This is a genomic window from Halomonas sp. 113 (assembly GCF_904067645.1).
In the GTDB taxonomy this organism is placed as follows: domain Bacteria; phylum Pseudomonadota; class Gammaproteobacteria; order Pseudomonadales; family Halomonadaceae; genus Vreelandella; species Vreelandella titanicae.
The window spans coordinates 799,372-854,774 of sequence record NZ_LR881453.1 but is presented as its reverse complement, the minus strand read 5'-3'; the positions used below and the strand labels follow the sequence as shown (position 1 = coordinate 854,774).

The window sequence follows — 55,403 nt, the reverse complement described above, 5'->3', positions numbered from 1 at the left end:
GCTTGATTTCCTTTCTTCATTGAGGTGCGCGCTTGCATAAGCAGCAGGGTAATGGCCAGCAAGGCCAGTGCTGTGACCACCGCACCATAGACATTGACCGCGGCCAGCAAACCGGCCTTCTGGGCCAAGTAGCCGACAGCCATCGTAGGCACACTGTGGGCCAGATAACTTTCGATATAAAACACGCCCATCAGCGCGGCACGTTCATGGGGCTCGGCCAACGGAAGGACACTGCGCACAGCCCCAAGAAAGCTCGCGCCAAACCCAAACCCCGCAATGACCGACCCGACCAACAGCAAGACAGCGTATCCCTGGTTAGCCCCGATCAGAATGACGACCAGCCCTACGACCAAGGCAAGTTCGCCAGACAAGAGGGTTGTAAAAGAACTCAGCTTGCGAGCCGCCAGAACCGCTGTGGCGCCAGTGAGCGTTAGCGCTGCGACGACAAGACCACCAAGCCATGGCGTGTTCACATGCGTAACGTCAACGATCAGCGATGGCATAAGCGATAGATAAAAGCCACCCAGCATCCACACTGCCATGTTCGCAGGGGTGACAGATAACAACGTCTTGCGCGCTTGCAACGGCACGGCAATACGTGGTTTCAGGCTTGCCCAGGCACCCGGGCGAGATGTCGCCGTCTCCGGCGCCAGCCAAATCAAGGCCAACATCACCAGAAAAACAGCCAGCAGCAACACGTACACCACGTGCAGCGGATCAGGCGCCAACACGACCAAAGAGGTACTGCCTAGCGCGCCGGCTGCCATACCAAGCAGCGGTGAGATGCTGTTGATCACGGCCCCCCGCTCCCGACTAAAATCGAGTATCGCCGCTCCGACTGCCGCAGTGGCCATACCAGTGGCAAAGCCTTGCAGAGCGCGCGCAGCAATCAGCCAACCCGGCCCGGCAGCACCTAAAAAGCCCACCATAGCGATGATCTGTAGCAACAAAGCCAGGGCAATAACCGGACGTCGGCCAATATGATCTGACAGCCTCCCCGCCACCAGCAGTGCCAGAAGCAGAGCCAGCGCGTAAGTGGCAAAAACCACGGTCAGCAGTGTTGCGCTAAAGCTCCATTGCTGCTGATAAAGTTGGTACAGCGGGGTAGGCGCACTCGATGCTGCCAAAAAGGCAATCATTATCGCTGCGTGCAGGAAAACAGCACTGGAGGAAGACAGTCTCCAGCTCGAAGAACGGCGGGCGGTATCAGAAACGTTGATGGACATGACCCCTCTCAAAAGGCAAAATATTAGCTTTAAGGATCATAAGCCCAACAAATCACTAAAGCAAATATTTTGCTTTAGTGATTTATTCCACCGTACCGGCGAAAACGTACCGATGAATAAGCACAGAAGGAACACATGACCAACAAACCCACTCCCCGTCCAGGGGGCCGCAGCGCTCGTATTCAGGCTGCCGTTCATCAGGCCGTTCAAGAGCTGCAAAAAGAACAAGGGCGAGCCGGGCTTACGGTGCCCGCTATCGCCGCACGTGCAGAAGTCACCCCCTCTACGATCTACCGTCGCTGGGGTGATCTTGCCCAGTTACTGGCCGACGTTGCCGTCGAGCAACTACAGCCGGAACAGCCGCCAGCCGATACAGGGAGTTTGCGTAGCGACTTGTTAGCTTGGCTTGTTGAGTACTTCGAAGAAATGTCATCAGCCCCAGGACGGGCGATGCTCCGCGATGTTCTAGGTACAGAAGGCCACGCCTGCGCGGGGAAATGTGATGGCTTCTTGCGTCAGCAGATCGAAGTCATAAACGAACGCGCCCTCGCCAGAGGCGAGCAGCCGATTGAAACAGGCCTAGTCATCCGAATAGTGGTGGCGCCTCTGATGTACCGCATCTTGTTTGCCAACGAAACGCCGACTGCGCAGGCCATAGAAGCACTTTTTGAACAGTTAGTAAGCTCAGCAGATGCTTGATAAAAAAGCCCCGTGTTTTGGATAACACGAGGCTTTTAGCAAGAGCGCGCCGCCTGACCTAGGGTGCTTCGACAGCGGCACGCCCTTTGATGATAGAGCGGGCAAGCATCAGATACGCCACCGATCCACAGGCGGCCATGGCCAGAATGATCGCTTCAAGCGTATGCGGCAACATGGCGGACAATGCGCTCAGCAGCCCGGCGACACCGAACTGTGCTGCGCCTAGAAGCGCTGCGGCCGTCCCGCCACTGGTGGGAAAGAACTCCAAAAAGCACGCTTGAATATTCGGCGAGATCGCCCCTATCGAGCCGATGGTCAGCATCATGGCGGGCAGGAAAGCGTATAGAGGCCACTCCATAAAGGCAGCCATCACCAGCAATAGTATACCGACTGCCTGACAGCCCGTTGCCAACTGTAGGATACGCAGTGAAGGTAGTCGGGAAAGCAACACTCGATTAAGAATGTTGAAGATAAGCATCGCGACGATATTCGCCGCAAACAACATCGAAAAGCTTGAAGGCGACTGGCCGAAATGCCCCTGATAGATAAATGACGCATAGGTGATGAACATCATCAGGGTAGAAAAAGAGGCAGCCTGCCAAACGATGAACGGCAAGGCCGGTTTTGTCGACAGTACCAGCTTGTAACGCGCCAGCAGGCTCATCTTAGGGCTTTTCGCGCGGGATACCTTGCCCGTGCCGGTAAAGATCACCCGCACCAGCAACGGCACCAGCAGCACCGCGTATACCGCCAAGGCGAAAAAGATATAGTGCCAGGAACCCAGCGCCAGAATCGCGCTGCCTACGCTCGGAGCGATTCCAGGTGCCAGCACCATGATAAAGCCCATCATCGAGAACAGTTTCGCGGCGTCGCGGCCCGCCACCCGGTCGCGCACCAGCGCCGGCACAGATACCAGGGTAAAACCGGCGCCAAGAGCCTGAACTGCCCGCCCGCCGAGCAGGGTGTTCAAAGAATCCGCCATACCAATGACGATGCTCGAGAGCGCAAAAATCGCCAGCCCGCTCATCAGCACCCGCTGGCGCCCGTAGCGGTCTGAAAGCGCACCGCCGATTAACTGGCCAAACGCCAACGCGAGTACATACACTGAAACGCTCAACGATACCGCCTGCTGAGAAATCCCCAGCGATTCACCGATGACCGGAAAGGCCGGCAGGTACGTATCCATGGAAAACGGGCCCAGCATCATGGTCATTGCCAGGCTCAGCACCACAATGAAGGGCGTTTTAGATTGGGTCATAGAAGCTCGCGGTAAAAGGGCGTAATGATGGACAACACCCACGATATGATACCGACTGATGCCATCAAGGCAATCGAATAGAAAATGAGGGGGTGGGCTGCGGGGCGGTAATCGACTAAACACCTAGCCAGTTTGTTATCGGTTTGCTCGGCCATGCATTAAAAACTATTCTTAAAAACATGCTTAAAACCAAGCTTAAAAAACCATGCTGACAGCACACCCCCAACGAGGAATGAGGAGGCAAGGATGTCTATGCCCCAGCCAGAACGACTTCATCTCGACAGCGATGCAGCGACCGGCTACCCCAACTCCCCTCTACCAGTGCTGGTTTATCGCCAGGTTCTCGATATCAGCAATGCAGAGGAGCGGGCTGATGCCTTTGAAAGCATGTTCAAACGCCACGGCTGGCCGCCTGCGTGGCGCTACCACCTGTATGACTTTGACCACTTTCACTCCACCGCCCATGAAGCACTGGGTATCTTTCGCGGGCGGGCACGGGCGCGGCTGGGTGGCCCTAACGGCCAGGAGCTGATGCTTTACCAAGGCGATGTACTGGTGCTGCCAGCAGGAGTTGGGCATGCCAGCCTGGAGGCGGATGATGATTTCTGCATGGTAGGCGCCTACCCACCCGACCAAAAGCCGGAAATAGAGCGCGGCGACCCCGCACAGCTTGCGGCAGCAAAAGCCCGAGTCGCTGCCGTTGCCTTACCCGAGGATTCCCCGGCAGGAGGTTCACTAGCGGAGCTGTGGCGGGAAGGCTCTTAGCAGGTGGAAGGCAATTGGCAAGCTCGACGATTAATTAGCTTTTCGACGAACCGGAGCAGTTTTTAACTATTTATGCATAATCTGACGCTTCACCTGAGGCGTTTTAACAATGTAAGTAATATCTTGGGGAAACGGCCAATGTAATGTGTGAAACATCATTAAATAGGTCGTCGGAAAAAGAGTACTCTATAGCACCATATATTGCTAACATGGCTTATTCTCTGCATTTATACTATTTTTTTCTACATAAAATCGTGGTTTCTCAGCCAATACAGCAGCCTTTTTCAATAAATCAAAACCAGCACTAAAGGGAGCTCATGGAACTCAGACACTTAAGGTACTACATTGTCGTCGCCGAACAACTTCACTTCGGGCGCGCGGCTAAATTACTTAATATATCGCAACCACCCCTAAGTAATCAGATAAAAAACCTTGAAGAAGAAATCGGCGTTCAGCTTCTTATTAGGAATAACAAGGAAGTCCGCATCACGCCAGCGGGTCAGCATTTTCTCGAAGCGGCAAGAAAGTGCATTGCGACGCTGGATAAGGAAATAGCCTTTACTCAAAGAATAGCACAAGGCAAGGAGGGATCTATTTCAATCGGATTTAGCGGTACTATGTCGTTTCACTTGATTCCATCTATCGTTAAAGACTTTAAAAGAAGCCATCCAGGTATCGACATACGTTTGCAACAACTTACCACTCACAATCAGATTGTCGGCTTGATACATGGGACAATTGATGTCGGATTTCTTGTCTCTCCTGTCTCAGACAAACGAATAGACAATATCACGATACTAGAAGAGCACTTCGTTGCCTGTCTTCCTAAAAGCCATTCACTAGCGACCACTAACCAGGTGGTCGACGTAAGTAAACTCAGTAATGAAAACTGGGTGATGACACCCCGAGAAGCAGGGCACGGTTACTATGATGCGATAATGGCTCTGTGTAAAGAACATGGCTTCAAGCCCAATGTCATTCAGACAGCTCAGGAACAGCAAACACTGGTGGCACTCGTGGCCGCCGAAATGGGCGTTACGCTACTTCCCCACTCGGCCACCTACATAAAAAATGACCATGTAGTGTACAAGTCGATTAATTCAGATGTGCAAAAGGTCAGCTCGATGGCGTGGAATTCCAATTTATTGACTGATACGGCACGTTTCTTTATTCAGTATATTGAATCGAAGATAAATGAAGGCACGATCGAAAAGCCGATCGTGCCTAAAACTTATCTGCTTTCTTAAAAAGGGCCTAGGTTGATGGCCACCGCAATGCTTAGCGCCGCAGCCCCAATGGCTATCCAGATTAATAGCAAAGGGATCACGAACTTAAGCCATTTAAGCCATGGAACCCCACCGATCGCAATACTGGCCATTAAAATTCCCGACGTAGGGGTAATAATGTTAGTAAAACCATCACCAAAGTTATAAGCCAGCACGGCAACTTGCCGGGTCAAACCGATAGTGTCTGCTAATGGCGCCATCACGGGGACAACAATCGCCGCCTGACCGCTGGCAGAACTAATGATGATATTGAACGCCAGATTGAACCCGTACATACCTAGTGCCGCCAACACATTAGGTAATGGCTGAAGTACCATCGCAATCGAGTTAACAATGGTGTCCAGAACGTAAGCGTTTTCGAGCACGACCACAATTGCCCTGGCAAGGCCCACAATTAATGCTGCGTACAGCATTCCTTGCGCACCTCTGATGAACAGATTCACATACTGGTTTGCGGGTACCTTTTCAATCGCCGCCGTTCCCAGGCTTATTACCAAGAACAGCGCGGCCATTTCATGCAACCCCCATCCTAAGTTAAAAACGCCCACTACGTAGCCAATCATACAGGTCGAAAAGTATTCCAATATCACCTTATGTTTCCGAGTAAACTCGGCGGGGATTGTGTTAGCGTTTTCAACCTCTGTGGGGAAAGGTGTAGCGCCCAGCACAGATTTACTTTGATCTTTTGAAACTTTGGAAATGTAATGACAAAGATAGGCGATCGTCGACGCTAAAATGCAGAGGTAGACGGCAAAACGAAACCATAGGCCGCTGAAAATGGGGAGCCCCGCGATCTCTTGACCAAACCCGGTGGTAATCGGATCCAAACCGCCAATCGTGTAGCCTGCATATGCTCCCAGGTAAATAATCGCCACGCCTGCTACCGCATCTAGCTTAAAGGCTCTGGCGATAATGATGCCGATGGGGATAAATGCAATAACAGCCGTTTGTAACGCGCCAATAAACCCCGCTGCCGAAAAAGCGATAGACACCGCCACTATCAACGCATATTTTTTATCCTGCGTTTTCTTGATCAGCTTCATAATGCCAGCCTGAATGGCTCCTGTGTGATCCAGGATGGCGAACGAGCCGCCAATGGTCAGCACAAGAAAGATAATGCTGGCAGAATCGATCAAACCAGACTGTATCGAAAGAAAAAAATCATAGAGCGTGGTGGGACTTGCAGGCAACGCTTCATAGCTACCTGGCACCACCATAGCAGTGCCACTTTCTGTTGTACGCTCAAAGCTGCCTGCTGGAATGAACCACGTCGCTATTGATGCAATCATTAGCATCGCGAACAGGATGACATAGGAGTCAGGTATATTTTTCTTCTTTTTAACAGCTGAGGCATTCGGGTCTATTTTTTTCATTTTTACCTCTCTAAAACTTATAAGGGCAAGGTCAAAGGCCTCACCCTATTGTGAATTAACCAATGATTAGCGACTCGAAGTCTCTGGGAAAGTAAGTGATCATATCCATACCCTTTTCCGTTACCACGATAGTGTCGGAGTGTCGGAAAGCGCCCAGGCCATCGACATACAGCCCCGGCTCAACGGAAAAGACCATGCCTGGTTCAAGCAGAGTGTGATCTCCCAGGTCGAAAAATGGGGCCTCGTGGTTTAAAAGTCCCATGTTATGGCCGGTATGATGTTTAACGTATTGCGTTAAGCCATTATCCTTAAAGTATCGTTGCACCTCTTCCTCTACTTTAGAAGCGGGAATACCTGGTTTAATAGTTCTAAAAGCTACTTCCTGCGCTTCATACATATGATTGAAGAATATTTCCTGTTCTTTTGTTGCTTCTTCAATAAACATGGTACGTTCTAGCTCGCTCTTGTAGCCCCAAACATCGCAGGCCGCCTGCGAGACAACATTGAACCCTTTCTTGAACATGGCGTTCTGGTTTTGCGAATGAGGGAAAGCCGAATGCGGGCCAATCTGACCGCGATAGAATGCATGCGCTGGCGATCCATAGGAACGATAACCTGCGCCCAGGGTTTCGAACATCGCCTTGGTCGCTTCCTGGGTAGCGCGGCTTTCCGCCTCCATTTCACGGCCACCCGCATGGGTATACTTAGTCAGCAGGTTGTGCGCCAAATTACCCCATCGGGCAGACTCTTTAATCAGCTCTATTTCCGTCGATGATTTAATATAACGCTGCTCTTCAACGAGCCCTTTGATAAGCACCTTATCGGCAAAAGTGATCAGTGAAGTAATTGCCGGCCCCGCATAGCCCTTTGCTGACCCATACCCCTCGGCATCAATGCCAACACTTAAAGAACCAAAGTTCTTATCCTGAAGTACCTTTTTGAGATACTCCATCGGATGAGTAATGCCAGGGTATTCAGGGTAATCGTAAGAAGTACTTATAACGGCGTATTCTTGTGCATGCTCTACCTCCATGCGGGGCACAAATAAACTGAAAAAGCCCTGTGCATCCACAATAAGAGCAATCGGCCTTTCTGAAGGGCGGAAGTTAAATCCTGTAAGATAGAAGATATCGGTAACACTAAAAAGCAACGCTGCGTCGCAGTGCTTATTTTTAAGATTAGTTAAAAAAATTTCTTGCCTTGCTTTAATTTCTGAAACAGAAATTTTCAAAATCATGTTGCTAGCTCCTGAGTTAACCACCTCAGGAAGCTACCAGTGCCCTCACGTGAGGGTAAAATACTATATAAATGTCATTCGATATCTTATAAATATCATTAATGGAGAACCAAACCGCTCAACTTGAGCGGTTTGGTTGTTTATTTCCAATGTATTGCATACTAACCGAGCGTATTCTTACGCTTGATTAGAAAGGCCCGTAGTTAATCAACACAGCGGTAACTACAAAGGCGATGCCCACTAGCGTCCAGAGGCATACCAACGGAAACGCGAAACGTACCCAGTTACTCCATGGCACTCCGCCCACGGCAAGCACAGACATCAACACCCCCGATGTCGGCGTAATAATATTGGTGATCCCATCACCAAGCTTGAATGCAATCACCGCCGTTTGCCGAGTGATATCAAGCATATCCGCAAGCGGCGTCAAAATCGGCATCACTACAGCTGCCTGACCGCTCCCAGAAGGCACCAGAAAGTTGAAAAAGAGGTTGAATACAAAGACAGCAAGCGCACCCAACATGGATGGAAGCGTACTTAAGGGCACAAAAATTGAATTCACGACCGTATCAAGAATCATCCCCTCGGCCATTAGCACCGTAATGCCTTTGGCAATGCCAATAATAAAGGCACCATACAGCATACCTTTGGCCCCTTTCATGAACATCTGCACAAACTCGTTGGGCGAGAAGCGAGCGAGAGCTGCGCTGCCTATCCCATTGATCATGAAAATGGCAGAGAGCTCATTAACGCCCCACCCCAACCCTAAAGAGCCATAAATAAACACCGCTAAACAGGCAACAAAGAAGCTTAAAATGACCAGATGCCGACGCGTAAACGTTAAGTTCTCATCATCTGATCCAATGGCTTCAGTGCTAAAGGGCTGACTCCCCATTAGACTTCGGCCGGGATCGTCGCTAATGCGTTTGATATACCAACACACATAAGCAATTGTCACTGCCAGTAGCACGAAAAATAGCGCCACCCTAAGCGGCGCGCCAGAAAATAGTGGCAGCCCTGCTATAGATTGCGCGATACCCAGCGTAATAGGATCGAAAACAGCCGCCGCTGAGCCCGAAAAATAGCCCAGATAGACAATGGCGATCCCCGCGATCGCATCTAACTTAAGCGCTCGTGCCAACACGATACCCAGCGGAATAAAGGCAATAACGGCATTCGACCCAACGCCAATGGCAGATACCACGCCAAATACAAAAGACACCACAATCGCGAGCAGATATTTACGCCCCCGGGCTTTATCAACCAGGCTTTTGATACCCGCATTGATCGCACCGGTGGACTCCACCACAGCAATCGCACCGCCCATTACCAGAACTAAAGCAATTAGGTTTGCTGAGCTGATAAAACCGTTCTGAATCGAAAGAAAAATGTCGAAAAAATTAAGGCCACTAGACTCCACCAGATGAAAACTGCCAGGAATAACCGTCGGCCGCCCCTCTGTGGTTCGCTCAAACTGGCCCGAGGGAATAAAGAAACTCAATAGCCAAGCCACCAGTAATAACCCAAACAGAATCACAAAGGCATCGGGCATGGCCATTCTTTGTATTGATCTAGTTTTCACGTTGAAATTTCCTGAATATTTTTTCATATAGTTATTTATTTAACGCACTGACAAACGGCTGAATGGCGTATCAGACCTGCCGTATCAACGCCGCCAGGATCGCCGCACGCGGTACAATTGAGGCTATTTCAATGTGCTCATATTCCGCATGGGGGGCAGCGCCAGTTGCACCCAGCCCATCAAGGGTGGGAATACCTTTGGCTGCAGCGAAATTGCCGTCGCTTCCTCCACCTACCGAGGCTTCCGTAAGCTCAATGCCGAATGCACCGGCAGCGTGCTGGGCAAGTTCAAACAGACGAGCCGTAGCATGTGTTCGCTCCATCGGCGGGCGCGTCATGTCACCGCTAACGGTTAGCGTTACGCTGGGATGAAATGGGGTACTTTGATAAATGGCATTGTAGAGCCGCCCGGCTTCTTCCAGCGTCGTTACCCGAACATCAATACCTAACTCAGCTTCCTCCGGCACGACATTAAGTGGGCCACCGCCACGTACCATCCCAACATTCACTGTGGTTCCCAGGCCGGGGTCGGCCAGACTATGTAAGTACTGAATCTGGTGGGACAACTCCTCAATCGCACTCACCCCTTCTTCAGGGTTATTGCCCGCATGAGCTGCTTTACCCGTTATATGCATGTAAAAGCGTCCAGAGCCTTTACGTGCCGTTTTCAAAGCGCTGCCATTAGCCGTGGCAGGTTCAACAACCAGCACCACATCGCTCGCAACCGACTCCTCCTCAATTCGTTGTCGCGAAGTAGGGCTACCTAACTCCTCATCACTGGTACATAGAAAACGAATACGGGCATTGGGAAGCGCATCGAGTTCAACGAGTGCTTTGACAGCCCAAATGGCTTGAACAATACCTGCTTTCATATCCAAAATGCCGGGACCGTAAAACTTGTCCGTCTCACGGCGGATAGCGAGCCGGCCGATATCCCAAACCGTGTCGAAATGCCCCAAAATAAGAATCTGACGATCCCCCTCTCCTAGCGTGAAGCCAAGATGATCGCCCTTTTCAGTTTGTGGGAACGTTTCCGCCTGACATTGGAGCCGGTCTTGAAATAACTGGCGCAACATTTGACCACAGGCGTCCACTGCGGCTTTATCATTGGATGGCGATTCAGCACGTACCAACGCTTCAATATCATCGAGAATAGAACGCTGATGCTCTTGCAGATAAGTGTGAAGGGTATTCATATAGCCTCTCGAGTAAGAATGACAGCCTCTAAACAGCAGCAACTCAGAACAGCGTTGTGCTATTAGGCGCACGGTCAGTATGTGAGGGGCGTAACAAGGAAAGAATAAGAAGCGCGCAGCCGAATCGTTGCGTTCAAAGCAACGGTTAAGAAGCCGGTGAAGGATAGAGAGAATGGTGCAACAACGCATAGACCAGGGAATTACCGAGCATCGACTGGCTTACCTTTACGAGGTTGCCATGCAAGGAGGTGTTAGAGCGGCTGCCGAGTCAGTCGGCGTTAACCCTTCGGCCATTAGCCGGCAAATAGCGCTGCTTGAGCGCCATCTGCAAATTCCCTTGCTCGAAAAACAGGGAAGGAACGTCACGGTGACCCAGGCGGGAAAGCTACTGATCGAGCACCACCGGGAAATGCTGTATCGGCGGCGTCAGTTAGCCGAGACACTGCAGGATATGCGCCACTTGCGTCGAGGCAGTGTCAGCCTACGGGTCGGGCAGGGTATGATCAGTGAATTTGTGGAAGGGCCTCTCCAACAGTTCAGTGCAGATTACCCTGATGTGTTTGTCGATATTCACTCTGGCAACATGAGTGAAACAATCAATATGATGCTGCGGGGCAAAGTGGACATGGCGATCAGCTTTGGTCCATTAGGCGATCCTCCGGTCATGGTTCGCAGTTTTAACCGCGGCCCCATTTGCGCCATAGTGCCGCCACATCATGCTTTGACAGGCCTTGAAGCCATTACGCTTGAAACCCTGGCCTCCCAGCGATTGATCTTTATGGCAGAACAATTCGGCATCCAACAGTACATCAATGAAATGTTCAGCAGCCAACACCTAGCCCCTCTGCCCGCTTACCAGTGCAATCATTTTTCAACGGCTATTGCGCTCGCAATATCAGGGCTAGGTATTGCCTTCATGACGCGGCAGTCTGCACGCCCATTGGTGGATCGTGGTGATATCGTTGCGATCCCTGTCGAGCACTCTTTATCGCATACCGCTACCTGCCATCTCATCCGTAGCCAAGGAAGAAGGTTCACTCCTGCCGCTGAACACCTATGGAAAGTACTCGCGAGCTCAATGCAATCACAGTCTGCCGGGAAGCGCTGAGCTTAAATCAGGTAGCGCTTTTACTCGTTAAATTTGGGGAGTAATTCGCGTCCAGTAATGCCCCCATATGAGGCAGCCAAGGCAACCCGCCACGCTTACCTTAACAGCTAACACCGGGGCTAAAACCGCATGGATGTGCCAGTGCACGGCCAGCATCACTCGTGCGCCCCCACCTTTTCTGGGTGGCTACCCAGCATCAGAAACACCACAACCGACAGTAAAGCGATGAGAATCGCAGCAGCTGTTAGCAAGATCGAGTGCGTGGTGGAGAATGCCGCCTTCGCGGCCATGATGAGTGCATCCGCCTGATCTGCAGCCAGTCCTTGTGCCACAACGATGCTGTCGCTGATCGAGCGCACAGCCTGTGCACCGAGGGCTGGATCCAAGTGTGACGGCAGTACAATAGTGCTGGTATAGACGCTCGCCATGAAAACCCCAAACAGGGTGATGCCGAGCCCACTGCCCAATTCGTAGCCGGTGGCTTCCAAAGAGCCTGCAGCCCCTCCTTTACTGGCGTCCACTGCCCCCATAATGGCAATTGAGGAAGCGGTCAGGCCGATGCTTAGGGTGAGCCCCAGCACGGCCAAGGCTGTTGGCACTGTCCAGTCAGGCGCGTGGAAGTCAGCATGCGCCAGATAGGCCAAAGCGGCTGCCGCAATCGCCATCGACATGCTGGCAACCAACCGTAAGCCGAACCGGTTGGACAGGTAGCCTGCAACAGGGCCACCAACTGCAGCGGCCGCCATGATCGGCACCATAACAAGGCCGGCCTGCAGCGGCGTCTTGTCCAGCACATATTGCAGCTCTTGCGCCAGCGTCAGTTCGACACCTGCCAGTGCGCCGGAAGCCACTAGCGCCATCACCATGCCAGCAACAATGGCCGGATGGCGAAATAGCGATAAGTCCAGCATCGGCTCCGCCGAGCGCAACTGGATACGTGCAAACCAGGTCAGCATCGCTAGCCCCAGGAAGAGCACCAACCCTGCACGCCACAGCGGCTGCCCCGCACCCACCCCAGACTTGATGCCGTAAACCACCGAGATGATACCAACAAGCAAAATCAAGGCCTGACCGAAAGCCCATTTGCCTGGCGTCGTCGCCTCGCGGCGGGGCAGCAGCGCATAGGCGACCGGCGCCACCACTAGCATGATGGGCACATTGATGAGGAATACCGAGCCCCACCAGTAATGTTCCAACAAGACACCACCAATCAATGGGCCAACTGCCGCGCCTGCGGCCCCAACCGTTCCCCATAGGCCAAGCGCCATCGCACGCTCGCGCTCATCTTCGAAGGTTTTGCGGATAACACCTAGCACACAAGGCATAATCATCGATCCGCCAATGGCGAGCAGCACTCGAGCACCGATCAACATGACGGGTGTCGTCGAGAATGCCGCCAGTAGTGACGCCACCCCGAACACCAAGAGTCCGGTCAGCAGCACACGACGCGTACCGATTCGGTCAGCCAGCGTGCCCATCGGCACCAGCAGGCCCGCCATCAGCAGCGGATAAATATCGATGATCCACAGCACTTCGGTGCCAGTGGCACCTAGCGCCGGCGTCAGTACAGGTATAGCGACGTGCAGGATCGTCATGTCGATGACAACGGGCAGGAACGCCAGCATTACAGCAAACAGAACTAGCCAACGTTGTGGGATAGCAGAAAGCATTAGCCACTTAACTCCTAGATAATGATGTCACTTCCAACGCTGCCACTGAAAAGGTGTCTGACACAGGGGACGCCGACAGCGTTAGCACGATAGGCGGAATCAGTCGGCGCATAGCATTAATGCTCTATATCGTTATCGGGTTGTAATGATGAAAGGCGACGAGCCGTACGCCTGCCACTAACGCGCTCCTGAAGACCTATCACGAAAACGAAGAACACCGGGACGAAGAGAATCACCAGAAGCGTTCCGCTAACCATGCCGCCGAAAACGCCCGTGCCTATCGCATGCTGGGTTTTGGCACTGGCGCCAAACGCAACCATCAACGGCACCACTCCCAAGCCGAAAGCGAGTGAGGTCATAAGAATCGGACGCAGGCGCAGACTGGCGGCTTCCACCGCGGCCTCCATCAGCCCCTTACCTTGCTCACGCAACTGTTTTGCGAACTCAACGATCAAGATCGCGTTTTTCGCCGACAACCCGATCACGGTGACCATACCGACTTTGAAGAAAACATCGTTAGGCAGGTCACGCAGCAACATGGCCGCCACCGCCCCCAGCAACCCCAGCGGCACAACCAGGATGACCGACAGCGGAATGGACCAGCTCTCGTAGAGAGCGGCTAACACCAGAAACACCGCCAGGATGGATAGCGCCACCAGCATGGGTGCCTGGGCAGCGGACTGGCGCTCCTGAAGGGACTGCCCCGTCCAGGCCACTGCGAAACCGGGCGGAAGTTGCTGCGCCAGACGCTCCATTTCAGCCATGGCATCACCAGTGGAAGCCCCCTTCGCCGCACTGCCGGAAATGCTGGTGGCGGGATAGCCCAGGTAGCGCACCATTTGTAGCGGTGTTTCGTCCCACACCGGAGTCACCACCTCTGACAGGGAAACCATGCCCCCCCTGCTATTTCGCACATGCAGCTTGAGCACGTCGTCGACCTGCATGCGTGCCGACGCATCCGCTTGCATAATCACCTGCTGCATCCGGCCCTCATTCGGGAAATCGTTGATGTAGGACGACCCCATCGCGGTAGACAGGATTTCGCTAATGTTGGCGAACGACACGCCGAGCGCTTCGGCTTTCTGGCGATCGATGTCAAGACGAATGCTCGCCCCTTCCGGAAGGCCGTCGGAATAGACGTCGCTGACTACCTTGCTCTGCGCCGCCAGTTCAAGCAGCGTCGTCTCGGCAGCCTTAAGGGCCGCCGGCCCCTGGTTGCGTCGATCCTGCAAGAACATCGTAAAGCCGGACTTGGTGCCCAATTCATCAATGGCCGGCGGCAACATACTCATCACCGTCCCTTCGTTCAATTGACTCATGGCTGCCTGAGCTCCTTCCGCTTCACTCGCCGCCGTGGCACCGTCGCGCTTCCCCCACTCCTTTAGCGTGGTGAACGTCAGCGCTGTATTCGCGCCAGCCCCAGAGAACCCGAAGCCCAAAATAGACATATTGCCGTCCACAGCAGGGCGCGCCATGACGTACTCCTCATACGCCTTGACCACATCCAAGGTACGCTCGGTTGTCGCATTAGCGGGCAACTGGATACTGGTCATGAAATAGCCTTGATCCTCTTCCGGCAGAAAAGCCGAAGGCAACTGGCGGAAGGCGAACACCAGCACACCTGCGATGACCACAAACACCAGCATGACCCGACCGCTGCGGGCGACCAGTTTCCCCACACGCGATTCGTAACGGGCGGTCATACGTTTAAGCGACCGGTTGAACACGCCGAAGAAACCGCCTTTGTCGTGGTGCCCCGGCTTAATGGGTTTGAGAAGGGTGGCGCATAGCGCCGGTGTTAGCGTCAACGCCAGAAACGCTGAGAACAGAATCGAGACCACCATCGCCAGCGCGAATTGCTGGTAGATCACACCGACCGAGCCACTCGAGAAGGCCATCGGGATAAACACCACCGTCAATACCAGGGTGATGCCCACCACCGCGCCAGTAATTTCCTTCATCGCCTTGATGGTGGCGTCCTTTGGCGACAATCCCTCTTTGGCCATGATGCGCTCAACGTTCTCGACCACCACGATAGCGTCATCGACGATGATGCCAATCGCCAACACCATGCCAAACATCGTCAGCACGTTGATTGAGAAACCTGCCAGCAGCATCACCGTGAAGGTTCCCAACAACGCAATCGGCGCGACCAGTGCGGGAATCAGCGTGTAACGGATGTTCTGTAGAAACAGCAGCATCACCAGGAACACCAATACCATCGCCTCGATAAGGGTATGCATGACCTTCTCGATAGAAACCTTAACGAACGGGGCCGTATTAAAGGGGACCGATGAGCTCATACCCGCGGGTAGCGCCTGGTTTAACTCAGCCAAACGCGCTTGCACACTTTCCGACGTGCGGACAGCATTGGCGCCGGGTGCCAGCTGTATGGCTGCCGCCGTCGCTGGCTGACCATTCTCACGATTGGAGAAGCCGTAGGATTGGGCCCCTAACTCGACGCGCGCCACATCGCCCAACACCACTTTGGAGCCGTCGACATTAGCGCGAAGCACGATAGCGGCGAACTCTTCCGGCGTGCTCAATTGCCCCTGTGCGGTCAACAGCGAGGACACCTTTTGGCCGGGTAAGGCCGGAGACGCGCCGATGCTGCCCGGCACAATCGGTGCGTTCTGCTCCGTGATCGCGGTCGAGAGATCATTCACCGACAAGCCGAAAGCAATCAGCTTCTCCGGCTCTATCCAGATTCGCATTGCCTGCTCAGCACCGAACAGCTGCACACGACCGACACCATCAATGCGGCGCAGCTCCTCGACGATATTGCGGGCCATATAATCGTTCAGGGCAATCTCATCAAAGCGCCCATCCTCGGAATTCAGACCTACGATCATCAGAAAACTGGATGACGCTGACTCGACGCTCAGCCCATCCTGACGAACCGCCTGGGGTAACCGAGGCTCGACTGCCTTGAGTCTATTCTGCACATCCACTTGGGCCAGTTCCGGATTTGTCCCTGGCTTGAAGGTGGCGGTGACAGAGGCCGACCCTGAAGAGTCCGCCGACGATTCGAAGTACAGCAGATTCTTGACGCTGGACAGTTCTCGTTCGATGAGACTGAGCACGGCATCGTTCATGGTCTGCGGTGTGGCGCCGGGGTAAGTCGCAGTGATGGTCACCGAAGGGGGCGCTACCGAGGGGTAGTGAGCGACCGGCAGCTTAGGAATGGCGATCACGCCCAGCAGGATGATAAACAGCGCGACCACCCACGCAAAGACTGGGCGCTGGATGAAGAACTGAGGCATTGCGGAGACTCCTGAAGCTTAATTAAGAAGATGCCACTGAAGCCTCAAGAGGCGATGACCTATGCCAATCAGTCGCGCTGACTTCGACACCATCAGAAAGTCGCTCTATACCCTCGACGACAACCTTCTGCCCCTCTGTCAACCCCGTCTTAATCCGATAATTACCGTTCGCCAATTCACCAAGCTCCACTGAGACCATCACCGCCTTGTCGCTGTCACCAATCAACCACACGTAGGGCTTACCGCCGATGCGCACCACGGACTGTTGCGGCACCGTCAACGCGTTGTCATAGCGTGCGTAGGGCACGCGAGCACGCACAAACATACCGGGCAGCAGGCGTCGATTGGGATTGTCCACGAGTACACGCAGTAAAAGGTCACCCGTGCTGGCATCCACATTGATGCCCGAAAAAAGAATGCGTCCGGTGACATCGTAGGGTGTACCGTTGCTGCCGAGGATGGTGACCGGTAAACCATTATCTAGCGAAGGTTGCGCCGCCATCGCATCTTGAAGCGATTCAAGTGAGGAAGCCGAACGCTGAACATCGACATAGACCTTATCGATCTGCTGAACACGGGCCATGGGCGTGCTATCGCTGCTGCCGACAAGCGCTCCCACCGTGACCAACTCTTGATCAATTCGGCCAGCAATGGGAGACGCCACCGTGGAGAATTCCAAGTCAAGGCGGCGGCGCGACAGCGTGGCACGCGCTTGGGCCACCTCAGCAGCGGCCTGCTGACTTTTGGATACGGCGTCGTCATAGGCCTGGCGGCTCACCGACTGCCCCCTGACCAGCGACTCCAACCGAGCGGACTGCGCACGGGCATTCGCAAGCTCGGCTTCGGCTTTCTGCAAAGCGGCTTCTGCCGTTTCCACTTCAGCTCGAAACGGCGCTGGGTTGATTTCGAATAATGGCTGCCCCGCACTCACGTCGGTTCCCTGTTCGAAAAGTCGACGTTGAACAATTCCGCTGACCTGGGGACGAATTTCCGCCACTTGAAAAGGAGCGACCCGGGCCGGTAAGTCTTCGGTCAGCTCCAATCTAACGGGTTCCAAGGTAACGACAGACACTCGGGCAGGAGACGGCGTTACTTCTTGCTCAACTGGCCCGCAGGCGGTTAGCACGGTTAGCAGCAAGGCACAGAGGCCACCATTGCGGTAAATATGTCGGATCGTCATGCATCTTCCCTTCAGGCATCGTTTTTTCAGACCTAGCTCATTGAGAAATAGGTAAACATTTGCCTAGCAATAAAATTGAAGGGGACTATATCGCTGTAGCGTGGTATTAACGTCGACGGTATGTGTAGATATGATGGAGAACACAATTAATGTTTCATTAGGCACTTACATGTCCACGACTCAACAGTCGCCAAATTCTTCTTCTGGCCTGCAAGCACTGGTTCTCATCGCCGAAGACGAGCCTGAGATCGCTGATATTCTTCAGGCTTATCTGAGACGTGAGGGCCTTCGAACTATCCACGCAGAAGATGGACGCAAGGCATTGGAAATGCACTTGTCGATGAAACCCGATCTCGTCTTACTTGATGTAAAGATGCCTAAAATGGATGGTTGGCAGGTGCTGTCAGAGGTTCGTCATCGGGGTAAGACACCCGTCATCATGCTGACCGCGATGGATCAGGATATTGATAAACTGATGGGGTTGCGTTTTGGTGCCGACGACTATGTCGTCAAGCCATTTAATCCTGCCGAAGTCGTCGCACGCACTCAGGCAGTGTTAAGGCGCACCATGGCTGATGCTAGCCATCAACCCCGTGTCCTCCGGGTTCCGCCCTTTGAGATCGATCTGGAACAACACGAAGCCTTTGTTCAGGTGGGAGGAGACTCGCATAGTCTTGCATTGACGCTCACCGAATTCAGGTTGTTGACGCACCTTGCACGCGCGCCCAAAAAAGTTTGCACCCGCGCAGAGTTATTGGCCGCCTGCCTCCCCGAGGGTGAGGCGCTTGAGCGCACTGTCGACAGCCATATCAGCAAGCTGCGTAAAAAACTGGAAGACGTCGATGTGAGAGGCATACCCGTTGGCATACGCGGCGTTGGGTACCGGCTGTGGGGAACAGAATGAAACTCATTGGATTGAGCCGGACAATCGCGTTGACAATGGCAGCAATGGCTTTTGGGATCACACTGTTAGTCGTGGTGACCTCTTATGTGTTCTATTTCATTACCTTCCATTTTTGGCAGGGGTCGATTAACGAACCCAACATGTTCCCGTCGGGGCTAGAGTGGGCTTGGCTCGTTGGCACTACGTTGGTTGGGCTGGCGTTCGCCGTGATAGTGGGTATTCACTTGGCACGTCGCATTCTGGTGCCGCTAAACTCCGTCACAGAAAGCATGCGTCGCGTCGCGCAAGGCGACCTGGACGCACGCGCCACGACGGGTGATCGCTCTTTAGGCGAGGCCGCCGTTTTGGCAAACGACTTCAATGCCTTGGCAGACCAATTACAGCGAATGTCCAAGGAAATGACGTTCTGGAATGCGGCTATTGCCCATGAGCTGCGTACGCCCGTTACTATTTTACGCGGACGCCTGCAAGGCTTGGCAGAAGGCGTATTTCCCCCCGAAAAACCCCAGTTTCAAAGCCTCCTTACCCAAATCGACGGTATGGCACAACTGATTGAAGACCTTCGCGCCGTAAGCTTGGCCGAAAGCGGCCATCTGAACCTTGAGATCAAACAATGTGATCTTTCTGCTGAAATTGAATCAGTTGTTGAATTTTGTAGACATGCCCTAGATGCATCAAATCATTATCCAACCCTTGATCTGCAATCTGGCGCCGTGTATTGCGACCCTGTCCGTATTCGTCAGGCATTGCTTGCGTTGCTGGAAAACGCTCGCCAGCATGCATCCCCAGGGACACTCATCATCCAAACGCGCCAGGACGACGGCTGGTGTGTTTTGCGTGTTATAGATACCGGCCCAGGTATTCCTCAGGAATATGCTTCTCAGATTTTCACGGCATTCCGGCATGCGCGGGACGCTGACAGTGGTATGCCAGGAGACAAGCGAGGAAGCGGGCTAGGATTGGCGGTAGTCGCGGCGATTGCAAGAGCCCATGGTGGCGAGGCTAAATGCTACCCCTCTGATGAGGGTGGCTCTTGTTTCGAGTTGCGCTGGCCTTCTCAATCACATAGGGGGTGATGACATAGCGCGTTTACCCTCTTGGCGAACTACTAAGAAAAAATCCTTAGTGGTTGCCTGCTCGCGCAATTGGCGCTGCTCCCAGAGATACACGAGCCGAATAGAGTTCATATTCGGCTCATAGGTTAGTCAGAAAGCTAACTGGGATGGAGAAGTATAGGTGGAGGGAAATCAGGGGAGAAGAGTGGATTGTGAAGAATGGATTGAGAGCATGCTGACGTTCTTGCTCGCGGTTACCCGGGAACGCCGAGGGCGCCCCCAGGTTTAGAATCAGCATACGGCTAAGACTCAACTCCAGCTGCCTGTGCCACCGCCAGCGCCGGTAACGGTGGAGACGGCACCCGACTGGAAGTGGCCCAATAGATTACTGTCGCCGTCGAAGAACAGGATGCTCAGATAGACTGGCGTACCCTGAAATTCGAAACTTACCGTATCACGATAGAGCCGTTCGAGATCTTTGGTATAGACATCCCCAAAGAGAGCGCCGCCGCCCGCTGAGGAGATGCCGCCAGCATTGCCATCGAAGGACTTGCCATCGGTGATGTTAACCTGAAACCTAAGATAGAAGATCAGGCTGGCTACGCTGCCGGTAGCAGGATAGGCCTTCTCGGAAGCCATCAAAGCGTCGGCAACGTCATCGATCTGCTCAGGCTCGAGTTTTTCATGCATGGCAACACGAAAGTCGTGGGCGATCAGTTTTTTATCAATGGTTTGAGGAGCATTGTTTTGAGGAACATTGCTTTGAGGAGCATTCATGGTTAGATACCTCATGCGGATGTTGTGAAATCGGCGGCCGGTCATCGACCGCGGCTTACCTGCCCTAAGCATTTCAGCTTAGATACTGCGCAGTCACAGCATCAGCTCGGCATCACCAATATTGCTAACAATAGCCACACGAAGTACAACGGATCACTTCGGTATCAGCTTCTCTTGCGCCCTTGGCAGCAACGAACTCTTGGAAGATCCTGGAGCAAACGACTGCATAAGGAGAATAACGATGGACACTTCAACGCTTCGGGTTGCCATTATCGGCGGCGGCGTCTCTGGCCTGTCACTGGCCTACTACCTTCAGAAGCTCGGTGGCAAAGCAGCCCAGCAGATAGAAATCACCCTATTCGAGCGCAAAGCCACGCTTGGCGGCAACGCCGAAACGGTGTGGGTCGACCTCGGCAATCGGCGGCAACCGGGCAAGCCCGAGTCGCCCTATCGGCGCTGGGCCGACCTGGGGGTCAATGATGTCAACTTGGCCACCTATCATCGCCTGCGCACGGTGCTTAGCGAGATCGGCGAGCTAGAGCGCATGAAGCCGCTAGAGAATACCGAGAGCTACTTCAGCCGTGACGGAGCGATAGCCCTGACCGATGATAGCGACCTGGCCCGCGGTGTCAGCGACCCCGCCCACGAGCTAAATCAGGCCGAAGGGGGCAAGCTAGCGCCGTTGATCACCGTGGTGCATCAAAGCGCCATCGACCTAGTGGAGAGTGGACGCATTACGCCCCGCTATACGGTAGATGACTTCTTCGACAGCTGTGTCGCCACGCCCGTCGAGATGCTGGCAGCCGCAGCGGATCATTTGAAAATCACCATCGACTGGCAGGACCCGGCGCTGCCAGCTCGGCTGGAACGCATCCGCCACACCATCTACTATCCACGCATATCGGCCATGTACTTCGCCGACGATCGCGGCCCGGGCGGTATGCCACTCCAAGCTCCCTTCGAGTATTACCGCATTCAGGAAGGTGGCTCGCCCCCGGACCGCCGCTACTTCGAGCATGGCTCCCAGCACTGGCTTGAGGCCTTGGCCGCTTATATCGCCAACCCCGAGACTCAGGGCCCAAGAGTCAAAATCCTGCGCGGCATCGACGTAGAGGCAAGGCTCTCGCCCCAGGGCGCAACGCTAGCCGAGCGTACCGCTTCAGGTGAACGCCGCTGGCAGGCAGATATTCTAATCATGGCCACCCATGCTGAAGATGCCCTGCCGATACTGACCTTTGGCGACGGCCTGACTGAGATCCAGCAAGGCCTTCAGCATATTCTTGGCAAGGTGCGCTACACCCGCAGCTTCAGCGTCTGTCACACCGCTGCAGCCCGCCTGCCACCCAATCGCAACCTATGGCGTACCTACAATATCGAAGTACGGAACCCTGAAGACACCTTCTTCCCCTACCGTATCGACTATGTAGCCAACCGCCACCAGAACGATGCAGAGAACAGTGATTACAATCAGGCAGGCCTGCCGCAGTACTTCGTCTCTCTGGTGGATGATCTCAACAAGATTCCCCACCGCGAGATGCTCGAGCGGCGCCCTTCGCCCCTGAACGACTCCATAGCCACCGATCCAAACGAAGCTGGCTACCGAGACCGCTTGCCGCCACTGGGCAGCGCTCTGGAAGGCAAAGCCTGGACCCTGTTCAAGCACAATGTACTGGATGCCAACTGCCTGGAAGCTCAAGCGGAAATCGAGCGCTATAACCGAACCACCGCCCAAGGACGCTACGAGGGAAACCAGAACGTATGCCCGCTGCTGTTTGCTGGCGGTTGGGCGCGCGGCGCGGGCCTTCAGGAGCAGTGCCTGGAACAGTCAGAGCATCTCATCGCCCTGCTGCTGGGGGACACCGGATCAACGTAAAGATAACGCGCGACGACTAGTAACGGCTGGCAGCCATACAAGGCATCGTCATCAGCAGACCAGCCGCTTCGCCCTGGCGCCAGCAATCCCGTAAAGCTTCCAGAGCGCTAGACTCGCCGTTCTCTTCGCAGCTCTCCAACCAAACAGCGTGAGCCTCAATCAGCGCTCGGTGATGCTCGCCCCAGGCACAGGGCTCCGCCGCCATCAGCTGGGTCAAGCGCTGGGCATAGTGGCGGGCTGCGGAAGGGCGATGGTCAAGCAAGCTAACCTCCGCCGCCGTGACCAAAAAACGGTAGCCGTTGTGCCCCACGCAGCCAGCATCCAACAGCGCTTCACCCTGTTGTAGCGTTTCCAAGCGAGCCTCGGGATCCTCTTCCAACAGCGCCCGAGTGCCGAGCACCCAAGGGCCAATAAAGGCCGTCAGACGGTGCTGTTCCACCAACTGCCAGGCACGCTCGATACTGGCTCGCGCCTCAGCCTGTCGTCCGGTGATCAGCTCGATACGGGCACGGCTCTCCAACAGAAAGGCCTCGAAGCGCCCTGACCCCAGGCCGCGAGCCACTGCCAGCGCCTGTGTGACCTGCTCGTCGGCCGCATCGGGATTGCCCTGGGAAATCAGAACCCAGGACGCCGTTAGCCGAGCCACCACTTCAGCACGCCGATTGCCAACACGCTTGCCCAGCTCAGCAGCATCGAAACAGTCGGCCAACGCCGCCTCGGTCTCGTTAGCATAAAGACGAGCCGTACCCAGCATGAACAAATTAGAGGCTTCTAGGTCAGCGTGGCCGTGGGTTCGGCAGAGTGCCACACAGTGGTCGAAAAGCTCGTAGGTGCTGCGCATCTGCCCCTCGGCATAATGCGCATCGCCTAGCCCACTCAGGGCCTGGATTTCGGTATGCACATCGCCACCCAATCGGGCCTGCTCCAGTGCCCGAGTGTGGTAGGCCCGGCTGGTGGCAAAATCGCCCCGGGGGAAATAGAGATTACCTTTTAGGTAAAGCACTTCAGCTAGGGGCAAAGGGTCTTTCAGCATCTCGGCCAGGGGCAACAGCCCATCGAGTATCGCTTCTTCTGCCTCTAGGGCATCGAGCATGTTCAGCACCCGGGCTAGCCAAAGATCCGCGGTAATGCGCTGACACTCCTCTCGGGCGAACGTGCGCGCCGTCTCGAAGTGCTCGCGAGCCGCCTGGATGCGCCCGGTCGCCATCGCCACTTGGCCTTGCAGCAGCACTAACCGGTACTCATCCTTCGGCGCATAATCGATGGCTCGGCATTGTCTCAGCAGCGCCATGGCTTCCTCATGCCGATAACGCAGCATTTCCGCTGCCACCGCCTCCAGGAACGCATTCGGTGCTTCCAGGGAACGTGCACGGTGAAGATGGCGCGCACGTAGCCCCAGTTCCGTTTCACCATAGAGCTCGGCCAGCCGGAGATGCAGGCGGTCGCGTTGTATTTTTGGAATCCCTTCGTAGATGCCCTGTAGAATCAGGTCATGCACAAAGCGATAGCTCCCCTCTTCCAGCGGGCGTACTAAACTGTAGCGCTGGGGGAGTTCAGGTCGATAATCGGCCTGCCCCACCACTTCCTGCAGCAACGCTAGCGAGAAGCGCTGCCCCATAACGGCAGCGACGCACATGGCCCGACGATCCAGGTCGGTGAGCTGATCCAGCTTGGTCTGTACCAGATTAGCTAGGCTGGCTGGCAAGCTGCAGTGGGGATGAAACAGCAACAGTTGAGTCAGAAACAGCGGATTGCCCTGGGCCTGAGTGACAAGGCGGGAGGCATGCTCGGTGGGAACCGCTCCGAAGCTGGCTACCAGGGCCTCGGCCTCTTGGGGGCGCAATGGAGGAAGTTCGATCAGGGTTAGCGGCGACTCAGGCAACTGTGGCCTTAGACGGGTCTCTAGTGGGTCCTGCTCTAAGCGTGAGGTAAACAGCCAGATCACCGGTGCTTCCAGGGTCTCCTGGAGTAGCCCAGTCAGGGTTCCCAGCAGCGCCTCATCGGCCCAGTGAAGGTCTTCCACCACCAGCAATTGGGGGCGATGAATAGACCGCGCCAGGAGAGTGTCGCGCAGTGCCAGAACCAAACGCTGGCTGCGGGTCTCCGGGGTCATGGCCGCATAGAGACGCTGCGCATCCTCTGGCTGAGCCAGCCCCAGCAACGGGCGCAGCAGCATGGCATGATCCACGGGCAAACGCAGCGCCGAAAGGCGAGCGAGTAGGCTCGCTTCGTCTATCGTTTCACCTTTCGTCTCATCGGACGTTTGAAGCAGCGAACGAGTCAGCTGCATCAACGGGCCTTCATCGGCACGCGTGCCGAAGTCCAACACCTCGGCCTGATGATGATCGGCATGCGCCGCCGCCATCTCGGCAAACTCGGCGCTGAGACGCGTCTTGCCGATGCCCGCCACGCCGCGAATATAGATCAGATGGCCAGCCTGATAGTCACAAGTACTCTCTAAAATGGCCTGCAGCTGCCCCAACTGCACTCGGCGCCCCACCAGTTCGAAGCGGGCCTCCTGAGATTCGTCTCGGGGATGGCGGTAGCGCAGCCAATCCCCGCCTTCATCATCGAAGATAAAGCGTTCCGCCAACTGCACCGCCACCCCGCGCTCAACCCAAACACCGCTCCGCTCTTCCGCTATCGAAGGGGGCGTAGCGGACGGCCATTGGCCAGCCTGGAGATATACGACCTTCGCCACCCCCTGTTCCACCAGGGTCGCGGCGCACAACAGGCCCCGCTGGGCATCGCTACGGTAAGCCCGGGGCAGACCAAACAGGGCCGTCCCTTCTTCCGCCAGGCTGCCGCCGAAATGCTGAACCCAGGTCGCCAGGGTTGGCTGGTCAGCCACCACAGCATGCAATTGGATCAAGACACGCGCGCTTTCCATCTCTTCGCTATCAGCGGCAGGCACAGCGGCGGCCTCTTCCGCATTCGCTGACAGCGCCTCAACCTCGACGCCGTAGATCTCAGCCAAGTGGCGAGCGGTGCGATAAAGCACCGCCCGCCCACTCTCGGCCCGTTTAATCGAAGCAATAGAAACGCATAGGCGCTGGTCGAAGCAGTACTCGGCCAGCGCCTCCTGACTAAAGCCCAGCCGTTTGCGGTGCTGCTTCAAGCGCTGGCGATCCAGCCGCAAACGCCCATCTTGGGGAGCGATCATGATTGCCTTCCTTTCTCGAACACGCGGGAAATGTCGACCATGGCACTGCATCACGCTTTACATGAAAAATCGGCGTGCAAAGACTGGCTAGCTTTTGTGCAAGCCTATGGTTTTTTAGTATTAGATGGAACTAAGCCTAGCAGATTACGAGCTAGTGCAGAGCAAGCGGCACTAGTTTTGAGGAAAGATGAGCAGAAATACATAGACCTACCACCTCGCCCATTCAGCTCACAGGATGAGCCGATTATGGTTTATATTCGGCTCATAATATAGCCAGATACTAATTGGAATTTGGTAGAATAGAAGCAGTAGCAGAAAAAGCTTGATGCAGCTATAGCTGACGGTCATGCGTAGCGTTAAAGCCAACATTAAAGAGGCAATTAGATAGCCAAAAGACTCACCCCGTTTGTTATTGCCTATGATTTTGATGGTACTGAAGGCCGTTACTACACGATTTAGCTTCTCGGCTGGCTCCCACTGGTGCTGTCCATTCTGGAGGTAATCCTGGTTATTCAGGGGCCTTCCAGGCCAGTCCAGGAAATCGGCGTATCGCATAAGATGATTTACGTTCTTTACGTGCAGATTTTACATATGCTGACGTGCGGGTATTCGTGGATTGGGTCATTGAACGCATACAACTTGCTGAGCCACGGTGGCAAATTAGCAATATCATTTAAAGGTTTGCGCTCGCCCCCCCCCCCTGCTATCCGGCATACGGCCTTTACCTAGGCAGATCGATGCCTCGCGACGCAGGGACTTACAGCCCACGGCTCCACACCTGACCGACAAGATCCTTACCGAAGCTGTGATGGGGCGTTTCCTCAACCAGTTCGAAACCCGCCCTTTCATAGATTTTTCGCGCACCAATAAGAACACTGTTGGTCCACAAGATGATTTTTTTATAGCCAGCTTGGCGGGCGAATCTTAGGCATTCATCGACAAGACGGCCACCTATTCCAAGACCTCGGGCGCAGGGATCGACATAGAGTAACCGCAGCTTTGCGGTCGCTTCGTCTTCCCTAACGACGAACACGGAGCCAACGACACTGCCTTGCTTCTCGACGACCCAGCACCGTTCCCATTGCGGGTCATAATCACGCAGATACTTGGCGACGATGTCTGCTGTCAGTGCTTCATATTCACTGTTCCAGCCGTACTCTTGGGCATAAAGAACCGCCTGCCGATGGACGATCCATCCCATATCGCCCGGCTGCGGGTCGCGCAGCAGGTAGTTCGAATCGGTATCGCCAAGCAGGCTCTCAATTTGATGCATCGCCTCGATCAACTGGTGTTGCTCAGGCTCCGAAAGCCGCTTGAGCATGGCAACAACTTCGCGCTGCGACGCATCACTCAACGGCAGGTAAGTTTCCCGCCCATGATCAGTCAATTGCAGTTGCGCCGCCCGGCGATCGGAGGGCAAGGGAATCCTGGTGATGAGCCCCTTCTTCTCGAAGCCTTTCAGCACCCGGCTCACGTAACCGGCATTGAGCCCCAGCTCCCGGCAAATATCCGAGCTGGTAAGCATCGACCGATGCGCCAGCTCATACAGAATGCGAACCTCCGTTAGCGAGAATGGGCTTTCCAGCAGATGCTCGTGTAGCACACCGATCTGACGCGTGTAGAAACGGTTGAAGCTTCGCACCGTTCCAGCTCGCTCATGCAAGCGCTGTTCTACGGCCATAAAGAGGCCTCCAGTTAGTTGCCTTAAGCACATAATTAATTGCTTTAGGCAACTATGTCAACAAGATCTCATAAGAAACTACTGACAAAATAAAAGAAGCTCACTCGACTGCGCGACGACCTGAATATCAAGCGCCACACATCTCCCAAACAGGCATCTCCCAAGCAAGCAACACTCAATGAACAAAAACCATCACCACCAGCACCATGGTCAGCAATAGCAAGTACACCCTGGCATGAAGACGGTCAGGAATGCGTCCGATCCAGGTCGATGCCAAGCGGATACCGAGCCATGAGCCCACTGCGAGTACCAGCAAGGCGCGCAGATCCACATAACCGGCATACCAGTCCCCCAACGCTGGGTGATTTGCCGACAGCAACACATACGTCGCGGAGCCACTCACCGCCATGGGCAACGACAACGGATTGGCCATGGCAGTAGCTGCCGTCATACTCGCGCCTCTACGGCGCATGAGCGGTACGGTCATCACACTGCCGCCAACGCCCAGCAAGGCGGCCACCGCACCAATCAATGTCCCCGTCATCGCCGTTACCCCACGCCCCATAGGACGCACATCACTCCCCGCCTGATGCAGAAAACCGGGTCGCAGAGCGGCATCCGCAATCGTGATGCTCAGATAGCCGATGAACGCCCAGCGCACCCACTCCCCGCTCAACGACACGGCAGCCGCCGCGCCAAGCACGGCGCCCACGGCGATATAGCCCACCAGCGGACGCACCAGGTGCCACTGCACGGTCTGCCGTAGATGGTGGCGCCATGTAGACAGGGAAGCAGCAAATACCATCAACGCCGTCGAGGTGGCCACCGCGATATGCATGGCCGCCTGACCGATACCACTATCCGGCCCATGGACGGAAATCAGCAGGGTATACAGCAAGGGAACCACCACAAACCCACCACCGAAACCGAACAACACGGTAGTCACTCCCGCCAACCCGCCACAAAGAAGCAATACGCTATACACCGGCACTCTCCTGATGAAACGAAACAGCAGGCACTATATGCTGGCGAGGATTGGCCGACATTCGTCACTCGGACAACCATCAACGCGTTTCAGCCAGGTTAACGCTAATGCTCAAGACACCTCTTTCAGATGTGGATCATGTGGCACGGCCCATAGTGGCCATCGTTACTGACTACCGCCCCGGCACCCTCCTCGATTTTCATACCCATCGGCGTGCCCAGTTTCTCTATGGCATGAGCGGCGTGATGGAAGTCAATACGGATGACGGCGACCAGACCACTGCTACCCGCAATCGCGCCGCCGATATCGAAGATCTCCGGCGCATAAGCGCCGAAGAAGAACCACCAGTCAAAGAGTCGCCAAGGGTGATAGACCGGCGTGCCGAAGAGATCAAACCAAGGAGAACCGAGGCGTAGCTGATAGCCCAGGGCGGCGGCGGTCCACTGTGTGGCGCCCCAAACACCGACAATCACGATGCCGAAAATGGCAGTGACCTGTCCGAACAATACGCCCTGAGAGTGCATTCACCGACCTCCGATATCTTCGCGCTAATGCCTCGTTCCATCGCGACACAAGGACGCCGTATAACGCGAGGATCAGTGCCGAGCCGGTGCCGATCAAAGATCTATTATCGGGATGGAGTTGATGAAAAAAACATCTTTTCATACCGGAAATAACACAATAAAAACGCCGCAAGCGGGAGCGCGTTGCGGCGTGTCAGTAAAGAAAAGAGGAATTTGTTGTCAGTGGTCTGACATCAGAACTTAGGTGACTCCTCCGGTGGTGTATAGGGCGTTTCCCCATCGCCATAGAATCGCTTGCGTGTGGCTTCGGCGACTCGGTTGCATAACACATCGGCCCGCTCCGCCTTGCACTGCCGACGCAGCTCCGTCAACTGTTTGGAATCGCCGGACAGCTCGTCCACGGTCGGCTCTTCGGACCTTGCTCGGCGCTTTCGATGGGCCGCAACCGGACAGCGCTGCAACCAGCAGTGATGGGATAACCTGCTTCATAGCTCGACATCCCCCTAGCCAAGTTCGGGTGGAGGGACAAGCCTTATACCCTCAGATGATGCAAGGCCCTGCACCCGCTCAATGAAGCGAATCAAGACATCCGATATCTCCGCTTCCCGACGCAACAGATACGTTGTCAGCATCGGCGATCGCCCTGACAGCGGATGGGCCACCACGCCACACATCACGACTAGCCGTGATGTGTGTTGCACCAGCTAATCCCAAGGCAAAACCGGCCGATACCAGCGCCATCATCAGGTCGCAGGGCGCGATCAATCTGGCGCGCATGGCCTTCACAGACCTCAGCACCAAGGGATAACGCAGCACTTCCTCCAGAAGAATACGCTTATGTGAGAGCAATGGATGCCGCGCGGGTCAGCCTTGTGCTGCGGCTGGTGCGGATGAACAACTGTTCTCTCAGGTTTTCTTCTAGTTTCTTAATCGTGCGTGACAACGGTGACTGCTCAATGTGCAGTCTTTCGGCCGCGCGAGCGAAGTGAAGTTCTTCAGCGACAGCCAAGAAACACCTCAGGTGACGGAGTTCCATACCACTCCCTCATAGCCAGCGTGCAAGAATGCCACGGCATGGCATCTCCCCGGCCATGCTTCCTCCCCCAACACCATTACTTGTCAATGAAAGTGAACTATATCCTTTCTGCAACGGCTCTCGGAGGAGTAATTGGGTTAGGAGGCGATGAACGTAGCAGTGTAGCCAGAGCAAGTGACAAAACACTCACCCAAAATACCAAGTGAAATCCGCTAATATAGCCAAGCACATGTGATTCTCGAGTCAGCCCTTGTGCAATACCCGACAACCCTATATTGGATAGCCTTTCAACGACGACAGGATCTCCTTCCTGCAAATACATACTTAGTGAAGCACGACTCGTATCCCCTGCCATCCGTAGCCAAGTCGACATAACAGTACCTGCCACTACTGGGGTCATTACACGAGCGATCGGAATATAAGCACCCAACGCTATCGTATGCTGCGGGTTAATATTTGTGACAAAAGCAGCAATCAAACCAATCAACATAATGCTTTCACCCAGCGCTTGAAAAACAAGCATTGAGATAAACTGCTCCGTTCTCCAGCTATGACTGATGTCGCCTCCCATCCATGCAACAACGGCAATCACCGTGACCCCTAGAATAATCAGCAGCCGAGCCTCTATCCGTCGAGCCAGGAAGATAGCCAACGGTATCGAGGCCAGATAAGCGCTGAATGCAACGAAAGTGGCAGTACTAACCTGCAGTGGCTTGAGACTTCCCATTTCTTGAATAAATGTCGGAATAAGCAGCGAAGTAGGTGTCATCAAAACGCCAAATAAGCAGGCAATCACCATGCAGATTCTGACATTCCAGTTGCTCAGTCCGATAAGCTCGCCAAATCTGTTTCTCTTCGTTATTACTGCACGCACAACGGCTGAGGAAAAGAGCACTCCCCCACCTGTCAAAGAGGAAACGACAAGCCCAGAATCCCACCACCCCAAGCGTTCGGCTGATTCAAGACCAATAAAAATCAGTACCAACCCGCTGCAGAATAGAGCCATGCCTCCCCAATCCACCTCATACCACTTTTCACGCTCTACAGGTGCCAGAGGTATCGCTTTCCATGTTAATAGAGCAATGATTGGTGCGACAATGCTCGCTGTCCAGTAAACCCAGTGCCAACTGATCTCTTCCACGAAAAATCCCGAGATGCCGACCCCTGCATCCATTCCCGTTGAGACACGCAGGCTATAGGCGGCCATGACCATGAGCCAGAATTGTGGCTGTAGATTGCGTAGTGCCAGAGAAACCGTCAGAGGGAGGTAAATCCCCAGGCAAAGCCCTGTGATGGAGTGCAGAATCAGTAACATTGGATAGTTTTGCGCGGATATGGGGATCAACAAGGTCACCAAGCCAAGTACGAGACTGGGAGCGACTAACACCCGCGTCGGACCGATTACCGTGGCCAGCCAGGGGACAATCGGCATGGTGATCAACTGGGCACCATTCAGTGCCGTACCCAACCACGCAGCCTCCAGCACATCCAACCCAAATTGACCGCGCAGGTCGGTCAGCGCCATCGAAAACAGCCGCCCCTGCAAGGTCGTCAGGACCGCTCCCAGGAAAATCGCCATTACGGTCAAGACGGGCCGCGGCCGGACGGTATTGGAAAGCATGTCCGGGAGCTTCACCATTGACCCGCTCCCTTACGAGAGGCGGAACTCACCATCTCTAACGAAGAGGGCGGATAAGACGCTATCAGCTTCCCCTCGGTATTGATGGAAGTTTCAGCCGACATACCCGGCCGCAACTTCGAGATGGATTCCTGCCCTGGCTCCAGTTCAATACGAACCGGTATTCTCTGCACGACCTTGGTAAAATTGCCTGAAGCATTGTCAGCTGGCAATAATGCGGTTTCACCACCACTCATAGGAGAGATTTCCGCCACACGGCCTCGGAACGTCATCTCAGGCAACGCATCGACGGTCAGTTCGACCGGCTGACCATCCATCACATGGGCAAGCTGCGTTTCCTTATAATTGGCTATGATGTAAGGCCGTGCTGAGGGAACGAGAGAAACAATTTGCGTTCCAGTGGTGACCAGGCTGCCACGCTGAACTTTCAGCTTGCCAATGACACCATCGAAAGGTGCCACAATTCGCGTATAGTCAAGATCATGGCGAGCAGCTTCGAGATCAGCGGTGGCTGCATCCAACTCGGCTCGACGGACGGCTCTTTGGCCTTCTAAAACACTCAACGAAGTATTTGCCAGCTCTAATTCTGCAACCGCCTCATCATGTTGACTTTCAGCGTGATCCAAGTCTGCCTGGGCTCTTTCAAACACTTGACGGGATAGCGCCCCCTCCTGAACCAGCCCAGACTGGCGTTCTGGGCTAGTTTGATACTGGTGCACCCTTACCTCGGTCCCGCGCACTTTGGCCTGAGTTTGCTCAATGCGCGCACGCTGCTGAGTCACCTCTCGATCCAGGTTCTCCAACTCAGCCTGGGCCTTGGCTTGGGCCGCTTCTCTGGCAGAGATCTTGAGCCGAATATCGACATCATCAATCTGAGCAATAATGTCACCCGCCTGGACGGCTTGATAATCACCGACTGGTAATACGTTGATATACCCTGAGACCCTGGCACTCAGTATCGCGAAGTTCGATTTTACAAAGGCATTTTGAGTCGTTTGTATCGTTCGATTACTTGTCCAGTGACGCCAATGTGTCGTTGCCAGCACTACCAACACGCAAATGGCAACACATCCTACCCATGGTGCCACACGCACAGTCCAGGACCGCCGTTTACCTACTTCAGACGTGCTCATGATGACTTACCCGTAAAATGTATGGTTGAGTTTGAGGTATCGAAACCACCACCCAAAGCGCGGTTGAGTTCGGCATCAAGCACCAAGGCGCGCGACCTTATATCCGCTTGCTGTTTGCGTGCTTGAAGTAAGGCATTCTGGGCATTCAACACGGTCAGATAGTTCGTCAAACCAGACGCGTATTGCCGCTTAGCTAGATCAAATGCTGTACGTCTAGCAGACAAGGCTCGCTCTTGAGCCTGAAGCTGTGGTTCCAGTGCGTCCAACGAGACCATCTGATTCGCTGCATCGCGAACAGCCGCCAGCAACACTTGGTTGTAGATTTCAACGGCGGCATCAAGGTCCGATACTCGCTCTTTTAGCTGGGCACGCAATTGGCCAGCATCAAAAATTGGCAAACTGATGGCAGGTTCAATACTGTAGGTGCGGCTACCTGCATCAAACCAGTCAGACAACCCCACAGAAAGACCTTGTCGAGCCACACCTGCGAAAGCACGTAAGTTAATATTTGGATAAAAATCGGCTTTGGCCACTTCAACGCCCTGAGTGGCCACCTCCACGCGCCAACGCGCCGCCACGACATCGGCGCGCTGGCCAATCAGTTCAGCGGGTATTGATGCTGGTAAGAAGGATTCCCGTGCTGGCTCCACGTTTGGCACCGCATCGGCCAACGCCTTCATCGGTAACCCTGCCAAGGCTGCCAACGTATTTCGTTGCAAGCTGATCCGTTCATCGAGCTCAGCAATATCGCGTTCCGTGGCGGGCAGATCACCCTCGGCTTGCCAGCGCTCAACCTCGGTATCGAGCCCCGCCTTAACCCGAGACTCGACAATACGCAGAGTTCTGGTGCGCAATTCGAGAGCGTCCTCAGCTAACTTTTTTCTCTCCAGCAATCTGGATAGCTCAAACCAACTCTCGGCAATCTGACTGGTGAGTAAAATCTTTGCATCTTGCACCTCGGCTTGCCGTGCTGCCTTTTCTCCCAGCACTACATTTAAGGCAGCACGCTGCCGCCCCCAGAAATCGAAGGTATAGCGAGCTTCAGCCCCAAGAACAAAAGTCGATCCATAATGCCCCGCCAAAGGCGCGTCGGCATCGTATTGCTCTGCATAACGTTTACGCGTTGCACGAGCACTCCCGTCCACCTTGGGCCCACGTTCCGCACTGGCTTGATTGGCGACAGCAGCCGCTTGGGAGACGCGTGCTTGGGCCAACCGTATGTCAGGACTCTGGGAAAGCGCTTGATTTATCAGCGCATTCAAACCGGAATCATGATAACGCTCCCACCAATGCGATGATGGCCGATGCCACTCTATATCCACGGCCCCAAAAGATTCCGGGGTATTCAAAGTGGACTGGGAGTTTTCTACGTCCCCCATGCTGGCACAGCCCGAAAGCGTGACTGCGAACATAAAGCTACAGAGGTATTTCATCATCAACACCAACCTAACACTGTTAGTCTAATAACACGCATGCTAGACTAACAATGTTAGATGTCAACCTCTACAGAGAAAGAACATGGCGACAAAAGCACCTCGAATCGAGCGATCCAAGGTCATCGAGACCGCACTGTCACTACTTGACCAATATGGAATTGAAGGGCTTACGATGCGCAAGCTGGCACAAGCGCTCCAGATACAAGCACCTTCGCTGTATTGGCATTTCGAAAATAAACAATCACTTATCGACGGTATGGCCGATGCCCTGGTTGACGGTGTTGCAAAGGATCTACCCGAAGCACAGCCATGGGAGGATCGTGTCCGCCAAGTCGCCGTAGAACTTCGACTAGCGCTGTTACGACACCGTGATGGTGCACGAGTGTTCGAAGGCACCTATGTCGTCACCGACAACGTGTTGCGTACCGGCGAAGCTATGATCTCAGCTTTTATGCAAGCAGGTGCAGATGCGGAGCTAGCTGCCACCTCCAGTTTCACTGTGACCTACTATCTCTTGGGCCTCGTGATGGAGGAGCAAGCACTGGGGCCCGAGAGCAATTTGGATCTGGCTGCACGCAAACAGACTTTTCTCGACTCAGCGCGAGAGAAACATCCACACAGCTGGGCCGCACGCGAAGCGATCTTTTCAGAAGATTTCGACGGTCGTTTTGCAACTGGCCTGGATTTGCTCATCGCAGGAATTAAACAACAAATCACCGTACCTCATCACCGGCTTTAATCATTCCTAGGGTTGTTATATGCATATCGACACCAGCCACTTTCCAAGGGTTTGGATATCTTCTATGGGATCATCCAATTGGGAATCGCAACTGAATAGTTTGCTGCACCAGAGTGAACAGTTCGTCCTGTTGACACGCGAAGTCCCTGGCCGGGAACAGGAATCCACTAAAGAAGAAAGAAAGCGCCTGGCTCTATGGCTCAAGCGTAACCGGGCACAACTCAAGCGTGTGTGCGCAGGTAGCATCGTCGTCGCCACAAGCCCAACCGTGGCGTTATCGCTGCGGATCACCTTAGCACCTCTTGGCAAGGCATTTGGGTTCCCTATTCGGATCGTAGAAGAGAGTTCTATCGACACTGAAACGAATAGTTTGCTTGAGGTGCATTAACTATAATTTACCTAAAAATAACAGAAAATAAGTGACTTCGACGACTAACGCTAGGCAGTCTCAATCTCCAAACCAGGCTTTAAAAATAAAAAGCAGACTCCTTAGTTGAAATAAGTCGAGAATTTTCATCCTATGCTGCAAGCATTAAGCGCCATGCATGGATAGACCTCACATAACCAGCAGGCAAGTTAGCAGGGAGGTCATCAACAGGAAACGTTGCAATTTTTTCATGCTCATGACTCACTACTGGCTTGAATTCACCTAACAGGTCACAACCATAGGTAGCAATAAAAACGTGTTTATTCGAAATAACTTCGAATAGATAAGTGTCAATGATTGCCTTTACATAAACATCTATACTCAGCTCTTCCCTAAACTCCCTTGCCAGACAAAGCTCGGAAGTTTCCCCAACGTCTATCCGTCCACCCGGCAACTCCCACTCATCACGCGAATTTAATGCCAACACCACTTTCTCGCCCGGCAAAAATAAAACACCCTTTATCGATACTGGAAACATAACTCCCTCCGAAAGCAACTAAACCAAAAACCGTCAACACAAGGCATTAAAAGTAAATCTCCTCCTCCTTCACTGATCTATAATCACTCAGTCTCCAGCCCCCCACAACTACCTACGAGTTGATCTTTCGTTCAGAACCTAATTTTAGCGGTGCTGGAAAATTTGGAGAAATAGGCAACATTCTTCGAGATTCAGGCTGCGCCTTCTTTCACTGTATTCGCAATAATTGCGAGGTGTTACATAAATACATAGTGGAGGTGAAGCATGTCGAGTATAGCTATCGTTACAGGTGGGAGCCGAGGCCTCGGTCGAAATACTGCGCTCAGCATTGCCCACAAAGGCAGCGATGTGATCCTGACCTACCATAGCGGTCGAGAAAACGCCGAGGCAGTTGTTCAGGAAATTGAGAATCTAGGGCGTAAGGCAATTGCTCTGCAATTGGATACAAAGGATATTGCCGGTTTCCGGCAGTTTTCCGAACAGCTACGAAAATCGTTGAAGGACATATGGCAACGCGAGACATTCGATCACTTAGTAAACAATGCCGGCCACGGATATATGGCGCCTATTGCCGACACCACCCCAGAACAGTTCGATCGACTGGTTGATGTACATTTCAAGGGTGTTTTTTTTCTGACACAGTGTTTATTGCCATTGATTGCTGACAGGGGAAGAATCGTAAACCTATCTTCTGGACTAACCACGGGTACATTCTCGGGCTTCTCTGCATATTCAGCAGTAAAAGGGGCTGTGGAAGTACTCTCCAGATATATGGCGAAGGAGTTTAGTGAACGAGGAATAGCGGTAAATACCGTTGCGCCCGGCGCTATCGAAACCGACTTTCTAGGGGGGGCCGTAAGGGATACCCCGGATCTTAACAAAGTGTTCGCTGATATGACTGCACTTGGCCGCGTCGGAGTACCCGATGATATCGGGCCTATGATTGCTAGCCTACTATCCGACGACAATCGCTGGGTGAACGGGCAACGGATTGAAGTATCCGGTGGGCAAGGTATCTGATCAGAATAGCTTCGCTAGGTACATGCATGTAGCTAACCAACAGCCTGCCTTTACGGCAGGCTTTTTATGTTAGTGTCCGGATTGAAAAATCGTAATTTTTTCTCTGTGAGCACGGCCGAACTAGTAATTTTATTTGGTATGAAGCACTTTCTTAGCGGATTCCTTATCCCGGCTTGGTGACAAGCCAAACAGGCGTCGATACTCCCTTGAAAATTGAGAAACGCTCTCGTAACCCACGTCAAAAGCGGCACTGCTTGCAGACAGGCCTCTCGACACCATAAGTCGGCGGGCCTCAATAAGTCGAAGTTGTTTCTGGAACTGCAATGGCGAAAGCGACGTCACTGCACGGAAGTGCTGATAAAAAGACGAGATGCTCATCCCCGCTTCAGAGGCAAGCAGTTCCACTGGTAGTGTCTTCCTGAAATCGGCGCGAAGAATAGCAACTGAACGGGAGATGCGCTGCTCACGACTTTCCGGAGCTCCAAGGCGACGAATGGCTTCCCCATGGCGGCCAGACAACAGCCAATAGTGCATCTCTCGCACCAGTTGGCTATGTAGCACCGGCAGAGACTCAGGGCGATCCAGAAGTTTCATCAAACGCAGTGCCGCATCCTGCACATCGGTATCAATCGCATCGTAACGTACAGCGGCTCCGCTCACCCTAGGTACCATTTTCATACCCAGTACCAAATCACTAATCACCACCGGTTCAAGATCCAGCACAAGTGCCATATAGGGCTTATCAGTACTGGCGTGCGTAATCTGGCTGACCGTTGGGACATCGGCCGTGATCAACAGCGAACTTCCTGCCGCGAACTTGTAGGTCTCCTTTCCCAATGTGACGAGCTTCGTGCCTTGCAATACTAAGCAGATGAGCGGGTTGGGAATAGCATGTTGCAGATCGCTTGGCTGGGTTGAACGAATAATTGTCAATCCGGAAACCGGTGTTTGCGCGAGGCCTACAGTATCTGCATGTGCATCCAAATATCGACGCACTGTATCTATAAGGTTTGTATTCATGAATCGATAATAGTGGGGGCGATAATCAGGGCCAACCGGCTTGTAGGGTTAGCAAAGTCGGTGAACCAATGCTCACAGACTTCCGCCTAAAATAATATTAAATTCGGTATTTTCCTAGGCTAATTGAGGCAAGCACTATTACATGTACCATCAATTCACCAAATCAATAGACAGACATATCAACTATCCATTAGACAAATAATGCGTACAGGATAAAGCTACTAGGGTAACCCCAATCGGAGTATTCCCATGTCGAAAACACTTGTACTACTTTTCCATCCTGATATTGCGCGCTCGCATGCCAACGCTGCCCTTTCCACTGCCGCCTCCCAGATCGATGATGTCGAAATCTTCGATGTACAGCGAGCTTATCCCAATGGCGAGATTGACACCGGTGCCGAGGTGCATCGTTTGTTGGCCGTGGACCGGGTCGTCCTGCAGTACCCTATGCAATGGTACGCTACCCCGCCGATATTGAAAGTATGGCTGGATGCCGTGCTAACGCGACTGTTCTACATTAACTACGAGTCGGAGGGGCGCAGGCTACGAGGCATGCCCATAATGGTCTCGGTGACCGCAGGCAACACGCCTGACGCTTATAGCAAGGGCGGGCGTAATATGTTCACCATGCTTGAGCTACTTGCCCCGATGCGCGCGACAGCCCACCGTTGTGAGCTGGCCTGGAGCAGCCCCTTTATCGTCTACCATGCCAACCAGCTGTCTTTGGACGAGATTAAGACCGAAGGGACCCGTTACGCAGAGGTATTAAAGTCATGGATTGCATCACCCGAGCCACAGGAGGTTTGAGTGATGAGTGAGTTAAATAGTCATGTTACTAATTCCTCGCAAAAGGTTCCTCGCTGGTATCCCCTACTAGCAGGGGCCTTTCCATGTGGTGTTTTAGGGCAATTTCTTATCGCGGGCGGTGCACTATTCAGAAATGGTGGGCTGTGGGAGACACATGCAATAGTGGGAGGGGTCCTGTTCTTTCCGGCGAGTGCACTTCTAGTCGCTACTCTGTATGTGCCTCAGCTTAGGACGCTGAGGAGGTGGGCCGGGTTAACCTTCTTTTTTTACTTGGTACAGGTAATCTTAGCCGCTGGTTCAACCCCCTTGTTGCTTTCAATGCATCCATTTAACGGAGCGTTGATGTTGGGAGCTAGCTTAGCGTTGCTGACCAAAGTGGAATATCTCCGTCGCTACCAGCTTAAACCAACCTCAGGGCCTCTCAGTGACTGATACCTCCTATTCAGTCGTACTTATTCCCGAAAGCTCCAAGCTTGATAAGACATTATCGAATAGCTTCGATGCCTTCTTTTTGAAAGAGGCATCGCAGCGTTTCGGTCACATGTTGTACAACCAAATCACCATCTCTTCGCGCATGCCAAGCTAAATGTAGACTGAAGCCTGGCACCGGGATGGGCGGCTCGAAAACCGCTAGGGCTTGAGTATCAGAAAGACAATTTATAGGCGTGGTAGCGATCATATCCGTTGCTTTCAGCAAAGGCTCGATCATAGTGAAATTCGGTACAACAGCGCCGACATGACGAGTTTTGCCTTGTTGGGCTAATACTTCTTCCAGAGACCCACGTACATTCCCCTCTCCGGAAACAACGATATGTGGCCAGGCCAGCCACTCATCCATGTTAAATTTCCGAACGGCAGGATGCGAGGCCCGCATGGCCACAACATAGTCCTCATATCTAATTTCCTGGCGATGAAATTTTGGAGGCAGCGCAGGAAACGTTGAGATCGCAATATCAGCTTCACCATTCTCCAGACGATGGAGAGCATCCTTACTGCTGCGCCATGGCAATAGCGCTAAATTCACATTTGGAGCGCTGGTGCTTAACTTGGTTAAAAGGTGGGTCATGACCGCCAGACCTGGTTGATCTGCCATTAACAAGCGGACCGTTTGGCGAACTTGCGTCAATTTAGCTTGCGGTGTCTCTACGACGGCCGATATGGCAAGCAGTGCGTGGGACAATGGTTCTTTTAGCGACAGAGCTTTCGTCGTTAATCGCATTTCACCTGCGACACGCTCCAACAATGGATCATTGAAGACATGCCGGCACCTATCTAGTGCGTTACTAGTTGCTGGTTGTGACAGCGCAAGACGCCGTGCTGCTCGTGTTACGTGCTGCTCCTCTAACAGAGCATGCAAGACAACCAGAAGATTGAGGTCCAAAGAGCGCAAGTTGGCCATATCATTTACCAAGTCAAAAAGAGGCAACTAGTTTCTTCAATATCATTATTTTTCATCTTGTTGCCAAGAGAGATAGCTGTCTCCCCACTCTTTCATGGCGTTGAGCACGGGGGCCAGAGTCAGCCCAAGCTCGGTAAGCGAATATTCGACACGTGGGGGAACTTCGGCAAACACTTCTCGAGAGATAATACCGTGCGATTCAAGCTCTCGAAGTTGCAATGTCAACGACCGTTGCGTGACGCCACCGATAAGCTTGCGAAGCTCTCCAAATCGTTTGGTTCCGCTGAGTAGATAGTAAATGATCAGCGGTTTCCATTTGCCGCCAGCAACAGCAACGGTCGCTTCAACAGTGCACCGATACTCATGAGCTTCTTGCTTCTTCATCCGTTATACACCCGCCATTAGTATAAAACATATCCCTATATATCAAATAAGTGCCTACTTTTCAATTTAACCCCTAGTACCTAGAATATCTCTTCCGCAGCGGCTAGTGCTGTGCTGCGCTCTTTTACCTGAAAATCTTGATGGAGCACCCTGATGAAAGCAGCTTACTATGAAGCCCAAGGCAGCGCTCGTGATGTGCTGAAAGTCGGTGAATTGCCGACACCAGAACCAGGGCCAGACGAGGTGCGCGTACGCATTCATGTTTCTGGACTGAATCCTACCGATGTTAAAGCAAGAACTGGCTTCTCTTCAGAGATGCCTTATCCACGCATTATTCCTCATCAAGATGGTGCAGGCGTTATTGATGCGGTTGGCACGAACGTGTCATCGGATCGGCTTAGCGAGCGGGTTTGGGTATACGAAGCGCAATATGGCCGAGCAACAGGCACGGCAGCAGAGTTCGTTGTAGTTCCGTCTCGCCAAGCGGTTCACTTGCCAGATAAGGTCTCATTCGAAGTAGGGGCTTCGCTTGGGATTCCTGCGCTCACAGCTCACCGCTGCCTGTTTTCTGATGGCAGTCTTAAAGGTCGGCGGGTGCTGATTCATGGCGGAGCCGGCGTGGTCGGAACAGCAGCAATTCTATTGGCAAAGTGGGCCGGCGCATGGGTTTCAACAACGGTGATGAGCTCTGAACAAGCCACCGTAGCCGAAGAAAATGGCGCAGATCTAGTGATCGACCGAAAGTCGGAAGATGTTGCGAGTATTGTTTTGGAAGCAACAGAAGGACTCGGCGTTGACCATATTGTCGATGTCGCGTTGAAGCCCAATCTTGACATCAACTTGGCCTGCTTGTCCCAAGGTGGGGTTATAAGCGCCTACGCAACCGCCAATGCGACGGATGAGCTTTCCATTCCATTATTGAAGGCCATAATGCATGGTTGCGTCTTCCGTTTCGTATATATCTACAATGTACCCGATGAGTTGAAACAAGCTGCTATAGCGGATATCAACTCGTGCCTTGAGGCCGAATGCTATTTGCCAAAAATCGGTTTAAACATGCCTTTGCGGAATGTAGCGGATGCTCACGAGGCATTGGAATCGTCCAACGTTATAGGCAAGGTTCTTATACACATGTGAGCTGAGATTACTTGAAATCACGCATGACGACCATCACCACCAGCACTTCCGTCAGCAGTAACAGGTACACCCTAGTATGAATGCGGTCGAGAATGCGCCCGATCCATCGCGACGCCAGGCGGATCCCGAGCCATGAGCCCACCGTGCCATTGCATGGTCTGCCGTTGGTGGTGGCGCCATGTGGACAGGGAAGCAGCAAAGACCATCAACGCGTTTCAGCCAGGTTAACGCTAATGCTCAATACACCTCTTTCTGATGTGGATCATGTAGCAAGGCCCGTGGTGGCCATCGGCACTGACTACCGCCCCGGTACCCTCCTGGACTTCCATACCCATCGCCGTGCCCAGTTTCTCTATGGCATGACCGGCGTGATGGAAGTCAACACGGATGACGGCACCTGGATGGTGCCGCCCTATAGCGGCGTATGGCTACCTGCGGGCAAACGCCACCAAGTGCGCATGAACGGGGTGAGCACCCGAAGTCTGTATATCGAGCCCCACGTCGCGCCACGCGCTTCGCTCAACTGCGAGGTGCTGGTCGTGACGCCTCTCCTGCATTACCTGCTGCTGGCTTCCGCCCACATCCCCGCGCTCTATGACGAAAACGGCCGCGACGGTGCCCTGGCTCAATTACTCCTATACGAACTGGAACAGGCTCAGGCCCTGCCACTATTTGCGCCCCTGCCCCATGACCTTCCACTCGCCAGCCTGTGCAGAGAGTTTCTCGGCCAACCAAACATTCACACTCTTCCGGAGGAGTGGGCGCGGCAGTTACATTGCAGTCAGCGCACCTTCAATCGCCTGTTCCGTCAGCAGACCGGGCTCTCCTTTGGCGTATGGCGCCAGCAGGCCTGCCTGATGGCAGCAATTCCCAGGCTGCTCTCGGGCAGTTCCGTTACCCAAACCGCGCTGGAACTCGGCTATGACAGCCCAGCCGCTTTCTCCAGTATGTTTCGCAAGGTGCTCGGTCAATCTCCCAGCGCTTTTGTTCGGGCGGCTAGTCGCCCGCCGGAGGAAGGCGGCGGTTCTGGCTTGGTTTGCTGTCGTAAATTTATGCAGCAGATGGGCAAGTAGATGAGGTATTCGGAGCCCTGCAGATAGTCCTTGTCGCTTATTTAATCACCCGGGACTCAACACATAGATAGGAAAGTATTACCTCGACCGCATGGGCACGCCGCTCAATCAACCAATCCGGGTCAGCCAGATCCTGCTCGAAGATGATGGATAGCGTGTCGCGTTGATTGATGTGAATGATTGATAGCGAAAGAATAGAAATGTAGAGCTGGGTAGGGTCTACAGCCGAGCGAAATAACCCTGCTGCTTCCCCTCGCTTTAGGGTATCCCGGATCATGCCTACGAGCGGCGTCGTTTGCTGGACGACTTTGCTCGATTTGCGCAGCATGCGCCCACCCAGCAAGTTCTCATTGCGCACCAGGCTGGTGAACTCGGGATGCTCGGCCATATGATCGAAGGTGAATTCGACCAGCGCGCGCATACCTGCAACGGGCTCGAGATAGCTTAAATTGAGTGCCTGCTCCTTGGCGCGCAACTCCTCATAGACTCGTTCGAGAACAGTCAGGTAAAGACCTTCCTTGTCATCGAAGTAGTGATACACCATGCGCACATTACAATCGGCTGCACGCACGATACGTTCCATGCGAGCACCATCGTAGCCGCGCTCGGAAAACTCTTGAGTCGCCGCTTGAAGCAGGCGCTCGCGTGTTTCATGAGCATTACGGCGGGTTTTTCCCCGGGTACGGGCACTCTGTTTCATATCGAGCGTATCGCTTTTTGTCATGTACACATCCTTGTTTCTATTGGTGCTATAGCCCTAACGCGATGCCATCGCTGCGAGGGTCATGAGCGGCGTAAAAGCCTTTCGCCGGGTCGATAACGACCGCGCCGGGGTGGCCAGCCAGGGCACTTTGTGCGGGTAGCGGGCTCATCTGATGACCACGCCGGGTCAATTCAGCGAAAATAGCAGCTCCCGCATCCTGCTCAAGTTTTAGCGTGTCACGTCCATCGGAAAAGGTTCGCCCCAGTAGGAAGCGCGGCGCTTTAAGCGCACTGAGCGGATCCATGCCATAGTCTATCAAGCGCGTCAGCACGGCAGCGAGGGTTTGCGGCTGTCCATCTGCTCCTTGAGTACCGTAAAGTAAACGAGGCTTTCCATCGACACGATACATACCCGGGTTAAGGGTATGAAAAGGACGCTTTCCCGGGGCAATCACATTCGGATGAGCAGGATCAAGACTGAACGCGGCACCACGGTTATGCCACAAAATCCCCGTATCACCGACACTGACACCACTGCCCCAGTCGTAATAAATCGTCTGCAGCATGGAGACGGCATTACCGAAACGATCAGCGGCCGCTAGATAAACCGTATCGCCATGCTGATAAGCGAAGGGCCAATCCAATGCTTTCCCCGCCTCCACTTTTGCCGCTTCAGCATCAAGATGAGCAGGCGATAACAACCTTTCACAAGGCACCGACGCGAAATCGGGATCAGCCAGGTAGCTATTACGATCCAGGAAAGCGCGCTTTACCGCCTCCACCAGCAGATGGTAATAATCGGCGCTGCCCTCTTCGATCCTGGAGAGGTCAAAACGCGCCAGGATACCCATTATCTCTAGTGTCGTCATACCCTGGGTTGGGGGGCGATGGGCCAGCAGCTCGCCACCACGGTAGGGAACAGACAACGGCTTTTCTACTCGTGCTCGGGTAGCCGCCAAATCAGTGGCCGTGAGTGGAGACCCTACTGCTGCCAGTCCAGCGGCGATTTTCTTCCCCAACTGCCCTTCATAGAAGTCCCGGTAGCCGTGGGTCGCAATGGACTGCAGTGAAGCGGCCAGCTGTGGCTGGTACAGTTTTTCACCCTCATGGGGAATCTTCCCGCCTGGCATAAAGTGCTCTCGCACGCCTGGCATCATCGACAGCTCATCGCTACGAAAATCAAGCCAGAAGCGCTGCGATGGCGTTATCGGGAAGCCTTCCCTCGCTAGCTGTATCGCTGGCTCCATCAGCGCTGCCCAGCCAATTTGGCCGCCACAGTTCTGACGGGAAATCTCATGCGCCTGCCCCCAGGTATCAACCGTGGCAGCCGTCGTCAACATGGAACCTGGCCCTCTCGTAGGCAATTGGCCAGACAGTTCCAACTTAGCCTGTGGCGCCTGGCCAATGCCTGACAGGGTTTGCACACCACCGTTTGCATCCGCAATGATCATGAAGGCATCGCCGCCAAGACCGGTAAAGTGCGGGCAAGTCACTGACAGACAAGCCCCCATGGTGATCGCAGCCTCAACCGCATTTCCACCTTTACGAAGTACCTCAAGCCCCGCTTCTGTTGCCAGTGTATGTGGGCTGGTTACGACCCCCTCATGGGAATGCGCCAGCGCTGATGAAGTTGTGCTAATAGACATTGCTACCATCCTTATTCTGGCTGTTTAGCCGCCATACACCATATTGGGTAGCCACATACTGATCGCGGGAATATAGGTCAGCAGTATCAAGGCAAACAGCGCAATGCCAATAAAGGGCAATGCACCACGTACCGCCTGGACGTAATCGACGCCGTTGATAGTGCCCGCCACAAACAGGTTGAGGCCAAATGGCGGCGTAAACATACCAATCGCCCCATTCACGGTCAGTACTGCCCCTAGGTGGACAGGGTCAATACCAACGCGCATACCCACGGTGTAAAACAGGGGGGCGAGAATCACCATGATGGAGGAAGCATCGAGGAACATGCCGGCAATCAGTACCGTCACATTGATCAGCAGGAAGATATGGTACGGATTCTCGGATAACGACAGGATAGCGTTGGCCAACATGGCCGCTAGCCCATTACTGGAAAGAAACCACGCCAGAACCGAGGCAGCAGCGAGAATAATCATTACCTGAGCCGTTGTGGTCGCCGCTTCAATCATGCTTTGGAATAGCTCTGCAAAGCTCTTCTCACGATAAATCAGGGCTGAGACCAACAGGGCATATACCACTGATACAGCGGCGGCTTCAGTGGGCGTAAAGATACCCAGGTAAATCCCACCCAAGACGACGAGAGGAACCCCTAACCCCCACGAAGCATCTTTGAATCCTGCTAAAACCTCGCCCCAACTGGGCGGCTCCACGGGAGTGACACCGTCCTTTTTGGCGCGGTACCAACAGTAAGGCAATAAGCATGCTGCATATAATAAACCGGCTCCCACCCCCGCCATGAACAGCGCACCCACTGACACCCCAGTGACAGCCGCGTAGACGATCATTACAACCGAAGGGGGAATGATGATGCCCAATGAACCGGCAGACACCAGCACGCCAATCGAAAATTGACCGGAATATCCTTCCTTGCGCATGGCCGGATAGAGCAATGAGCCCACCGAAACCACCGTGGCCGGGCTAGATCCGGAAATAGCGCCAAAAAACATACTCGCTGATACCGCCGTCATCCCCATACCACCGGTAAAGCGTCCTACCAACAAGTTGGCCAAGCGGATGATACGCTGCGACAACCCACCCGCGCTCATCAAGCTACCGGTGAGAATAAAAAAGGGTATCGCCATCAATGGGAACTTATCCAACCCGGCAAACAATCGCTCAGCCACGATCGCCAATGGAATATGGCTAAAGCTCCCCATCGCCACCGTGACGGAACCCGCCAATGCAATAAAGATGGGCGTTCCCACTAACATCAAAACAGCTAATAGCACCAGGAATGTGATGACCATATTCTTATCCAATTTGATCAAGGTGGGCAGAGGCTTGCTCTCGACCAAGCAACGTCCGGAAGAAATGCTGGGTAAAGCGAATACCCATTAAAAGAGCGCCCACCGGAATGGCCAACTGAACGATCCACATGGGCGCTTGTAGAGCAGAACTCACCTGACCAAACCGATGGGTTTGCTCGGTTAACTGGAAACCGTAAACCACCAGGAAAAGGCAAAAAGCGATAGAAACCGCATGAACTAGCAACTCTATCCATTTCGCCATGAGGGGAGGACTAAACCTGCGTAGAATATCGATCCCAATATGAATCCCTTGCCGTGCAGCAACGCTCGCGCCAAGCAGCACCATCCATACAATTTGGTAACGCACCAGCTCCTCAGCCCATGAAAAACCATCGTTAAACACGTAGCGTGCAATGACGTTGGCGAAAAGAATGAACGAGGCGGACAAAATCAGCAGGCCAATCAAAACCTCCTCGGCACGCGATATTAGGCGATCAAGTTTGCGCATAGCGAACTCCACCAGCGATGAAAACAATGGGGAAGGAAAGGGCTATCGGGATCACCGATCAGCCCTTTAATGGGTGAAGCGCGACTATTCGGCATCAGCAATGGCTTGCTGGAATTCCGCCATTAGATCTGCGCCAATTTCATTGGCAAACTCATCGTGCACCGACGCTGTCGACTCTCTGAAAGCCGTCAGTTGGGCATCATCCAGTGTGCTCACGTTAGTGCCACTGGCTTCGATAGTGGCAATGTAGCCCGTTTCACGGCGGGCGGTTTCTTCACGCTGGAATACGGTGGTTTCACGTGCAGCGTCCGTCAATAGCGCCTGATTCTCAGGGCTTAAGCTATCGAACCAACTCTGGCTAAACAGAAATGCATAGGCTAGATAAGCGTGATTGCTGATAACCACATCCGACTGCACTTCATAAAATTTCATTTGTGTAATCGATACCAGCGGATTTTCCTGGCAGTCGACAATGCGTTGCTGCAGCGCGTTGTAAGTTTCACCGAAGGCAATCGGTACCGGGTTAGCGCCCATCGCTTTAAACTGTTCCATGATGATAGGGCTTTGCATCACGCGTACCTTTTGGCCTGCGAAATCCTCCGGGCCATTAACGGGCTGGTCACAGGTAAATTGCTTAAAACCACTTTCCCAGAACGTCACCCCCTTCAGCCCCACCTGCTCTACCGTCGCCAAGAGGTCATCACCAGCCTGCCCATCCAGAACGGTGTGGGCGATATCGGGAGATGGGAACAAGAAAGGCAGATCGACGATCTGCATGGCGGGAACGAAGCCCGATAACTTGGCGGTCGGAATAATCGCTGCTTCCACAGCCCCCATCTGCAACTGTTGGGTGACTTCGACATCATCACCGAGTGTGTTATTAGGGAAAATTTCTACTGAAATCTCACCACCACTACGCTCAGCCACCATGTCCCTGAAGCGCTCAGCCGCCAGGTGCTGTGCGCTATCTTCAGGCAAATCATGGTGAAACTTGATATTAATATCGGCGCTTGCCATACCAGTATGTGCCAAAGCACCCAACGCGAAACTACAAGCGAGAGCCTTCAGCTTCATATTCTTAAATTGCTTTTTCATGGTGTGATCCTTGCCATTGCGCCCATTCAGAAAACACTCTTCATGGAGCGAGCTAAGTAACTATTTACTTACTTAAAGAAATAGCAATTATCATGCCACCTTGAAAAATGAGAGATTCTGCGGGTTGTTGAGCGTACCGACGCATAAATTCGCACCAACTTTGTGCTGAAGGACTCAATATGGTGCGAATTTATTCGGGGCCTGATGCCACCCATCAAGCCATCGTCCTCTTAGTCAATTCTTGGCAGGATCGGGCCGGGAGCTCTTTGCCGCCCGGCAGTGTTTGAACAGCTTTTGCATCGAGGGCTTGGGGGTCGAACAGAGCGCGCTACTTGAAGGCTTTGAGGCCGCGCGCAGTTACTCCGTTAAAAAGACGGCCAGTGGTGCTATTCCCAAATATACATGAGCCGATTGCATCATCTATTCAGATCATCTTATGAGCCGAATAAGGTTTATATTCGGCTCATGGGCTAGTCGGAGGGTATGTTGGGGTAAGAAGAATGGGTTAAGCAATTAAAGTGCCCAGCAGACCGCACCAGTTAGGCTTCAAAAGGGTTAATGACGTCCACATTGGCTGCCTCAAAAGGAGCCATATCTCTGGAGGCGACTTGATAGCCTTGTGATACGGCAATAGCAGCAATGTAGCCATCCGGCACAGGAAAACCACGCCCGGCGGTTCTGGCTGTCACGGCTAGCTCTGCATACTTGCGAGCGGCGTCAACGTCAAAGGATAAAATCCGCCCTCTGAACAACTCCACAAGGCCGCCCAAGGTCTCGCTCAACATGTCCTTGCGCTTCCCGTTGGGCAGCGCCGCAATACCAAATAACAACTCTGCAAGTGTGACACTAGACAAGTATAACGTTTCAGCCGACTGCTCATTAAGCCAAGCTCTGACGGCTGGATCAGGCTCGGGTTTCATCGCCTCGGAAACGACATTGGTATCCAGAATGATCATTCAAACCTCATCGGTTCAGCAGGCGTCTTGTCACGCACCTTTTCAAAGACCGCTACGTCTTCATTGGTCAACCCGATCTTGCGACCCAAATCAGCCAGGGCATCACCCATTTTGAGGCGACTTTCTGGCCGTGTGATCTCTTCCAGGATGGCCCGCACCTCAGCCTCGGCGCTGCGGTGATTCTGCTTGGCTCGCGCTTTTAGTGCATTGTGTACTTCGTCAGGAATGCTTCTAATAGTCATCATGCCCATAGCCCAAACTCCTATTGCATGTGGTAAGCGCAGCTGCGCTCCAACTGCATTCAGTATAGTATACTGTATGCAAAAGGCAAGCACTTGCAACACTGCTTTTCAGAAGTAACGTGTACTTTAAGGATATTTTGCAACCGCAAAGCGATGCCTGCATAACTAATCCCGTGGAGAACACTCCCGCACCAATTGCTGACATATTTGGTCAAGAGGCTGCTTTTGTGGCCAAAAGACAATCAGATTATGGTCACACCGGCTTCTTTGCTGAGCGGGTACTACTGATCCGCCAAAACGGCTATTCATTACTGACTATGAACCATTGCATCAGGTTATTTCATGGCATGGGGAATGTCTGCCATCCTCAGCAGCCAAATACAGAAAGGGCAGTCACTTGGACTGCCCTTTCGTTTTATGTGTGAAGCGGGAATACGTAAATGAAAGCACGGATCAGCGCTGACCTTCAGTGCGCAGCTTTGCCACTTCATCTAGCGCCAAGCCTATCGCTTCAGCAATCTGCTCATCACTCTACACCTCACGCAGCCAACCCAATAATGCCTCGCTGCCTGGGCGCTGAGGTGCGCCTTGACGTGTGTATAGGACAATAGCATCGTGCTGAGGCGATGGGTGTCCGGAATCAGTGAACCACTACATAAAGCAGTTTAGTGTCGTAAGGTTGGCGCGGATCCTTGTGTAAACCAACTACTCGCTAACCAATGAAATCGGATGGGCAAAAAGTTATTATCCAGCTAAATAATTTTTCTACCGAATTCATGCACTTTTATATCCTCTCACTGGACACTCTATGCATAACCTATGGATTCCCGTCGTCGCCATTTTCGTCGTTGCTGGCCTGGTATTCGGTAACCAGGCCTATTCTGAGGCCCAGCGTGATGCCCACATCGCCGCGACTATATCTGAACGCCTCGACAGCCAGGCACCGGCCGAAATTTCCCACTTGACGCAAGTCAATAAGGGCTATGGGGTGTGCGGCGACTATGAGCTTTCAAGCGCCGAGTCCGGTCGTTTCTACTACAATCACGCCACCAAGCGCCTAGTGTTGGGTACCGATGCTCCGCTGTATCACGACAACTGCGAGGGCGTCTCTGACTGACCCCTTAGAACCTGTTCACGATCTTTTCAGCAGTAAAGTGATTGCGCACAAACCCCATGCCCCTCCTCACGCAGCGCTTTTCTATGCCGCTGCTTTAGCCCTTTTACCCCTCGAAACTTCCACCATATTCTCTCGGGACAAGATCAGCCTCTTCGTCGCCCGTCCTGATAAGGTTGACGATCATTTGCGCGACCAATGACAGTGGGTGAGCTATCGAAGTTGCCCCAACCTCTTGCTCCTGTGCGGTGCTCAGGCCTGACGAGAGGGACAGCCAACAGAGTTCAATGATCCGGCCATAGCAGCGCTCTGAGCCGTTAGAAAGCTCCACCGGAAACACCCGGCGTAAACCTTACTCGACATGCGCCTTCTTAACAGGAAGTAGGTGCACCACGCCCACCACTACCGAGCCCACCAAAAAGCCAATCACCGCAGAGCACAGTGTATTGAAGCTCCAGCCCAGCGTGCCGCCCAGGGCACCGGTTGCCTCGCTAATGCCAAGCTCAATATGGTGTACCCACTCATAGGGAGCGTTGAACCAACCCGTACCATCGGCACCTAGATTGGCCATCAGTATATGCCCACCCACCCAGAGCATGGCGACAGTACCCACGACCGAGATGGTCGCTAGCACCTTAGGCATGGCTGTCACCAGGCTACGGCCCAGTGTCTGCACGCCCGAACTATCCCGCTGGGCGAGCCTCAGGCCGATATCATCCATCCTGACCAACAGCGCCACTACTCCATACACCAGAAGTGTGATGACAAACGCGACCACCACCAGGCTAACCATCTGCGACCAGAACCCTTGATGGGACACTGTTGAAAGCGCGATCACCATGATTTCGGCGGACAGAATCAGGTCGGTACGAATAGCGCCACCCACGATCTGTTTCTCGGCCTCCGGTCCCTTTTCTACCGCTGGTTTGTCGTCGTCATGCTGACCAGAGAGCTTGTGCCAGACCTTCTCAGCGCCCTCAAAGGCCAAGTAGGTGCCGCCCACCATCAGGATGATCGGCAATAGCGCGGGCAAAAAGTGATTCAGCAGCAGCGCCACCGGCAGGATAAAAATCAGCTTGTTGCGAATCGACCCCAGCGCGATCTTCTTCACAATCGCCAGTTCCCGCTCCGCTGTTACCCCCTGCAAATATTGCGGCGTCACCGCCGTATCATCCACCACCACCCCGGCCGCCTTCGCCGTCGCACGCCCTGCGGCGGCACTCACATCATCCAATGATGCTGCGGACAGCTTCGCCAATGCGGCAATGTCATCCAATAATCCTATCAAGCCGCCTATGGCCATGGGTGCTTCCTCCGTGAATAACAGGTGCAGATAGTAGAGCACAAAGCGGCTTGGGCGGATCGCCTCTTTTGCTTCAAGATTCCGACTTGCGCACCTTACCCCAGCAGTACTTTCAGCTCATGACGTTGTTCAGCATGTTTGGCCGCGTTTTCGTTTTTCAGTTTTTCCAGATTGATAAGCTTCCAGCGTACGGCAGGCAGATCCGCCGCCCGAGGGCGATCAATAGCATCAAAATCGGGCATACCGTCATGCAGGCTCATTAGGAATTGCTTGGTGTTCTCATCGAAGCGGGAATGAATATCTGCAATCAATCGTTTACGGGTGTCGAAGAGCTCTTGGAGACTGACAGAAGCTCTGGTCATTCCCTCAAATTTTTGGTGGCCATCGCGTTGTTGATCTCGGAAAGGCTATCGTTTCGATCTTTCACCGGCAGGTAGGTCAGGTCGATATCGACTGACAAACGCGGGAGATCACGATAGAACAGGTTTATCGCCGTGCCGCCCTTCAGCGCGAATACATCTTCCTTAGCGACATGCGGGAGAATACGCACAAGAAGTGCGACCTGTGCTTCATAGGTTTCACGTGCCATCGTTGGTCTCCGTCCTTACAAACGCTTCAGGCGCCATAATCCGATAGCGCGGACGTACCTTGCCCCCTTTACCAGTGCACGGTCGCCGCTGCCGAGATTGAACTCTGCTGGGTCGAAGCGCTTGCGCCAGGGGGGATCGAGGCGATCGACAAAGACAAAGAATAGCCGCTTTACCTTGATCTACTTACAACTCTGCAGCAGAGCTGCCAGTAGTTTAGGGCGCAGCGTTGTCAGGCTCTCAAATAGCATATCGAGATTGTGAAAACTCTCATGGTCGGGCAGCTCGTCCATAGCTTCCATAATTGCCCTTTCGAGTGCCGACCTCTTGAGCGTCCAGTCCCATGGCAGCGTGTCTTCGGCGTTGATTAACTAAAGAATCTTCCATAAGGCTCTTTAATATCGTCAAATTTTGTGTACTTTTAGTTCACAAAGCACCTATCTTTTAAAGACCCACGGGGAGGCGATTTACCAGCTTAATATCCGCGCCTGCTTGTAACCGAGATACAAACTAATTCCGGGCTCTAAGGCAAATCCGCCTCCTGCAACAGCTAGCTTTTATCGGTTTGCGGGCATCAAATACCAACGAGACGGCAGCAAGACAAAACAAAAAGTGCCACCTACTTTGAATGTATGAATCTTCTGGAGATTGGCAATGGAACAACTAACAGGTGGCTGTCTCTGCGGTAAGATCCGAATCTTGGCCAATGGCGAGCCGCTTCGGGTAGGTATTTGCCACTGTATGGATTGTCGCAAGCATCATGGGGCGCTTTTCTATGCGGCTGCTGATTATCCCAAGCAAGCTGTCATTATCGAAGGCGAACCGCACAGTTATCAGGGGCGCTACTTCTGTTCCGCATGCGGTTCGTCGGTTTTTTCGGTAAGCGAGGAAGAAATCGAAATACACCTTGGTACCCTTGATTCACCCAATCAACTTAAACCGACGTATGAGCTTTGGGGCATTCGCCGCGAACATTGGCTACCGCCATTTCAAAACGTGGAGCGATACGAACGAGATCGGGAAGATTGAGCGGGTTCAAGGGCTGCCGCTTAGGTCAGAAGGTAATCGATCAGCGCTTACCTTCAGTGCGCAGCTTAACCACATCCTCTAGCACCAAGCCTGTCGCTTCAGCAATCTGCTCGTCACTCAGCACTCCCAGCTTGAGCAGATTACGGGCCGTTTTCTCAATGCCCAGCTTTTCGCCTTCCTGGCGCTCTTGCTGAGCCCAGTTTTCCAAATTTTCTGCCAACATGTCTTTATTCTCCAACAAACTATTGAACTGTTGGCTACGCGGTCAGCAACTCCATTTCCTCGCGGCTACTAACCGGATGGCGGATCGCCTCTTTGGCTATATTCACTTCTAATGCTACTTTCGCAATATCCAGCACGCCAACATCAATTTGGTAACCCCCTCGGGTCATCAACCAGTCAAGCACCTCCGCCAGGTGCCAGATTGAGGCACTGCCTTCGTGAACCGGCACAGGAAACGTCGCTCGGTGGGTGAGCATCAGCTTTCGCATTGCCTGTCGCGAAACGCCCACAACGTCTGCTACATCCGTCAGGCCAACAAGATCCGGCGAAGCCTCAATCAGCCGCGCGGAAGGGATCGCTTTTTTTACGTCAACCAGGGCACTGTGAACCGCTTCCGCGGCGCTGCCCGCTTCACGAGAGAATTCCAGCGCCAAGCGGCCCGGCTGCCCCACGCCCACCAGAGCATCATCGCAACCGGCAGCGCCCAAACGCTCCACTAGCGCATCTAGGTCGGAGTCACTATCAGCCAGTTGGTATTTCAGCGTAAAAATATATTCCATTCTTCAATCCTCCGGCTCCGCTTCGTCTCGACGCTTGTGGGTCGAGCACTTGTCCACCACTCTCCGAATTGCCCGGGCGTGGCTGCCGGGATTTTTCGGTGTACTCCACACGCTCGCGATACAAAACTCACCGCAGCGGCATTCATCATCATTATAGGGACAGTAAATCTTGCCCCAGGCGTGACTACCGCCGACTTCAACTCGCCAGCCCTCCGCTTCCGCATGTTTGAGGGCAGTTTCGATCTCTTTTTTCGGATGTGATGGACGAGTCATTATTTGCCTCTGAGTATGAAGCCCCCTTCAATGGTTGTCAATTGACAACCATTGAAGCAGCAATTCATATGCTTGCCGACGTTCATCTAAATAGATAGACCCAAGTGTCTCTTTTAACTCCCTAATAAAAATTTAAGAAAGAATATCAGTAGGTGCAACACTTAACCTGACGCTGGGGTCTTTCATGGCATGGGGAATGTCTGCCATCCTCAGCAACCAAATACAGAAAGGGCAGCCAATTGGACTGCCCTCTCGTTTTATGTGTGAAGCGGGAATACGTAAATGAAAGCAAGGATCAGCGCTGGCCTTCAGTGCGCAGCTTAGCCACATCCTCTAACGCCAAGCCTGTCGCTCCTGCAATCTGCTCATCACTCAGCACCCCCAGCTTGAGCAAATTACGGGCTGTTTTCTCGATGCCTAGCTTTTCACCTTTCTCGATGCCCAGCTTTTCGCCTTCCTGAAGACCTACTTGGCGTTCTTGCTGTGCCCAGTTTTCCAAATTTTCTGCCAACATGTCTTTATCCTCCACCAAACTGTTGAGCTGATTGAGGTCGACCTCAGCCCCTAGCCGCTGCAAGTGGCGTTTAAGCCAGCGAGTAATAATCTTGTCGATACGCTCTTTGTGAGGATCGGCCTGAATAATCGCCACAATCCGATCCACGGCTTTTTGCAGCCCTTGCCAGTTAACGTTGACTGACCACACCACGTCCTCAATTTTTTCTTCGAACAGTGGCGTAATGTAGTTGCCGCTCTGGCTCTTCAGGGTAGAAAAATCCATTAACCGGGCAATCTCGGCGGGAGCAAAGCCTTCGATGAGTTGCTGAACAAATTCAGGATAACTAAACAGCTCTTTGTAGCCGGTATCATGATGGTTGCTGACCATGGAGACCTCTGCCAATCGTTACGAGGCAGATTACCATGCTCATCCATCCGTAATACATTCACACCATGCGATGAAAAGCCCGTTACGCTTTGCATTCTTTCAGTAGTTGTTGGCCGACCTGATTCATCGGCTGCCGTTTAGCCCAAAAGGCAATCAGGTTCCGGTCACGTTGGGGAGATAGCGGCAGCGTTACCACATTAGTCGCTGGTTTATTGTTTAGCGCCAGTGTGGGCACTAGGCTAACACCGACATCGCCATCAACCATCTGCAACAACGTGCGCGTATCGCGTACCCAAAAATCCACCTGAAAAATATCGACTTCCTCCAATGAGTGAGCAAATATCTGCTGAATAAGCGCCTCACAACCCCCTGACGACATAATCAACGGATGATCGGCAAGCTCCGCTACCGTAACGCTAGCTTGTTTGCTGAGTGAATGGTTCTCG

At 53.5% G+C, this 55,403-nt stretch carries 55 protein-coding genes and 1 pseudogene (2 of these 56 only partly in view); 17 read left to right on the top strand and 39 right to left on the bottom strand.

What is annotated here, in order from left to right:
* Window positions 1-1,226: the 5' portion of an MFS transporter gene (locus YERSI8AC_RS04190; protein ID WP_022519802.1), read on the bottom strand. 4 nt of this gene lie to the left of the window's left edge; only the first 1,226 of its 1,230 coding nucleotides appear in the window; it begins with the start codon at window positions 1,224-1,226; the stop codon falls past the left edge of the window.
* Window positions 1,227-1,361: 135 nt separating this feature from the next.
* Between YERSI8AC_RS04190 and YERSI8AC_RS04185 the strand changes: the two genes are divergently transcribed.
* Window positions 1,362-1,925, top strand: coding sequence for a TetR/AcrR family transcriptional regulator (locus YERSI8AC_RS04185; RefSeq protein WP_022519801.1), 564 nt, complete (start codon window positions 1,362-1,364; stop codon window positions 1,923-1,925).
* A 58-nt stretch (window positions 1,926-1,983) separates the two neighbouring features.
* On the opposite strand, the gene YERSI8AC_RS04180 is transcribed toward YERSI8AC_RS04185, so the two are convergent.
* On the bottom strand, window positions 1,984-3,183 hold the full coding sequence (locus tag YERSI8AC_RS04180) for a multidrug effflux MFS transporter (protein WP_159176162.1): 1,200 nt from the start codon (window positions 3,181-3,183) through the stop codon (window positions 1,984-1,986).
* 246 nt (window positions 3,184-3,429) lie between these two features.
* On the opposite strand from YERSI8AC_RS04180, the gene YERSI8AC_RS04175 reads away from it, so the two are divergent.
* Window positions 3,430-3,948 carry a cupin domain-containing protein gene (locus YERSI8AC_RS04175; RefSeq protein ID WP_159176161.1) on the top strand — a complete coding sequence of 173 codons (519 nt, stop codon included), beginning with the start codon at window positions 3,430-3,432 and terminating at the stop codon, window positions 3,946-3,948.
* Window positions 3,949-4,265: 317 nt separating this feature from the next.
* Window positions 4,266-5,195 (top strand): LysR family transcriptional regulator, encoded by a 930-nt coding sequence (locus YERSI8AC_RS04170; protein ID WP_159176160.1) that lies wholly within the window; start codon window positions 4,266-4,268, stop codon window positions 5,193-5,195.
* Here YERSI8AC_RS04170 and YERSI8AC_RS04165 read toward each other — a convergent pair.
* From YERSI8AC_RS04165 to YERSI8AC_RS04150, 4 genes are all read right to left on the bottom strand, one after another.
* A complete protein-coding gene (locus YERSI8AC_RS04165; RefSeq protein ID WP_159176159.1) occupies window positions 5,192-6,607 on the bottom strand; it encodes a YfcC family protein in 1,416 nt (471 codons plus the stop codon). The genes YERSI8AC_RS04170 and YERSI8AC_RS04165 overlap by 4 nt on opposite strands.
* A 55-nt stretch (window positions 6,608-6,662) precedes the next feature.
* Window positions 6,663-7,844 (bottom strand): M24 family metallopeptidase, encoded by a 1,182-nt coding sequence (locus tag YERSI8AC_RS04160; protein ID WP_159176158.1) that lies wholly within the window; start codon window positions 7,842-7,844, stop codon window positions 6,663-6,665.
* Between the two features lie 187 nt (window positions 7,845-8,031).
* Window positions 8,032-9,426, bottom strand: coding sequence for a YfcC family protein (locus tag YERSI8AC_RS04155; protein WP_201304179.1), 1,395 nt, complete (start codon window positions 9,424-9,426; stop codon window positions 8,032-8,034).
* Window positions 9,427-9,496: 70 nt separating this feature from the next.
* On the bottom strand, window positions 9,497-10,621 hold the full coding sequence (locus YERSI8AC_RS04150) for a M20 family metallopeptidase (RefSeq protein WP_138801309.1): 1,125 nt from the start codon (window positions 10,619-10,621) through the stop codon (window positions 9,497-9,499).
* 172 nt (window positions 10,622-10,793) lie between these two features.
* Here YERSI8AC_RS04150 and YERSI8AC_RS04145 point away from each other — a divergent pair, with 172 nt between their 5' ends.
* Entirely contained in the window at window positions 10,794-11,729 is a 936-nt protein-coding gene (locus YERSI8AC_RS04145) for a LysR family transcriptional regulator (RefSeq protein ID WP_022519781.1), read from the top strand.
* Window positions 11,730-11,884: 155 nt separating this feature from the next.
* On the opposite strand, the gene YERSI8AC_RS04140 is transcribed toward YERSI8AC_RS04145, so the two are convergent.
* The 3 genes from YERSI8AC_RS04140 to YERSI8AC_RS04130 form a co-directional block, all read right to left on the bottom strand.
* On the bottom strand, window positions 11,885-13,399 hold the full coding sequence (locus YERSI8AC_RS04140; protein WP_159176157.1) for an MFS transporter: 1,515 nt from the start codon (window positions 13,397-13,399) through the stop codon (window positions 11,885-11,887).
* A gap of 116 nt (window positions 13,400-13,515) precedes the next feature.
* Entirely contained in the window at window positions 13,516-16,662 is a 3,147-nt protein-coding gene (locus YERSI8AC_RS04135) for a multidrug efflux RND transporter permease subunit (RefSeq protein ID WP_159176156.1), read from the bottom strand.
* 22 nt (window positions 16,663-16,684) lie between these two features.
* Entirely contained in the window at window positions 16,685-17,842 is a 1,158-nt protein-coding gene (locus YERSI8AC_RS04130) for an efflux RND transporter periplasmic adaptor subunit (RefSeq protein WP_159176155.1), read from the bottom strand.
* Window positions 17,843-17,972: 130 nt separating this feature from the next.
* On the opposite strand from YERSI8AC_RS04130, the gene YERSI8AC_RS04125 reads away from it, so the two are divergent.
* Together YERSI8AC_RS04125 and YERSI8AC_RS04120 are read left to right on the top strand one after the other, a co-directional pair.
* Window positions 17,973-18,746 carry a response regulator gene (locus YERSI8AC_RS04125; protein ID WP_236557236.1) on the top strand — a complete coding sequence of 258 codons (774 nt, stop codon included), beginning with the start codon at window positions 17,973-17,975 and terminating at the stop codon, window positions 18,744-18,746.
* On the top strand, window positions 18,743-19,822 hold the full coding sequence (locus YERSI8AC_RS04120; RefSeq protein ID WP_159176154.1) for an ATP-binding protein: 1,080 nt from the start codon (window positions 18,743-18,745) through the stop codon (window positions 19,820-19,822). The genes YERSI8AC_RS04125 and YERSI8AC_RS04120 overlap by 4 nt, the downstream gene beginning before the upstream one ends.
* 288 nt (window positions 19,823-20,110) lie before the next feature.
* Here the strand turns inward: YERSI8AC_RS04120 and YERSI8AC_RS04115 are convergent, their stop codons facing one another.
* The gene (locus tag YERSI8AC_RS04115; RefSeq protein ID WP_101148383.1) at window positions 20,111-20,578 is read right to left on the bottom strand and encodes a VapA/VapB family virulence-associated protein; all 468 of its coding nucleotides are present in this window, start codon (window positions 20,576-20,578) and stop codon (window positions 20,111-20,113) included.
* 241 nt (window positions 20,579-20,819) lie between these two features.
* Here YERSI8AC_RS04115 and YERSI8AC_RS04110 point away from each other — a divergent pair, with 241 nt between their 5' ends.
* Window positions 20,820-22,451 carry an FAD-dependent oxidoreductase gene (locus YERSI8AC_RS04110; RefSeq protein ID WP_236557235.1) on the top strand — a complete coding sequence of 544 codons (1,632 nt, stop codon included), beginning with the start codon at window positions 20,820-20,822 and terminating at the stop codon, window positions 22,449-22,451.
* 16 nt (window positions 22,452-22,467) lie between these two features.
* On the opposite strand, the gene YERSI8AC_RS04105 is transcribed toward YERSI8AC_RS04110, so the two are convergent.
* From YERSI8AC_RS04105 to YERSI8AC_RS04065, 9 genes are all read right to left on the bottom strand, one after another.
* Entirely contained in the window at window positions 22,468-25,614 is a 3,147-nt protein-coding gene (locus tag YERSI8AC_RS04105; RefSeq protein WP_159176152.1) for an ATP-binding protein, read from the bottom strand.
* A 757-nt stretch (window positions 25,615-26,371) separates the two neighbouring features.
* Window positions 26,372-27,295 carry a bifunctional helix-turn-helix transcriptional regulator/GNAT family N-acetyltransferase gene (locus YERSI8AC_RS04100; protein WP_236557234.1) on the bottom strand — a complete coding sequence of 308 codons (924 nt, stop codon included), beginning with the start codon at window positions 27,293-27,295 and terminating at the stop codon, window positions 26,372-26,374.
* A 175-nt stretch (window positions 27,296-27,470) separates the two neighbouring features.
* On the bottom strand, window positions 27,471-28,280 hold the full coding sequence (locus tag YERSI8AC_RS04095) for a sulfite exporter TauE/SafE family protein (RefSeq protein ID WP_159176150.1): 810 nt from the start codon (window positions 28,278-28,280) through the stop codon (window positions 27,471-27,473).
* Window positions 28,281-28,405: 125 nt separating this feature from the next.
* Entirely contained in the window at window positions 28,406-28,804 is a 399-nt protein-coding gene (locus YERSI8AC_RS04090) for a hypothetical protein (protein WP_442907203.1), read from the bottom strand.
* Between the two features lie 233 nt (window positions 28,805-29,037).
* Complete coding sequence (locus tag YERSI8AC_RS04085) at window positions 29,038-29,205, bottom strand: hypothetical protein (protein WP_425336964.1); 168 nt, start codon at window positions 29,203-29,205, stop codon at window positions 29,038-29,040.
* Between the two features lie 434 nt (window positions 29,206-29,639).
* The gene (locus tag YERSI8AC_RS04080) at window positions 29,640-29,840 is read right to left on the bottom strand and encodes a LysR family transcriptional regulator (RefSeq protein ID WP_171051215.1); all 201 of its coding nucleotides are present in this window, start codon (window positions 29,838-29,840) and stop codon (window positions 29,640-29,642) included.
* Between the two features lie 97 nt (window positions 29,841-29,937).
* A complete protein-coding gene (locus YERSI8AC_RS04075) occupies window positions 29,938-31,479 on the bottom strand; it encodes an MFS transporter (RefSeq protein ID WP_201304178.1) in 1,542 nt (513 codons plus the stop codon).
* The gene (locus tag YERSI8AC_RS04070; RefSeq protein WP_159176149.1) at window positions 31,473-32,612 is read right to left on the bottom strand and encodes an HlyD family secretion protein; all 1,140 of its coding nucleotides are present in this window, start codon (window positions 32,610-32,612) and stop codon (window positions 31,473-31,475) included. Before YERSI8AC_RS04070 ends, YERSI8AC_RS04075 begins: the two co-directional genes overlap by 7 nt.
* Window positions 32,609-34,045 carry an efflux transporter outer membrane subunit gene (locus YERSI8AC_RS04065; protein ID WP_159176148.1) on the bottom strand — a complete coding sequence of 479 codons (1,437 nt, stop codon included), beginning with the start codon at window positions 34,043-34,045 and terminating at the stop codon, window positions 32,609-32,611. The genes YERSI8AC_RS04070 and YERSI8AC_RS04065 overlap by 4 nt, the downstream gene beginning before the upstream one ends.
* A gap of 85 nt (window positions 34,046-34,130) precedes the next feature.
* Here YERSI8AC_RS04065 and YERSI8AC_RS04060 point away from each other — a divergent pair, with 85 nt between their 5' ends.
* Together YERSI8AC_RS04060 and YERSI8AC_RS04055 are read left to right on the top strand one after the other, a co-directional pair.
* Window positions 34,131-34,787, top strand: coding sequence for a TetR/AcrR family transcriptional regulator C-terminal domain-containing protein (locus YERSI8AC_RS04060; RefSeq protein ID WP_159176147.1), 657 nt, complete (start codon window positions 34,131-34,133; stop codon window positions 34,785-34,787).
* A 64-nt stretch (window positions 34,788-34,851) separates the two neighbouring features.
* Entirely contained in the window at window positions 34,852-35,175 is a 324-nt protein-coding gene (locus tag YERSI8AC_RS04055; protein ID WP_159176146.1) for a hypothetical protein, read from the top strand.
* Window positions 35,176-35,305: 130 nt separating this feature from the next.
* Here YERSI8AC_RS04055 and YERSI8AC_RS04050 read toward each other — a convergent pair whose 3' ends face one another.
* A complete protein-coding gene (locus YERSI8AC_RS04050; protein ID WP_138801322.1) occupies window positions 35,306-35,692 on the bottom strand; it encodes an NUDIX hydrolase in 387 nt (128 codons plus the stop codon).
* Between the two features lie 264 nt (window positions 35,693-35,956).
* Here YERSI8AC_RS04050 and YERSI8AC_RS04045 point away from each other — a divergent pair, with 264 nt between their 5' ends.
* A complete protein-coding gene (locus YERSI8AC_RS04045; protein ID WP_138801323.1) occupies window positions 35,957-36,712 on the top strand; it encodes an SDR family NAD(P)-dependent oxidoreductase in 756 nt (251 codons plus the stop codon).
* 129 nt (window positions 36,713-36,841) lie between these two features.
* On the opposite strand, the gene YERSI8AC_RS04040 is transcribed toward YERSI8AC_RS04045, so the two are convergent.
* A complete protein-coding gene (locus tag YERSI8AC_RS04040; RefSeq protein ID WP_159176145.1) occupies window positions 36,842-37,732 on the bottom strand; it encodes an AraC family transcriptional regulator in 891 nt (296 codons plus the stop codon).
* 249 nt (window positions 37,733-37,981) lie between these two features.
* On the opposite strand from YERSI8AC_RS04040, the gene YERSI8AC_RS04035 reads away from it, so the two are divergent.
* Both YERSI8AC_RS04035 and YERSI8AC_RS04030 read left to right on the top strand, forming a co-directional pair.
* Entirely contained in the window at window positions 37,982-38,539 is a 558-nt protein-coding gene (locus YERSI8AC_RS04035; protein ID WP_138801325.1) for an NAD(P)H-dependent oxidoreductase, read from the top strand.
* 3 nt (window positions 38,540-38,542) lie between these two features.
* Window positions 38,543-38,971 carry a DUF6220 domain-containing protein gene (locus YERSI8AC_RS04030; protein ID WP_414121332.1) on the top strand — a complete coding sequence of 143 codons (429 nt, stop codon included), beginning with the start codon at window positions 38,543-38,545 and terminating at the stop codon, window positions 38,969-38,971.
* Between the two features lie 52 nt (window positions 38,972-39,023).
* Here the strand turns inward: YERSI8AC_RS04030 and YERSI8AC_RS04025 are convergent, their stop codons facing one another.
* Together YERSI8AC_RS04025 and YERSI8AC_RS04020 are read right to left on the bottom strand one after the other, a co-directional pair.
* The gene (locus tag YERSI8AC_RS04025) at window positions 39,024-39,938 is read right to left on the bottom strand and encodes a LysR family transcriptional regulator (RefSeq protein ID WP_159176144.1); all 915 of its coding nucleotides are present in this window, start codon (window positions 39,936-39,938) and stop codon (window positions 39,024-39,026) included.
* A 45-nt stretch (window positions 39,939-39,983) separates the two neighbouring features.
* Complete coding sequence (locus YERSI8AC_RS04020; protein WP_138801327.1) at window positions 39,984-40,322, bottom strand: winged helix-turn-helix transcriptional regulator; 339 nt, start codon at window positions 40,320-40,322, stop codon at window positions 39,984-39,986.
* A 153-nt stretch (window positions 40,323-40,475) separates the two neighbouring features.
* Here YERSI8AC_RS04020 and YERSI8AC_RS04015 point away from each other — a divergent pair, with 153 nt between their 5' ends.
* Window positions 40,476-41,459, top strand: a complete 984-nt coding sequence (locus tag YERSI8AC_RS04015; protein ID WP_159176143.1) for an NADPH:quinone reductase — start codon at window positions 40,476-40,478, stop codon at window positions 41,457-41,459.
* Between the two features lie 233 nt (window positions 41,460-41,692).
* Entirely contained in the window at window positions 41,693-42,532 is an 840-nt protein-coding gene (locus YERSI8AC_RS04010; RefSeq protein WP_138801329.1) for an AraC family transcriptional regulator, read from the top strand.
* 37 nt (window positions 42,533-42,569) lie between these two features.
* Here YERSI8AC_RS04010 and YERSI8AC_RS04005 read toward each other — a convergent pair whose 3' ends face one another.
* From YERSI8AC_RS04005 to YERSI8AC_RS03975, 7 genes are all read right to left on the bottom strand, one after another.
* Window positions 42,570-43,256, bottom strand: coding sequence for a TetR/AcrR family transcriptional regulator (locus YERSI8AC_RS04005; RefSeq protein WP_138801330.1), 687 nt, complete (start codon window positions 43,254-43,256; stop codon window positions 42,570-42,572).
* Window positions 43,257-43,281: 25 nt separating this feature from the next.
* Entirely contained in the window at window positions 43,282-44,880 is a 1,599-nt protein-coding gene (ggt, locus tag YERSI8AC_RS04000) for a gamma-glutamyltransferase (protein ID WP_022519733.1), read from the bottom strand.
* A 24-nt stretch (window positions 44,881-44,904) separates the two neighbouring features.
* A complete protein-coding gene (locus tag YERSI8AC_RS03995; RefSeq protein ID WP_022519732.1) occupies window positions 44,905-46,185 on the bottom strand; it encodes a TRAP transporter large permease in 1,281 nt (426 codons plus the stop codon).
* 4 nt (window positions 46,186-46,189) lie between these two features.
* Window positions 46,190-46,693, bottom strand: coding sequence for a TRAP transporter small permease (locus tag YERSI8AC_RS03990; protein WP_022519731.1), 504 nt, complete (start codon window positions 46,691-46,693; stop codon window positions 46,190-46,192).
* Between the two features lie 84 nt (window positions 46,694-46,777).
* Window positions 46,778-47,788 carry a TRAP transporter substrate-binding protein gene (locus YERSI8AC_RS03985; protein ID WP_138801331.1) on the bottom strand — a complete coding sequence of 337 codons (1,011 nt, stop codon included), beginning with the start codon at window positions 47,786-47,788 and terminating at the stop codon, window positions 46,778-46,780.
* A 539-nt stretch (window positions 47,789-48,327) separates the two neighbouring features.
* On the bottom strand, window positions 48,328-48,744 hold the full coding sequence (locus YERSI8AC_RS03980; RefSeq protein WP_159176142.1) for a type II toxin-antitoxin system VapC family toxin: 417 nt from the start codon (window positions 48,742-48,744) through the stop codon (window positions 48,328-48,330).
* On the bottom strand, window positions 48,741-48,995 hold the full coding sequence (locus YERSI8AC_RS03975) for a FitA-like ribbon-helix-helix domain-containing protein (protein WP_022519784.1): 255 nt from the start codon (window positions 48,993-48,995) through the stop codon (window positions 48,741-48,743). Before YERSI8AC_RS03975 ends, YERSI8AC_RS03980 begins: the two co-directional genes overlap by 4 nt.
* A 110-nt stretch (window positions 48,996-49,105) precedes the next feature.
* Here YERSI8AC_RS03975 and YERSI8AC_RS03970 point away from each other — a divergent pair, with 110 nt between their 5' ends.
* Together YERSI8AC_RS03970 and YERSI8AC_RS03965 are read left to right on the top strand one after the other, a co-directional pair.
* Window positions 49,106-49,411 carry a hypothetical protein gene (locus YERSI8AC_RS03970; RefSeq protein WP_022519785.1) on the top strand — a complete coding sequence of 102 codons (306 nt, stop codon included), beginning with the start codon at window positions 49,106-49,108 and terminating at the stop codon, window positions 49,409-49,411.
* Between the two features lie 383 nt (window positions 49,412-49,794).
* Window positions 49,795-50,103 (top strand): hypothetical protein, encoded by a 309-nt coding sequence (locus YERSI8AC_RS03965; protein ID WP_039858818.1) that lies wholly within the window; start codon window positions 49,795-49,797, stop codon window positions 50,101-50,103.
* Window positions 50,104-50,452: 349 nt separating this feature from the next.
* On the opposite strand, the gene YERSI8AC_RS03960 is transcribed toward YERSI8AC_RS03965, so the two are convergent.
* The 4 genes and pseudogenes from YERSI8AC_RS03960 to YERSI8AC_RS03945 form a co-directional block, all read right to left on the bottom strand.
* Window positions 50,453-51,403, bottom strand: a complete 951-nt coding sequence (locus tag YERSI8AC_RS03960; RefSeq protein ID WP_138801333.1) for a DUF808 domain-containing protein — start codon at window positions 51,401-51,403, stop codon at window positions 50,453-50,455.
* A gap of 95 nt (window positions 51,404-51,498) precedes the next feature.
* Window positions 51,499-51,765: a hypothetical protein gene (locus tag YERSI8AC_RS03955; RefSeq protein WP_022519888.1), complete on the bottom strand. Its 267-nt coding sequence runs from the start codon at window positions 51,763-51,765 to the stop codon at window positions 51,499-51,501.
* A complete protein-coding gene (locus tag YERSI8AC_RS03950; RefSeq protein WP_022519889.1) occupies window positions 51,762-51,992 on the bottom strand; it encodes a nucleotidyl transferase AbiEii/AbiGii toxin family protein in 231 nt (76 codons plus the stop codon). Before YERSI8AC_RS03950 ends, YERSI8AC_RS03955 begins: the two co-directional genes overlap by 4 nt.
* A 15-nt stretch (window positions 51,993-52,007) precedes the next feature.
* Window positions 52,008-52,283: pseudogene (locus YERSI8AC_RS03945) on the bottom strand (type IV toxin-antitoxin system AbiEi family antitoxin domain-containing protein).
* Between the two features lie 361 nt (window positions 52,284-52,644).
* Here YERSI8AC_RS03945 and YERSI8AC_RS03940 point away from each other — a divergent pair.
* Window positions 52,645-53,019 carry a GFA family protein gene (locus YERSI8AC_RS03940; RefSeq protein WP_039858811.1) on the top strand — a complete coding sequence of 125 codons (375 nt, stop codon included), beginning with the start codon at window positions 52,645-52,647 and terminating at the stop codon, window positions 53,017-53,019.
* A 40-nt stretch (window positions 53,020-53,059) separates the two neighbouring features.
* On the opposite strand, the gene YERSI8AC_RS03935 is transcribed toward YERSI8AC_RS03940, so the two are convergent.
* The 5 genes from YERSI8AC_RS03935 to YERSI8AC_RS03915 all read right to left on the bottom strand — a co-directional run.
* On the bottom strand, window positions 53,060-53,242 hold the full coding sequence (locus tag YERSI8AC_RS03935; protein ID WP_039858808.1) for a hypothetical protein: 183 nt from the start codon (window positions 53,240-53,242) through the stop codon (window positions 53,060-53,062).
* A 34-nt stretch (window positions 53,243-53,276) separates the two neighbouring features.
* A complete protein-coding gene (locus YERSI8AC_RS03930) occupies window positions 53,277-53,801 on the bottom strand; it encodes a helix-turn-helix transcriptional regulator (protein WP_009286823.1) in 525 nt (174 codons plus the stop codon).
* Window positions 53,802-53,804: 3 nt separating this feature from the next.
* Window positions 53,805-54,074 (bottom strand): hypothetical protein, encoded by a 270-nt coding sequence (locus YERSI8AC_RS03925; RefSeq protein WP_081742660.1) that lies wholly within the window; start codon window positions 54,072-54,074, stop codon window positions 53,805-53,807.
* A gap of 295 nt (window positions 54,075-54,369) precedes the next feature.
* On the bottom strand, window positions 54,370-54,957 hold the full coding sequence (locus YERSI8AC_RS03920; protein ID WP_138801334.1) for an Rpn family recombination-promoting nuclease/putative transposase: 588 nt from the start codon (window positions 54,955-54,957) through the stop codon (window positions 54,370-54,372).
* 82 nt (window positions 54,958-55,039) lie between these two features.
* Window positions 55,040-55,403, bottom strand: the end of a protein-coding gene (locus YERSI8AC_RS03915; RefSeq protein WP_159176141.1) for a LysR family transcriptional regulator. Its footprint extends 548 nt past the window's final position; only the last 364 of its 912 coding nucleotides appear in the window; its start codon lies beyond the right edge, outside the window; its stop codon occupies window positions 55,040-55,042.

Excerpts from the sequence above, each read along its gene's own strand:
- YERSI8AC_RS04105 (WP_159176152.1), bottom strand. The coding sequence starts at position 25,614 with ATGATCGCTCCCCAAGATGGGCGTTTGCGGCTGGATCGCCAGCGCTTG.
- YERSI8AC_RS04010 (WP_138801329.1), top strand. The coding sequence starts at position 41,693 with ATGCTCAATACACCTCTTTCTGATGTGGATCATGTAGCAAGGCCCGTG.
- YERSI8AC_RS03940 (WP_039858811.1), top strand. The coding sequence starts at position 52,645 with ATGGAACAACTAACAGGTGGCTGTCTCTGCGGTAAGATCCGAATCTTG.
- YERSI8AC_RS04080 (WP_171051215.1), bottom strand. The coding sequence starts at position 29,840 with ATGGAACTCCGTCACCTGAGGTGTTTCTTGGCTGTCGCTGAAGAACTT.
- YERSI8AC_RS04115 (WP_101148383.1), bottom strand. The coding sequence starts at position 20,578 with ATGAATGCTCCTCAAAGCAATGTTCCTCAAAACAATGCTCCTCAAACC.
- YERSI8AC_RS03980 (WP_159176142.1), bottom strand. The coding sequence starts at position 48,744 with ATGATCATTCTGGATACCAATGTCGTTTCCGAGGCGATGAAACCCGAG.
- YERSI8AC_RS04090 (WP_442907203.1), bottom strand. The coding sequence starts at position 28,804 with ATGCACTCTCAGGGCGTATTGTTCGGACAGGTCACTGCCATTTTCGGC.
- YERSI8AC_RS04040 (WP_159176145.1), bottom strand. The coding sequence starts at position 37,732 with ATGAATACAAACCTTATAGATACAGTGCGTCGATATTTGGATGCACAT.
- YERSI8AC_RS03950 (WP_022519889.1), bottom strand. The coding sequence starts at position 51,992 with ATGGCACGTGAAACCTATGAAGCACAGGTCGCACTTCTTGTGCGTATT.
- YERSI8AC_RS04125 (WP_236557236.1), top strand. The coding sequence starts at position 17,973 with ATGATGGAGAACACAATTAATGTTTCATTAGGCACTTACATGTCCACG.
- YERSI8AC_RS04100 (WP_236557234.1), bottom strand. The coding sequence starts at position 27,295 with ATGGCCGTAGAACAGCGCTTGCATGAGCGAGCTGGAACGGTGCGAAGC.
- YERSI8AC_RS03930 (WP_009286823.1), bottom strand. The coding sequence starts at position 53,801 with ATGGAATATATTTTTACGCTGAAATACCAACTGGCTGATAGTGACTCC.
- YERSI8AC_RS04035 (WP_138801325.1), top strand. The coding sequence starts at position 37,982 with ATGTCGAAAACACTTGTACTACTTTTCCATCCTGATATTGCGCGCTCG.
- YERSI8AC_RS04160 (WP_159176158.1), bottom strand. The coding sequence starts at position 7,844 with ATGATTTTGAAAATTTCTGTTTCAGAAATTAAAGCAAGGCAAGAAATT.
- YERSI8AC_RS04020 (WP_138801327.1), bottom strand. The coding sequence starts at position 40,322 with ATGAAGAAGCAAGAAGCTCATGAGTATCGGTGCACTGTTGAAGCGACC.
- YERSI8AC_RS04165 (WP_159176159.1), bottom strand. The coding sequence starts at position 6,607 with ATGAAAAAAATAGACCCGAATGCCTCAGCTGTTAAAAAGAAGAAAAAT.
- YERSI8AC_RS04050 (WP_138801322.1), bottom strand. The coding sequence starts at position 35,692 with ATGTTTCCAGTATCGATAAAGGGTGTTTTATTTTTGCCGGGCGAGAAA.
- YERSI8AC_RS03920 (WP_138801334.1), bottom strand. The coding sequence starts at position 54,957 with ATGGTCAGCAACCATCATGATACCGGCTACAAAGAGCTGTTTAGTTAT.
- YERSI8AC_RS03995 (WP_022519732.1), bottom strand. The coding sequence starts at position 46,185 with ATGGTCATCACATTCCTGGTGCTATTAGCTGTTTTGATGTTAGTGGGA.
- YERSI8AC_RS04015 (WP_159176143.1), top strand. The coding sequence starts at position 40,476 with ATGAAAGCAGCTTACTATGAAGCCCAAGGCAGCGCTCGTGATGTGCTG.
- YERSI8AC_RS04170 (WP_159176160.1), top strand. The coding sequence starts at position 4,266 with ATGGAACTCAGACACTTAAGGTACTACATTGTCGTCGCCGAACAACTT.
- YERSI8AC_RS04175 (WP_159176161.1), top strand. The coding sequence starts at position 3,430 with ATGTCTATGCCCCAGCCAGAACGACTTCATCTCGACAGCGATGCAGCG.
- YERSI8AC_RS04180 (WP_159176162.1), bottom strand. The coding sequence starts at position 3,183 with ATGACCCAATCTAAAACGCCCTTCATTGTGGTGCTGAGCCTGGCAATG.
- YERSI8AC_RS03955 (WP_022519888.1), bottom strand. The coding sequence starts at position 51,765 with ATGACCAGAGCTTCTGTCAGTCTCCAAGAGCTCTTCGACACCCGTAAA.
- YERSI8AC_RS04135 (WP_159176156.1), bottom strand. The coding sequence starts at position 16,662 with ATGCCTCAGTTCTTCATCCAGCGCCCAGTCTTTGCGTGGGTGGTCGCG.
- YERSI8AC_RS04060 (WP_159176147.1), top strand. The coding sequence starts at position 34,131 with ATGGCGACAAAAGCACCTCGAATCGAGCGATCCAAGGTCATCGAGACC.
- YERSI8AC_RS04070 (WP_159176149.1), bottom strand. The coding sequence starts at position 32,612 with ATGAGCACGTCTGAAGTAGGTAAACGGCGGTCCTGGACTGTGCGTGTG.
- YERSI8AC_RS04045 (WP_138801323.1), top strand. The coding sequence starts at position 35,957 with ATGTCGAGTATAGCTATCGTTACAGGTGGGAGCCGAGGCCTCGGTCGA.
- YERSI8AC_RS03925 (WP_081742660.1), bottom strand. The coding sequence starts at position 54,074 with ATGACTCGTCCATCACATCCGAAAAAAGAGATCGAAACTGCCCTCAAA.
- YERSI8AC_RS03960 (WP_138801333.1), bottom strand. The coding sequence starts at position 51,403 with ATGGCCATAGGCGGCTTGATAGGATTATTGGATGACATTGCCGCATTG.
- YERSI8AC_RS03965 (WP_039858818.1), top strand. The coding sequence starts at position 49,795 with ATGCATAACCTATGGATTCCCGTCGTCGCCATTTTCGTCGTTGCTGGC.
- YERSI8AC_RS04005 (WP_138801330.1), bottom strand. The coding sequence starts at position 43,256 with ATGACAAAAAGCGATACGCTCGATATGAAACAGAGTGCCCGTACCCGG.
- YERSI8AC_RS04130 (WP_159176155.1), bottom strand. The coding sequence starts at position 17,842 with ATGACGATCCGACATATTTACCGCAATGGTGGCCTCTGTGCCTTGCTG.
- YERSI8AC_RS04150 (WP_138801309.1), bottom strand. The coding sequence starts at position 10,621 with ATGAATACCCTTCACACTTATCTGCAAGAGCATCAGCGTTCTATTCTC.
- YERSI8AC_RS04145 (WP_022519781.1), top strand. The coding sequence starts at position 10,794 with ATGGTGCAACAACGCATAGACCAGGGAATTACCGAGCATCGACTGGCT.
- YERSI8AC_RS04110 (WP_236557235.1), top strand. The coding sequence starts at position 20,820 with ATGGACACTTCAACGCTTCGGGTTGCCATTATCGGCGGCGGCGTCTCT.
- ggt (WP_022519733.1), bottom strand. The coding sequence starts at position 44,880 with ATGTCTATTAGCACAACTTCATCAGCGCTGGCGCATTCCCATGAGGGG.
- YERSI8AC_RS04030 (WP_414121332.1), top strand. The coding sequence starts at position 38,543 with ATGAGTGAGTTAAATAGTCATGTTACTAATTCCTCGCAAAAGGTTCCT.
- YERSI8AC_RS04025 (WP_159176144.1), bottom strand. The coding sequence starts at position 39,938 with ATGGCCAACTTGCGCTCTTTGGACCTCAATCTTCTGGTTGTCTTGCAT.
- YERSI8AC_RS03935 (WP_039858808.1), bottom strand. The coding sequence starts at position 53,242 with ATGTTGGCAGAAAATTTGGAAAACTGGGCTCAGCAAGAGCGCCAGGAA.
- YERSI8AC_RS03990 (WP_022519731.1), bottom strand. The coding sequence starts at position 46,693 with ATGCGCAAACTTGATCGCCTAATATCGCGTGCCGAGGAGGTTTTGATT.
- YERSI8AC_RS04065 (WP_159176148.1), bottom strand. The coding sequence starts at position 34,045 with ATGAAATACCTCTGTAGCTTTATGTTCGCAGTCACGCTTTCGGGCTGT.
- YERSI8AC_RS04075 (WP_201304178.1), bottom strand. The coding sequence starts at position 31,479 with ATGGTGAAGCTCCCGGACATGCTTTCCAATACCGTCCGGCCGCGGCCC.
- YERSI8AC_RS04120 (WP_159176154.1), top strand. The coding sequence starts at position 18,743 with ATGAAACTCATTGGATTGAGCCGGACAATCGCGTTGACAATGGCAGCA.
- YERSI8AC_RS04140 (WP_159176157.1), bottom strand. The coding sequence starts at position 13,399 with ATGCTTTCTGCTATCCCACAACGTTGGCTAGTTCTGTTTGCTGTAATG.
- YERSI8AC_RS03975 (WP_022519784.1), bottom strand. The coding sequence starts at position 48,995 with ATGGGCATGATGACTATTAGAAGCATTCCTGACGAAGTACACAATGCA.
- YERSI8AC_RS03985 (WP_138801331.1), bottom strand. The coding sequence starts at position 47,788 with ATGAAAAAGCAATTTAAGAATATGAAGCTGAAGGCTCTCGCTTGTAGT.
- YERSI8AC_RS04055 (WP_159176146.1), top strand. The coding sequence starts at position 34,852 with ATGGGATCATCCAATTGGGAATCGCAACTGAATAGTTTGCTGCACCAG.
- YERSI8AC_RS04185 (WP_022519801.1), top strand. The coding sequence starts at position 1,362 with ATGACCAACAAACCCACTCCCCGTCCAGGGGGCCGCAGCGCTCGTATT.